The following is a 54709-nucleotide window of genomic DNA, read 5'->3' as shown; positions in this document are numbered from 1 at the left end:
GGCCTTGTCCTCGGCTTCCGCCCAGCCTTCGCGGCGGCCGAGGCCGATGGTGCCGACGGCGCCGCGGACGGCGTCCTCGTCGAGGAGGTCGAGGAGGACGCGGGCCAGGTCGAGGGTGTATTCGCGGCGGGCGGGGTCGGTCCAGTCCGGATCTTTGTCCGAGGCGGCCTTGTTGTCGGCTTTGTTCTCGGCTTTGTTTTCGGCTTTGTTGTCGGCTTTGTTTTCGGCGGCCTCCGCCGCGTCGCTGTTGGGGGGAGCGACGCCGGCGGAGGCGCCCGCGGGGGAGGCACCCGCGATGGAATCAGGCTTGGGTTTGCCGCCGCTCGTGTCGGCGGGCTTGCAGGCGGGCTTGCCGGCGGAGCTCTCGCCGGGTTTCTCGCCGCCGCCCTCGGCGAAGGGCGCGCCGCTCAACGTGACGACTTCGAGCCGGCGGGCGTCGAGTTCGGCACGAAGCCGGGTGCGGGCGCGGCTCTCGGCGGCGAGGGCGGCGGCGAGTGCGGGAGGAAGCCAGAGGTTCACGCCGAGGGCGTCGGCGCCGAGCCGGGCACGAACCGCGCCGTAGGTGTCGAGCTGTCGCACGAGGGCGGGTAGATTGCTCGCCGATCTGCCTACCGGGTTGGCCGGGCGGCCGGCGTCGCTCGCCGGCGCTGCGTGGCCTGCCTGCGGGGCGATCTCACAACTGAGGTGCACGATCCGGCCGGAGGGGTGTCTCAGCCGCATACGAGTCCTCCCCGGACCAGAGCCCCGGCGCATCTGCACGTGCATCCGCACGTGCTCACCGGTCCAGTATGGACCATGCGGCCACCGGTGCTCGACGCGCGCGTGTCCGGCCGTCGCACTGCCATGACGCCTCCATCCGTGGAAACTCCTGCCCTCGAATACGAGAGTCATGCGTCCCCAGGATCAGCGCCGTACCCGCCGTGCGACGCCATGACCGGCCCAAACATGATCGCTTCCCGGAAGATCCATCGGCAACCACCAATCCGTTGCCCCATGGTGACCTGCCGGTAGGCCCAGCGAAACACCCTTTGACAGCGTTGCAATCGATCCCGCCGATGTGCACCATGTGCGACTTCGGGCATGCACGAAACGATCACTCGTGCGAAGGCACGGCAGGCTGCACCAGCCATTCGGCGCCGCGACGATCTCCGACGGTGCGCTGCGGTGGCGGCTACTCCGGTCGGGTGACCCTCTTGCTCCGTGACGCTCGACCTGCGGGGCTGTAAGCCCTCGATTCCGCTACGGCCCTGGGGCTATCAGGATGGGCGGATGCCGCTCTTCGAGATGACTGCCGATCAGCTGATCGAGGTCCCCCTGGAGCTACAGGCGTTGCGGTACGCCGCTGGCGAAGGTGGAACCCGACGCGGTCGAGGAGGCCCTCACCAGACTCGCGGAGTTTCTCGAGGATGCCGGCGGCGAGGAGGCCGTCCTCAGCCGAGAGGTGCGGGTCGTTCTGGTGGCCGCGGGATTCGACCGGGAGAATCACGACGACGGTGTTGTGGCTCAACGACGTCTACGGGCTCGACATACGGTGCGTGCGGCTCACGCCGTACAAGGTCGACAGTCGCCTGTTGCTCGACGTTCAGCAGGTCATTCCGCTGCCGGAGGCGAGCGGGCTCACCGTTCAGCTGCGGCGCCGGCAGAGTCAGGCGCGTGCGGCGAGCGCCGACACGCGAGATTGGACGCCGTACGAGATCATCACGCCGGCGGGTCGTACCGAGCCGTTGCGGCTATCCGGGGTGTAGGTCCGCAGCGCCGTGGCTGTCCGGTCAGGGCTGCCGCCACGCCTGCAGGACCCGGTCGATGTCGGGGCGGATGCGCTCGCGGGCCTCGTCGCGGGGCACCCCGGACATCAGCATCTCGTCGTATGAAGTGTTCTCGTGCCGGACCGAGGCGACCACCGCTCGGGTCACCGCGTCCGGGTCCAGGGCGCGGCCGGCGGCACTGCGGCCCACGCGGCCGCTGCCCCGGGCGCCGGTGTGCAGGCTGATCTCCGCCGCGCGGGTGGGCGGGCAGCCGGGGAAGAGCCGGACGATCTCCTCGGCCAGTTTCTGCTGGAAGGACTCGTCGGCGACTTCGCGGCGCTGCCTGTCCCGCTCGCGGCGGCGGGCCCGGGCCTCCTCGTCGGAGAGGCATTGCTCCTCGGCCTGTTCGACGGCCGCCCGCTCGACCAGCAGGCCCTGGCGCTCGTGGCGTTTGCGGGACTTGTTGAACCGGACCACCACCGCCGACAGCCGGCTGGCCTGCTTGGCGCGCCGGGTCAGCGCCGCGTCGCCGGCGGGCAGGAAGACCAGGTGGTCGAGGTCCGCGCAGGTGAGGCAGATCGGTGCGCCGTCCTCCATCATCAGCAGCTCGGCGCCGGTCTGGCCGCAACCACCGCAGGTGTACGGGCGGAGCGCCTGCATCACGACCAGGTCGGGCGCCTTGCTCTGCCGCGCCGTGATCCGTTCGCGCTGCTTGTCCGGCAGGTCGGCCGGCATCCAGTGGGTGCGGTACGCCGACTCCAGCGCGGGTTCCCCGCCGGCCGTGAAACGCAGCGCCCGCCGGTCCCGCGTCGCCGCCACGTACTCCACCTCGCTCGGCCGCAGCCCACGGCTCGCCACCCAGCGATGGAACACTTCGAGCGCGTCGGCCAGCCGGTCCGCCGACACCGCCGCGACCGCCTCCAGGTGCGCCGCCCGGCCCTGCCGCCAGTCGGTCACCAGCCCCGGCGGCAGCCAGCCCATCCCGGTCAGCACGTCGAGCGGGCTCACATAGCGCTGCCGTTCCAGCGCCTGCTCGGCGGCCTTCACCACCCGGCGCTCCAGCTTCGTGGCGGGCTGCATGCAGGGCAGGCTACCCGCCACGCCGTTCGGCGTCGGCACGCGCGTCCGCGGCGGCCCGCAGCCGGTCGAGGCGGCGCAGGCGGTCGCTCAGACCGGCGGTGAGGTCGGCGGGGGTTGCGCCGCCGGCGAGTGCGGCGGTGGCGGCCTTGCGGAGTTCGGCGAGCAGCAGGTCTCGTACGGGGTCGGCCATGGTCTGCTCCCGTCAGCGGCCGTGATAGGCCAGCGCGGCCCACAGGGACGGCTGGGTCAGGTCGGTGGTCCGGACGGTGTGCAGGTGGGCGCCGGTCAGCAGCGGTGACAGGGTGCGGTCCGGGTCGAGCATCCAGCGGTGCACGGCGTTGACGGCCGCTGCGGGGGTCAGGCGCTCGTCGACCAGGTGCTGGTGGAGCAGGAAGAGCGCGAGGGCCGCGTACGGCGACGGGACCGGCCACTGCCAGCCGACCACGCCGCGGAAGCCGGCGTCGAGCAGGGCGGGCGCGGTGCCCTCGGCGAGGATCACCAGGCCGCCGCTCGCCTGGAGGGACGCGAGGTCCAGGGTCTCGCCGTCGGCCAGCTCCAGCTCGGTGCCGTGCAGACCGCAGGCCAGGTGCACGAGGGAAGCGCCGGGCAGGTGCACGCGCAGGTCGCCGGCCGTGCCGGGGGTGTCGACGGGCTCGAGGGCGCGGCCGGCGCAGAGCGACTGCGGGTAGAACAACCGGCGTACCGCCAGGACCTCGGCCATCGCCGCGTCGCGGTCGCCTCGCGGGTTGACCACGAACAGGGGCCTGCCGGTGGGGGTGGCGAGCGGCCGCAGCAGGTGGGCCGCGGACGGCACGAGCGAGACGACGGTGGCGGCGGCCGGCGTCAGATGGTCCACGCCGTCGGTCAGGGACGCGAAGACGGTTTCGCCGGGCACCGACGGGAGCAGCGCGAGCTCTTCGGTGGCCGCGTCGAGGCGCAGGGCGCCGGCCGGGTGCACGTGGACGAAGGCCGCGGCGCCGAGCCGGCGGACCGCGGCGGCGACGTCGGCGATCGAGGGCGCGTCGAGCGGCGGCGACGGGGGCGGCTCGACGCCCGTGAGGACCGCGACGATGTCGTGCGGCAGCGAGGCGGCGACCGGCGAGGTGGCGGCGGCCTCGAACGCGGTGAAGGCCTCGGCCGCGCGCCCGCCGGCGATCATCCAGTGTGCGAAGCGGGTCGCGAAGGCACGGTCCCGCAGGGCCTTCAGCCCCGCGTTGCGGCACAGCTCGGCGTCTCCGGTCGCGCCTCTGCGGTGGTACGCCTCGGCGAGGCGCTGCCAGGTGCGGGTGCGCAGGCCGTCGTCGTCGAGGGCGCGGACGGCGCTCTCCAGCAGCGAGATCGCGGTGTCCGGGTCGGGGTGGGCGGCGCCGAGCACGGCGGCCTCACGGGGTGAGGGCCGTTTCGGGGCGGCGTCGAGGGCGGCCGGCACGTCGTGGAGCAGCATGGCGAGGAAGCCGAGCTCGGGACGCGGTGGCACGGGCGCGCCGGCGCGCACGGCCGCCAGGAGCTCGGCGTGGGCGGCGGCCGTGGTCAGGACTTGGTGCCAGGGATGGCCGGCCGGCACGCCGGCGGCGGTGCAGGGGACGATCTCGGCGGCGGCCACCGCGCGGCACAGGGCGGCGACGGCGGCCGCGGCGGGTGGCAGGGACGGGACCCTTTCCCCGTACGAGGAGATGTCCTGAGCGATGTCGGTGACCGGGCCCGCGAGCGGGCGACGATCGTCGAGCACGGACCCGGTGGCCTCGATGATGACGACGGCGGCAGGGTGGTCCGGTGGCACGTGCCGGGTGGCCGCCGCGAGTTGGTGGGCGGCGGCGACGTACGCGGCGGGAACGTCCTCCTCGTCCGCCCAGCCACTGCCGTCGCGGCGGCCGCGCAGGCTCATGCCGATCGCGGCCAGGAGCCGGTCGAGACCGCGCTCCACGGCGGTGCCCTCGTCCTCGTCGGCCGCGTTCGCGGCGGCACCGGCGAACGCGTCGAGATCGGCGGGCGGCACGGCCGAGGGACCGGCCAGCAGGAGCGCGCGGGCCTGCTCCCACACCGGCTGATCGGGGCAGGCGACCAGCGAGGAGAGCCGATCGCGGGCGGCCCGCCGCGCCGAGGAGGACGGTGCGGCGAAGGCCGTGGGCGCCGGCCGGCGGGGCGGGACCGTCGGCGGCTGATGGACCTCGGGGTCCATGACGGTGACCGGATAGTTGAGCGAGTCGCCCGTCACCCACGTGGTGGACGGCATGCCGTCGCGCTGCAACCGCTGGAGCACCGACATCATCTCCATCATCTTGCCGAGGTCCAAGCGCGACAGGTCGCCGCTGAGCAGCGGCTGGATCGACTCGGCCAGGGTGAGCAGCGTCCGGGCCATCGCGGTGACGTCCGCGCTCAGCGGCGGCCCGTCGAGGACCTCGCGGAAGAGCCGGACGGCCTCGTCGGCGTCCCCGTCCACGCCCTGCGGCAGCCCGTGCAGGAATCCGCCCCGCGCGCCGGCCGGGCTCATCGCCTCGGTCGCGCGCGACAGGTGCAGCTGGCCGAGCGACAACCGCGCGATGGTGACCTGCGGCGCGGGCACGCTGGTGAAGGTCAGCGCCTCGCGGAGCACGAAGATGGCGGTGTCGCGGTCCTTCGGGCCGCTGCCGTGCGCGCCGTACCGCATCGAGAGGTACCAGCCGAGCTGGGCGGCGACCTGCCCGCGCGCGGGATCGCCGGGGTCGAGCAGGCCGTACGCCTCGTCCCACGCCTCGATCGCGGCCGACAGCTCGCCGAGCGCCGCCGGCTGACCCGGCCCGGCCCGCCAGTAGCGCTGGTTGAGCGCCTGGCCGAGCTCGACCAGCTTGGGCACCCGAGCCGGCCCGTCCAGCCGGGACAGCTCGTCCCGCAGTCGCGCGATGTTCCCGTCCACGGCACCTACCACCTTTCGGTCACTGGCCCCAGTGGACGAAGCCGGCCCACGCCACCACGCGCGCGGGATCGGTCTCCTGGAGCATGCGGCGCAGCGGGGAGGGCATGCCCCGGGGCGGCCGCCGGTCGTCGTCGAGCATCCACAGCTGCGCGCGGCGCAGCGCGTCCCACGGAGCGCGGCGCTCGGTGGTCAGGAAGTGGTGGACCATGTACATGAGCAGGGACGTGTCCTGGTCGGGGACGCTCCACTGCGCCGACAGCACCGACCGCGCTCCCCCGGCCAGGAACATCGTGCCCAGGCTGTACGCCTCGTCGTAGCCGTGGATGGAGCGGCCGGTGTGGCAGGCCGCGAGCACCACGAGGCCGACCGGGTGCCGCCGCGCCTGCGTCATCACGCCGACCAGCTCGTCGGCGGTGAGGTCCTCGCCGTGCAGCAGCAGCCGCGACGCGGCGGACCGGCCGGTCTCGATGACGCCGTGCGAGGCGAGGTGCAGCATCGTGCCGGCCACGGCGCCGTCCGCGCGCAGCCAGGCGCGGACGTCCTCGGCCGTGCCCGCCCCCGAGACGCTGACGCTGCCGTCGGGTCGGCGGCCGACGTAGGTCGCGGCGGGATAAAAGGACTGGTGGATCGCGTACGCCTCCAGGCGCGCCGACCGCAGCTCGGGCGCTCGGCCGCCGGTGTCCGGGTCGGCGAGCACCAGGCCCGCCGAGGTCAGCCGCACCGGGTCGGCCGCCGCGCTGTCGCACAGCAGGCGCGCCGAGACCGCCTGGGAGAGCGAGACCCGTTCGACCGCGTACGTCCCGCCGGGGTCCCGCGCCGCCTGCCACGGCACCCGGGCGAGGTCGCCCATCGGGATCAGCACCAGGCGCGGCACCCGGCCGTCCCCGGCGAGCGGGCCGGTCAGCGGGCCCATGGCGGCCTTCCACGCCCAGGCGCAGAGCCCGTCGAGGCTGCCGGTGAGATCCTCCGGCTCGACCGCCCCGGCGTCCCGGCTCGCCATCGCGGCCAGGTAGCGCTCGATGTCCGTGCCGGCCTCGATCGTGAGGTGCGGCAGCGCCAGGTAGCGTGCCGGTCCCTCGGCGGGGGCGATCACGGCCCAGCCCGGGGCCGGCGCGTCCGCGGGCACCAGATAGACCAGCGCGTCCACGCCGAGCGGCCGGAGCGCGCCCTGGATCTCGCCGAGGTCGGGCGGGTCGAGCAGGCCGGTGTCGCGGGCCAGCACCTCGAGGACCCGCTCGCGCAGCGACGAGGGCGGCCGGTCGGTGGCGCGCCACCGCTCGGCCAGGTCGCGGTGCCCGGCGTCGATCAGCCGGGTGTACGGGTCGCGCAGCTCCGTGGCGGCGAACAGCATCAGCCCGCGCCCGGCGTCGAGGGCGCGCAGCGCGTCCGCGGGCTGGTGGTCGACCAGGCACCGGGAGGCCGCCGCCACGGCCTCCCGGGCGGCTTCGGCCGCGACGGCGCGCGCCGAGGCGGGGTTCGGCTGGAGCAGCACCCGCCACGCGTAGCCGCGCAGGCCCTCCAGCGCCGCCAGCCGCGACGGCGCGGAGTCGCCGCGCCGCAGGTGCAGGCCGGCGAGCAGCTCGTTGACGAACGACCAGTGCGGGTGCTCCGGGCCGCCGGCCAGCTCGCGGGCGGTGGTCAGCACGGCGATCGCCTCGTCCACGTCGGCGAGCGTGCCGCGCACCTCCGCGCGCTGCCGCAGGCCCAGCGCCAGCGAGGCGAGGTGGAAGACCCGCTCGGGATGCCCGCCGGGGGTCAGCTCCACGGCCGCGCGCAGGTCGGCGACCGCGGCGTCGATCGTGGCCGGGTCCGTCTCGGCGCCCTGGCGCATCGCGAGGCCGCCGCGGGCCATGAGGTGGAACGCGAGCTCGTCCTCGCTCGCGCCGGGCCGCGACTCCGGCATCTCGGCGGGCCGCCCCTCGGCGACCGCCCGCATCGCCTCCAGCATCGGCGCGACGCGGTCCATCGCCTCGCGCACCGGATGACCCGGCGGAAGCTCGCCGGACCGGGCCATCACCGCCGAGAACCTCGCGAGGGCCGCCGTGGTGTCGCCGTCCTGGTGCTCCCGCATCGCCTCGAGGTAGTCCGGCATCAGCCCCAGCATCGCCGCGAGCGCGGGATCGTCGGGTCGCGTCATCGGTCTCCACCCCTCTTCGGTGCCGCCTCCTGGTTCTGACGGACGACGGGCGGAGCGGTCAGTCCTCGCCGCGCAGGATGTCGAGCACGGTGGCGACGATCCGGTCGATCCCGGCGCCGTCGCGGAGCACCCGTTCGAGCCGGTCGTCGTACGCCCGGCCGGACGCGCCGTCGCCGGAGTCGGCGCCGAACACGGTGTTGATCACCTCGACCACCACGGCGCGGGCCGGCTCGCCGCGGGACAGGCGCGCCCGGATGAGCTGGACGGCGCCGTGCGCCAGCGCGGTGAGCAGGCGCTCGTGCTCGGCGGCGGGGTCGGTGGCGGGCTCGGCGGGGCCGTCGAGGTGGGCCGCGGAGGCGACCGGGGGCTGCTTGTGGCCGAGCGGCGCCTCGACGTACTGCTCGTACCACTGCGGACGGCGCCGCATCGCGGCCAGCACGGTGTGGATGTCCTCGCGCACGTCGGCCTCGCCGTAGACGGACCAGCCGCCGTGGCGCTCGCACCGGCGCACCACCCAGCTCTCCACCGGCCACAGGTCGTAGCCCGCCGTCGACGGGGTGCCCACCCAGGTCAGGATCTGGGTGGCGAGGTCGAGCAGCCAGGTGTCGCCGCCCAGCTCGCCGGCGAGCCAGGCCGGGACGCGGGGACGCTGGAGCGCGCCGTTCGCGCCGCGCCGCCGCCGGTGCCCGTCCACGGTGGCCGGCACCAGGCGGCTGGCGATCCAGCCCTCCAGATTGTCTATCCGGGTGCTCGCCTTGCGGGCGACGTCGTCCACCACGGCCTCGACGTCGTTCTCGAAGCGGTCCAGGCACTCGTCGGCGAGCCGGCTCACCGACGTCGCGCAGGCGACGTGCCCCCGCCGGAGCTCGAACTTCTGCGTGAGCCGCTGATAGCCGACCGGCCACACGATGGAGTACGTCGCGCCGGTCAGCCGCAGCCGGTCCGGCCCCGAGGTGCCGGCGATCGTGGCGGCCAGCAGACCCCGGCGCGCCAGGTCACGGACCTCGTCGACGCCGTCCGTTTGGGTCGTTCCGAGCACCGCGCCCTCCTAGGAGTTCTCCGAGGTGACTCACCTTGACGCACGGAAACCCGGAGCGTGAACGGCGGGACGATCCGTCTTGGTCACCGGTCAGCCGAGGGCCCACCCAGCTCAGGGGACGAAGGTCGGCGACATGGTCCACAAGAGAGGTTCGTTAGGACGATGCACTCCGGGTATGAACGGCGTAGCCCGCGAGGGTGACCGGTCTTGATCACACAGGGCTGCGGATCGGCCGGGGCCGGGGCATCCTGGCGGAGTGAGCAATAACGAGCCGGCCGCCGATGAGTTACGCGATTATCTCGCCGAGGAGCTGCGCGAGCGGGTGCGCGCCGGCGCCGACGTGCGGGAGCTGGAGGAACGGCTGCGCCGGGTGAACGAGATGCTCGCCGAGCTCGACGAGCCTAGCGAGAGCTGAACGACTCGCGGATCGCCGCGTCCACGGGCCGGCCGGTCACCGGCTCGACGAAGAGCTCGGCGAGCAGCAGGCCGGCGAGATGCGACGGGTCGACGCCCGACTCCTTGCGGCTCGCCCTCTGCACCGCTCCCCCGCCACGCAGGGCGGCCCGCACCACGGCGGCCGGCAACCGGCGCACCGCCCGGGGGCGCCCGGCGGCGGCCGCGATCCGCCCGATCATCTCGGCCCAGGTGAGGTTCTCGTCCGCGACCGGGATGTCGGCGTCGCTGCGGCTCTCGAGCGCGTCGACGGCGGCCTCGGCGACGTGGCGGGCGGTCGTCACCGCCGTACCGCCGGGTGGGGCCGTCAACGGGAATCGGGAGCGGGCCCAGCGGTCGAGCGGTCCCGCCCAGTTCGGCAGCCGATCACCGGCCCGGCCGAAGACGAAGGGCAGCTCCAGCACCGCGACGGGCACGCCGGCGGCCCGGCCCTCGCGCGCCTGCTCCAGCCGGCAACGCACGTACGGGTGACGCTCGGCGAGCCGCCACTCGGGGTGCAGCCGGTCGAAATAGGTGTAGTACGAGCCCATCAGCACGCCGCTGGAGACTCCCTCGGCACGGGCGGCGGCGAACAGGCGTACCACCGGCTCGACCATGTCCCGCCGCAGGGCGGGATAGACCGGCTTGGGCAGCGGCCGCTGCTCGTCGGTGCGCGTGGCCATCACGACCCCGTCGCAGCCGGCCAGGACCGCCCGCAGCTGCTCGGCTGTCGCCGACCGCACGTCGAGCCGGTGATCGCCGGCGCTCCGGCCGGCCGTGACCGCCGCATGACCCCGCTCGCGCAGCACGTCCACGACGTGCGCGCCGATGAGCCCGCTCCCGCCCAGCACCAGAGTCCGCACGCCTGACATCGTCCCTGCTGCGGGCGCGCCGGTCTACTTCGGAGGCTGGTGGTACAGGCAGCCGGCGCTCCTGCCGACCAGGCGCAGGCCGGTCAGGTCGCCGGCTCCCCACGTCGCCTTCTTGGTGGTCAGGACGGGGTACATGATCTCGTACTTGTCGGCGATCGTGGGGTGGTCGAGCCCGACCGCGTGGCCGATTTCGTGCATCAGCAGCTGGCCGGTGGTGCCGCCCCGGCCGGCGCCGAAGCCGCGGGCCATCCTGGCGGCGATGGCCGCGTTGAGGACGACGCGGCCCTGCGACATGCTCCACGCCGGCGCGCCGCTCGCCGTGTACGCGCTGCGGGCCAGGTAGCCGCCCATGCCGGCGGTCGTCGTCGTCCGCGGGAGCATGCTGCTCTGCACGCCCGGCGCCGCCCAGGCGATGACGATCTCGGTGCCCGCGGGATACGTACCGCTGAAGCCCTTGTTGGCGGCCGGCACGGCCGAGGTGGTCCCGGCGTAGCGGAAGGTCAGGCCGGTCGCCTTCGCCACGTTCGCGACGGCCTGCTTGACCTCGGGCAGCGAGCTCTTGGGGGAGCGCGCCAGGTTGACGCGGTAGTCGATCGGGCCCGCGCACGGGTTCCACCGGGCGACGGCGCCCCTGCCGCCGGTCTGGCTCATCAGCTTGTACGCCTTCGCGTTGCCGGCCGCCTGCGCGACGCCGGGCTGGAGCACCACCAGGGGCAGGGCTGCCGCGATCGCGAAGGCGGCACGGGACCAGCGAGGCATGGGAACTCCGGGGGGCTCGGTGCACGGGGGAACCCCCAGAATCCGCAGCTCAGGTTGCAGTTCCGGGTGCCGCTCGGTAGTTATCCACAGGCCCGGAACGATCTCCGGCCGCCTTGGGTACTGTCGGGCGATCGAACGGAGGCCACATGCGTACAAACAGCGACGAACCGCGCCCGCAAGTGGCCGACGAGACCGTCCAGCGGGCCGTCTGGTCGGTGCGCGCCGGCCGGACGTACGACCTGGAGGACTGCCTGACGCTGCTCACCGGCCCGCTCGGCGAGCAACCGGTCAACCGCGCCCTGCTCACCGCCCTGCTCCGCGACGTCCGGCGCCTGTGGCACGACGGCTGGCAACCGGCCGAGCTGGCCCGCGCCGCCCGGCGCGACCACTCCGCGCGCCACGGCAGGCTGGTCGCCGACGCGATCGCCGCCCAGATGCGCAGCCACGCGTCCGCCACCGTCGACCACCGCTGGCGGGCCCAGCTGGCCGAGCTCGGCGCCACCGTCTGGTGGGCGCACGACGACCTCTACCTGACCGCGTGGGCGGCGCGCGAGGGCGTCAGCCGCACGGTCGCGATCGTCACCGCCGTCGAGGTGCTCTGCCTGCTCAACGCCCTGCCGCCGATCGAGCTGATCGTCCCGCCGCCGGGCACCGCGGGCCCCGCCGTCCCGGCCGCCGACCTCGACGAGCGCACCCTGAGCCGGGTGCGCGCCCTGCTGGCCAAGGCCGAGTCCACCGACTACCCCGAGGAGGCCGAGGCCTGCACGGCAAAGGCCCAGGAGCTCATGGCCCGCCACCGCATCGACCACGCCCTGCTCACCGCCGAGACCGGCCGCCGCGACGCTCCGGCGAGCCGCCGGGTGCCCGTCGACAACCCCTACGAGGCCCCCAAGACCCTGCTGCTCCAGGTCGTCGCCGACGCCAACGGCTGCCGTGCCGTGTGGACGAAGAGGTTCGGCTTCTCCACCCTGATCGGCTTCCCCACCGACCTCGACGCCACCGAGATCCTGTTCACCTCGCTGCTGATCCAGGCCACCCGCGCCATGACCCACGAGAGATCGAGCACCCGCGCGTTCCGCCACGCCTTCCTGACCGCCTACGCGTCCCGCATCGGCGAACGCCTCGACGCCACCGTCGAGGAGGTCACCACCACGACGCCGCAGTCCACCGCCCTGCTCCCCGTCCTGACCGCCCGCGCCGACGAGGTCCGCTCGGCCGTCGAGCGCCAGTTCCCCCGCCTCGTCCACCGCACCACCACGGCCGGCAACCGGGCCGGCTGGCTCTCCGGCCGCGCCGCCGCCGACCGAGCCTCCCTGACCGGCCGCCACGAGGTGTCCCGCGACTAGGCCATCGATGGACGTGCATTGTTAACGTCCCCGGTGTGACCGGCAAGCCCAAGCCGTCCGGCAGCGGCGGCGACCCGCCGCCCCCGCCGAGGGGCCCACGCTCCCCCGGCCCGGGCGACATGGACGGCGCCCACGACGCCGTGGCCGCGGTCGCCCAGGCGGGCAGGCCGGGGTCGGGGAGCTCCACCACGACCACCCGAGCTCAGGGCGATCGGACTCCGGACGACCCCGAGCTGGCCGAGATCATGCGGCGCTACGAACAGCTCGGCGACGAGCCGCCCAGGTTCGACATCGCCGCGAACGACCTGGCACACCAGCGGGCCCACACGCTGGACCATCACGGGCCCAGCATTCCCCTGCGCAGAGGAGACGGACCGAGGACGATCGAAGGCCGCATCTACGGCGACGGCGAATGGAACGAAGCCGTGAACGCCTCCCTCAGGTGGACGGATCCCTCGACCATGCACCGCGAGATCAACGGATACATCCGCGAGAACTGGTCTCGCATCCGCGACGACCTGGCGATGGACCGATCCCATGACGGCTTGTTCGATGCGGGTCATCGTGTCGGCGAGGGCTACTACAACAAGGGCATGTATGGCGTCGGCCCACGCGAGGCCACATATGTGACAACCAGCCTCGTCCGGATCCGCATCAAACTGGTGCAGGGGTCGGATCCGGCGCAGCCCTTCATCCTCACGGCGTTCCCCGCGGCGTTAGGGTCATAGGCCATGGACACGTCCGGCCTGCCCGAGTCGCTTCGCGCGCGCATCGCGGAGCGGTCGGCCCTGCCGCCCATCGAAAAGGTGCGCGCGCTGCTGCACGGCTATGTCCACGACTCGGACGGCTTCGACGAGGTTCGCGAAGAGCTCCGCGACACGGCTCAGACAAGCACGTTCTATCTCGAGCAATATCTGACCGCGCTGGAGACGATCCTGGCGGAGCCCCAGCCCGAGGGCACCTACCTCCGACTCGTCGCGGGGGACGGCAACCGCGGCCTCGACGACCCTTCCGACGCCGAGGCGATCGGATATCTCCGCAGGCTCCTCGAAACCCTGCGCACCGTGATCGCCGAAGCGCACGGGTAGCGCACCCCTCCTAACATCCATGGAGATGAGTGGAGGACCCCATGGCTGACGGCTTCTCGGCCGACGCCGAGCAGATCAGGGCGCACGCCGCCCGCGTCGAGGGCGTTCAGCAGCGTTTCGGCGCGGTCAGGGCGGCCTCCTCGGCGATCGGCCGGGACGACGCCGCGTACGGCCTGCTCTGCGGCTGGATCGCCGGCATCCTCGAAGCGCGGCACGTGCGCCAGGACCAGCTCATCGCCTATGTCGAGGAGAACCTGCGGCTCGCCGGCGAGGCCCTGCGCCAGACCGGCGCCGGCTACGACCAGGCCGACGACGCCGCCGCGCAGCGCCTGCGAAAGGCGGGTGTGCTGTGAGCACCTCACTGGTCGCCAACGTCGTCAACCCGGGCGGCAGCGTCACCGGCGCCTCGCTCGTCGACAGCTTCCGGGGCCTGCACCAGTCCGTCAGCGGCGGCAGCTGGGTCGACGGCGCCCTGGCCGGCGGCGCGTTCGCGCTGGAAGCCACTGCCACCGTGCTCGACCCGTTCAGCTCACTGCTCGCCAACGGCCTCGGCTGGGCCATGGAATACTTCGAGCCGCTGCGCGCCGTCCTCGACAAGCTGGCCGGCATCCCCGACCGGGTGGCCTCCCACGCCGCCACCTGGCAGAACATGTCCGCCGAGCTCCAGGCCATGTCCGAGGACCTGCACGCCCACCTGGCCGCCGACCTCCCCGACTGGCAGGGCGCCGCCGCCACCACGTACCAGTCCCTCATGGCCAACAACGTCGACGCCCTCGGCGGCCTCGGCGCACTGGCCGCCACCATGTCCTCCGCCACCCAGGCCGCCGGCAACCTGGTCACCTTCACCCGCGACATCGTCCGCGACCTCATAGCCGACCTGGTGGCCCGCGTCATCGTCTGGGCCGCCGAAGCCCTCCTGGTCATCACCATCCCCATCGTCGCCGCCCAGATCGCCTCCGCCGTCGTCAAATGGGCCGGCCGCATCCTGGGCTACACCACCGCCCTGATCACCAGCCTCACCAACCTGACCCGCCTGATGCAGGGCTGACATCAATTCCGGAGGTACGGCTCCGGCCCGCCCCCAAACGCACGACGACCGCTCCCGCCGCACTCCGCGACCGCCTGCCACTCCGGGCCGTCCGGCGCCTTTCGCGCAATTGCATGGCTGGGCACCACCCCTCGATGCGAAGCACACGCGATCCTGAACGGACGACACACCGGCAACCGGCGCTCGACCGGCCCGGCGCACCAGCCCACATGACCCGGCCAGGCCCGGGGCGACGACGGTGACCCCAGCAACGTGGCCGACGCCCGGTTTCGGCGTCCCTCATCTCGGCGGGGTCGGGCACGATCTTTAGGGTCGTCGCCGGGGATGGGGCGGAAGGTGCGGTGCAACCGAGCGCGTGGATCGTGTCGCCGTGCTCGTCCCGTGTTCGGGTGGAGCGGCGAACTCATCGATCCAGCAGATCGATCTCCATGTAGCCGATCGCATGTCATCATCGAGCCGCCGGATCCCAGGTGGACGCTGCGAGTTAGCCGGTCGTTGTCCAGCCACCGCGCGGCCATGGACCCCTCGCCACCGGTCTTCGCGATGGGCCGCAGCCGCGCGACCGGTCTCCGCGAAAAGCCGCAGCCGCGCCACCAGGTCTCCGCGAAGGGCCACACCCGCGCCACCGGGTCTCCGCGAAAAGCCGCAGCCGCGCCACCGGGTCTCCGCGAAAACCGCAGCCGCGCCACCGGGTCTCCGCGAAGGGCCACACCCGCGCCACCGGGTCTCCGCGAAGGGCCACAGCCGCGCGGCCGGCTGCAACGCGGGTCGATGTCGCGTCCACGAACTCGCCCACACGGTCGGCCGCGGCCCGGTCCGGCAGCCGCGCCTGCCCGTCAGGGAAAGCCGTCGCGGCCACCCCGATCGCCGGGGTCAAGCCTCGGATCGGGCGCCCAGCAGAGCGCTCAACCCTCCCGCCCGTTGGAGCTTCTGCCAGCCCAGGCGGATGCCGCCCAGCGCCGCGAGCGTGGACTGGATCAGGACCAGGTACATCAGCTGGCGGTAGACGAACTGTTGCAGGGGCACCGCCCAGACGGGTTTCAGGGACTCCTTGTCCAGGCGGAAGGCGTAGATCGTGCTGGCCAGCTGGATGGTGAGCATGGCGAACCAGGCGATCAGGGTCTCGAGCGGGTCCAGAAAGATCAGGCCGTAAACGAGAAAGACGTCGATCAGTGGGGAGAGCAGGGGCATCAGGGTCTGGAACAGGGCCAGGTTGATGAGGCCGCGCCGGCCGAACTTGCCGCCGGGGCCTCGTTCGATCAAGGCTCGGCGGTGTTTCCACATGGCCTGCATGGTGCCGTAGCTCCAGCGGTAGCGCTGGCGCCACAGCTGCTTGATCGTGGTCGGCGCCTCGGTCCAGGCTCGGGCCCGCTCCTCGTAGACGACGCGCCAGCCCGACCGGATGACGGCGATCGTCAGGTCGGTGTCCTCGGCCAGCGTGTCGTCGCTGAGGCCGTCGACCTGGGCGAGGGCCGTGCGGCGGAAGGCGCCGATCGCGCCGGGGACGGTGGCCATGCAGCGCATCTCGTCGTAGGCGCGGCGGTCGATGCTGAAGCCGACCACGTACTCGATGTGCTGCCAGAGGGCGATCATGCCCGTGCGGTTGGCGACCTTGGCGTTGCCGGCGACCGCGCCGACCGTGTCGTCGGCGAAGGGCTGCACCAGGTGGCGCACCGTGTCGGGCTCGAAGACCGTGTCGCCGTCCATCATGACGACGATCTCGGTGTCGGCGGCGGCGATGCCGGTGTTGAGGGCGGCCGGCTTGCCCGCGTTCGGCTGCCAGATCACGGTCACGTTGCGGTAGCCCAGCGACTCGGCGATCTCGGCCGTGCCGTCGGTGGAGCCGTCGTCCACCACGATGATCCGGATCGGGTGGGTGCTCGCGGCGAGCGATCTGACGGTGTCGGCTATGCATTCCTTCTCGTTGTACGCCGGCACGACCACCGTCACGGGTTTCTCGTACGGCGGGCCCCACGTGCGCCGGAACTTGCCGCGCTTGTTCCGGCCCGCGTGCCGGCGGCCCAGCACGAGCATCAGCGCCAGCCGCGCGATCGTGAGGACGCCGAACGCGAGCAGCAGCCAGGTGAACCAGTGCGTCACGTGCTGGGCGATCTGCACCGCGCCGACGATGCTCACGCCGAGGACACGGGAGTTCACCGACGCAGGCGGGTTCACGGTGTTCATGCCGGTCACGTCCGCGATCGTGGTGAACGTGTACCCCATCTTCAGCAGTTCCGGGATCACCGAGGCGAGGGCGGACGCCGTACGGGATCGATCGCCGCCGCCGTCGTGGAAGAGCAGGATCGCCCCGTCGTCGCCGTCCGGCGTGACCGCCTCGATGATGTCGTCGCTGCTGACCGACGGTTCCCAGTCACGGCTGTCCAGGTCGTTCACGACGGTGAGGTAGCCGCGTTCCCCCATGTCGCGGATCACCGTCCAGTTGGTGTTGTCGAGCGCGTCGACCGTCGACGAGTACGGCGGCCGGAAGATCACGCTGGCGACGCCGGCCGCGCCGGCCAGGGCGAGCTGGGTCTCCTGCATCTCGACGTCGCGGCGCCACTCGTTCTTGGTGGACATCTCGGGGTGCGTGAACGTGTGGATGCCGATCTCGTGGCCCTCGTCCTTCACCTGGCGGACCAGGCCGGGGTACTTGGCGATCTCCGAGCCGATCATGAAGAACGTGCCGGGGACGTGGTACTCGGCGAGGACCTTGAGGATCTCCGGCGTGTATTCGGGGTCGGGGCCGTCGTCGAAGGTGAGCACGATCTGCTTGTTCGGCACGCGCACCGTCTCGGTGGTGCTGCCGTCGGTCTGGATGATCGGGCCGCCGTTGAGCGCCGCGGCGGGCACCCGATCGGTGTCGGCGGTGGACTCGAGCGCGCCGTCCTGCGTGAACTCGCCCGTGACCAGGCCGTTCACCAAGAGCATGCTGGCGAACAGGCTCAGCACCACGGCGAAGACGATCCAGCGCGGTTCCGGCGCGCGGAGGCGGCGCCTGGCGGGCGCGGGCGGTGGTTTCTCCTCGGGCGGAGGCGGCTTCCTCGAGGTGTAGACGGTCACGACCATCCCTTCGATTTGTGACTTAAAACCCAAAAAGGCCATTGATTCGTACGGACTACGTCCGTTTCGCGGCGAATACCGGCGGCCACGAGAGCGCCCGAATTAACCGGCTTAATGCGGATAGTTAGGCATCGATCACAGGGATAAATGCCAAGATCTCGGGCATGAACCCGATACGCCGCTCGCTGGTCTGCCTCACGGCGGCCGCGCTGATGCTCGCCGCCGGCTGCAAGGCGAGCGAGGCGGCCGACGCGAGCCCCGCCACCAGCGCAGTCGTCACCACGCCATCCGCCTCGACCGATGCACCCGGCGCGGCCGGCGGGAGCACGTCCGCCGGGAGCGCATCCGCGGTCAAGACCAGCACTCCCCCCGTCGCCCCGTACCTCGATGTCACCAGCACCAGCACGAACATCAGCGCCATCCACGCCAAGACCGGAATGACGGACTTCGCGCTCGCTTTCGTGCTGGCGAAGAGCGCGAGCTCCTGCACACCGGCGTGGGGCGGCACCAAGGCGCTCACCGACAGCACCGTCCAGTCGCAGATCAAGAAGATCGCCGCCCTGGGCGGGCGGGTCGTCGTGTCGAGCGGCGGCGCGACCGGCGCGTACCTCGAGAGCTCCTGCACGGCCGCGCAGCTCACGAAGGCGTACACCCAGGTCCTGAACGCCGCCGGCAGCAACGCGCTGGACGTCGACATCGAGAAGACGGTGTCGCCCACGACCGTCGCGGCGGCGCTGAAGAGCCTCCAGGCCGCGCGCGGGACCGCGATCAGCCTGACCGTGCCGGTGGCGGGCATGACGCTCGGGCTGACCGACGCGAGCATCGCCCTGCTGCGCGCGGTGAAGAACGCCGGCGTCGAGGTCACGGTCAACCCGATGATCATGAACTTCGCCGCGAGCGGCGGCTGGGGCGCGGCGATGATCGCGGCGACCGAGGCCGTGCACGCCGACCTCGCGACGATCTGGACCGGACGCGGCAGCGCCCGGCTCTACGCGATGCTGGGTATCACCCCGATGATCGGCGTGAACGACACGGGACCGGTCACCACCGTGGCCGATGCCAAGACCCTGCTGGCGTACGCCGAGCAGAAGAACCTGGCGTTCATCCGCTTCTGGTCGGTGAACCGTGACAACGGCGACTGCACCGCCGGCAGCCTCAGCGGAACGTGCTCCGGAATCACGCAGAGCGACTACGCGTTCACGTCTCTCTTCTCCGGCTACGGCAAGTAACAGACGGCATCCGCCGCCGGCCCGCGAGCCGGCGGCGGATCGGTTGCGCACCACCCGGTCAGCGTTCGGAGGCCGCCGTGGCCGCTTTCGTGGGCGTCGAGATCGTGCCCTTGGTGGGCAGGTCGGCCTTGGGCGCCTGGGCGAAGCTCATGGCGACCACGCCGATGTAGACCGCCGCCGCCAGCGCCGCGAAGACCCCGGACATCACGAGCAGCCTCTTGCGCCGCCCCGTGGTGTCGACGAAGACCTTGGCGCCGGCGGTCTCGTGCAGCCGTGTGGAGGCGTAGATCATGATGCTGGTTCCCCTCGGAGCGCGGGCGAGTCCCAGGTCAGCGGACCCGCCATCGCCGAGCAAGTTAGGAGCCGTTTCTGGGCGGAGCCTATGCCTGATCCTCGAACCCTCTGTGTTTCCGGCCGCGAGCTGTAAAACGGAAATTTCGCTGAAGTCCGGAATGGAACGCAGAGGGGTGGCAGGGGCCGCGGACCGTCGGGGGCGCAGTGGGGGCTGACACGGCGCTGAACCTTGCTGGGTGGGAGCCGTCCTAAGGCGATGTCGGCGTTGCATCGGATTTAGGAGGAGCCGCATGGACAAGACCCTCGATCAGGATCGGGTGATGGCGTTCCTGGGACGCGTCGTCACCGACAACGCGGCCGCCTTCGCCGGGCTGTCCACGTCGCTCGGGGCGCGGCTCGGGCTCTACGCGGCGATGGCCGGGGCCGGGCCGCTCACCGCCGCGGAGCTCGCGCGGCGTACCGGGCTGATCGAGCGGTATGTCGCGGAATGGCTCGCCGCTCAGGTCGCCGGCGAGTATGTGGAGTACGACGCCGCGACCGGCACCTACCTGCTGCCCGACGAGCACGCCGCGGTGCTGGCCGACCCCGCGTCGCCGGCCAACGTGACCGGTGGCTTTCTGATGTTGCAGGCGCTGTACCGCACCGAGGACGCGCTGGCCGAGGCCTTCCGCACCGGTGACGGTCTCGGCTGGGAGGAGCACGCCCCGGACCTGTTCGCCGGGGTGGCGGCGTTCTTCCGGCCGGGCTACGAGGCGTACCTGGTCTCGGAGTGGCTGCCGGCGCTGGACGGTGTCGTGCCGAAGCTGGCCGCCGGCGCGTCGGTGGCCGACGTGGGCTGCGGGCACGGCTGGTCGACGCTGCTCATGGCCGAGGCGTTCCCGCAGTCGCGGTTCCGGGGCTTCGACTTCCACGAGCCGTCGATCGAGGCCGCCCGGCGCAACGCCGCCGAGCGAGGGCTGGCCGGCCGGGTCAGCTTCGAGGTGGCCTCCGCGAGCGACTTCCCGGGCGACGGCTACGACCTGGTGACCTTCTTCGACTGCCTGCACGACCTGGGTGACCCGGGGGCCGCGCTGCGCCGGGTGGAGGCGGCGCTCGCCGCCGACGGCACGGCGATGATCGTCGAGCCGAACACGTCGGCGAACGTGCTGGACAGCGTCAACCCGATCGGGCGCTCGTTCGCGTCGACCTCGGTCGCGCTCTGCCTGCCCGCCGCGCTCGCGCAGAAGGGCCCGTACGCGCTGGGCAACCACGCCGGCGAGCAGGCGATGCGGGACATCGCCGCGGGCGCGGGCCTGCGCTCGTGGCGGGTGGCCGTCGAGACGGTGACGAACCGCGTCTACGACGTCAAGCGCTGACACGGCCGCCGCGGATCGGTCGGCGCGGGGCGCAACCGCGCCGTCCCTCACCGATCCGCGGCGGACGACTGAGAGCAGCCGGCCCAGGGCCGGCCACATCATGGCCGTCCGGGCCGGCGCCGGTCAGACCGGCTCGAGGACCGGCTCCACCCGGCACCACTGGGCGGACTCGGCCGACTTCGCGACCGCGTCGAGGACCAGCTGCACCTGGAGGGCGTCGGCGAACGACGGGGTGGGCTGGTCGCCCGCGGCGATGGCCGCGATGAGGTCGCGTACCTCGTGGGTGAAGGTGTGCTCGTAGCCGATGCCGTGACCGGCCGGCCACCACGCCGCCATGTACGGGTGGTCCGGCTCGGTCACCTGGATGGTGCTGAAGCCCTGCTCCGCCGTCGGCAGCGCGCCGTCGTAGAAGGAGAGCTCGTTCATCCGCTCGAAGTCGAACGCGAGCGAGCCGAGCGAGCCGTTCAGCTCGACGCGCAGCGCGTTCTTGCGGCCCGTGGCGAAGCGGGTCGCCTCGTACGTGGCCACCGCTCCCCCGTCGAGCCGCGCCAGGAACAGCGCCGCGTCGTCGACCGTGACGTCGCCGTACGACGAGGATCCCGACGCGGACAGGCCGGCCGACGCCGACGGCAGCGGCCGCGACTTGACGAAGGTCTCGGTCAGCGCGCTGACCTCGGTGATCGACTGGCCGGTGACGAACTGGGTGAGGTCGACGATGTGCGCGCCGATGTCGCCCAGCGCCCCCGATCCGGCCACCTCCTTGCGGAGCCGCCACACCAGCGGGAACTGCGGGTCGACGATCCAGTCCTGGAGGTAGACGGCACGCACGTGGTGCAGCTTGCCGATGCGGCCCGAGGCGACCAGGTCGCGCATGAGCGCGACCGCCGGCACCCGCCGGTAGTTGAAGCCGCACATGGCGAAGACGCCCCGCGCCCGCGCGGCGGCCGCGGCCATCTCGCGGGCCTCGGCCACCGAGTTGGCCAGCGGCTTCTCGCAGAGGACGTGCTTGCCGGCGGCGAGCGCCGCCAGCGCGATCTCGCGGTGGGTGTCACCGGGCGTACAGATGTCGATGAGATCGATGTCGTCCCGGTCGATCAACGATCGCCAGTCCGTCGTGTGTTCCGCCCAGCCGAGCTTGGCCGCGGCGGCCGCCACCGCGTCAGCGGAGCGGCCGGCCACCGCGGTCATCCGTGCCGACAGCGGCAGGTCGAACGCGTGGTTGACAGTGCGCCACGCCTGAGAGTGCGCAGCCCCCATGAACGCGTAGCCGACCATGCCGACCCGCAGCTGTTCCGACATCAAGAGCCCCTTAGAAACCGAGCTTCGCGTACTGCGAAGCGTTGTCCTTCGTGATCGTCTCGGAGGCGAGCGTGATCTCCTTGGGCACCTGGAGCTCGACCAGGTCGCTCATGCCCTTGTTCTGGCCGATGAGCCGGGCGAGCGAGATGGCCGAGGAGGCCATCGACGGGCTGTAGGTGACCGTCGCCTTGAGGACGCTGTTGTCCGCGGCGATCTGGTCGATGGCGGCCTTGGAACCGGCGCCGCCGACCATGAAGAACTCGCTGCGGTTGGCCTGCTTGATCGCGGCGAGCACGCCGATGCCCTGGTCGTCGTCGTGGTTCCACAGGGCGTCCATCTTGGGCAGCGCCTGGAGCAGCGCGGTGGCCGCCGCCTGGCCGCTGTCGGCGGTGAACTCGGCGGGCCGCCGGTTGGCGACCTTGAAGCCGTGCGCCTCGAGGGCCGTCTTGAAGCCCAGCGAGCGCTCCTGAGTCAGCTCGAGCGAGTCGATGCCGGGGATCTCCCCGATGATCGGGTTGCTGACGCCCTTGGCCTTGAGCTGCTCGCTGATGTAGTTGCCGGCGGCGAGGCCCATGCCGAAGTTGTCGCCCTTGATCTGCAGCCGGTAGGCGGCCATGGACGGGAACGCGCGGTCCAGGTTGACCACGGGGATGCCCGCGTTCATCGCCTCGAGGCCCGCCGCGTTCAGCTCCTTGCCGTCGTGCGGCAGCATCACGATGACGTTGGGCTTCTGCGAGATCAGCGTGGAGACGGCGGCCCGCTGGGCGGCGGCATCGGCCCCCGCCTCGACGGGACGGAACTCCACATCGGTGTACGCCTGCGCCTGCGCCTTGGCGTTGTTGGTGATCGCCGCGAGCCAGCCGTGGTCGGCGGCCGGCGCGGAAAACCCGATGATCACCTTGGAGCCGGGCGCGGCGTTCGGGTTGGCGCTCGCGTCGGTGTTGGTGTTCACCTGGGCGTTGTTCTCGGGGGTGTTGCTCGTGCACGCGGTGAGAAGCGCTCCAGCACCGACGGCCGCACCGCCGAACAGAACGCGCCTACGGGACAAAGCGGACATGAATCCTCCCAAGGGGGTACCCGGCCGAGCGGAACCGGGCGAGAGATCAGCGCTTGAGGAGTTGCGTGAGAGAGCGATAGCGGAATTGCTGGATCAGGACCGCGACCACGATGATCGCGCCCTTCACCATGTTCTGAACCTCGGTGGAGAGATTGTTGATCGCGAACAAGTTCGTGATCGTGGAGAACACCAGCACCCCGAAGAGGGCGCCGACGATGGTGCCGCGGCCGCCGCTGAGCAGCGTGCCGCCGATGATCGCCGCGGCGATCGCGTCGAGCTCGTAGAGATTCGCCATGGCGGCCTGAGCACTGGTCGCCTGGGACGTCAGCATGATCGCGGCGATGCCGCAGCACAGCCCCGACAGGGCGTACAGCAACAGGGTGTGCCTCTTGACGTTGATGCCGGCCAGCCGGGCCGCCTCCGGGTTGCCGCCGACCGCGACCGTGCGCCGGCCGAACGTCGTGCGGTTGAGCAGCACCCAGCCCGCGGCGACGACGAGGCCGAGGATCCACACCAGCAGCGGGATGCCGAGCAGCTTGGTGCTGGCGATGTCGTTGATCGTCATGTTCGTCGACACCTGGGTCTGCTTGCCGGAGATCTGCGCCGCGAGCCCCCGCGCCGCCACCAGCATCGCCAGGGTCGCGATGAAGGGCACCAATTTGCCGTACGAGATGAGCACTCCGTTGACGAGTCCCACGGCGAGGCCCACGACGAGCGCGGTGAAGATCATGCCGCCCGCGCCGTAGCTCTGGGTCGCCAGCGTGGTCGCCCACACCCCGGCGAGCGCGATGATCGCGCCGACCGAGAGGTCGATGCCGCCTCCGATGATCACGAAGGTCATGCCGACCGTGACCACGCCGATCGCCGACGCCTGCTGGAGGATCGTCAGGAAGTTGTTGCGCACCCAGGTCGGGTCGCTGTAGAGGTCGGGCTTGGTGATGATCCCGACGATGATCAGGAGAACCAGGACCCCGACCAGGCCCAGGTTGCGGATCGCGTTGTCGTCGAGCCGCAGCCGGCGCCGCGATTCCTTGCGCACCTCGGGAGGCGCAGTCTCGGTGATCATGCTGGCTCTCCCTCCATCAACGACCCCGACATCACGAGGTCGAGCACGGTGTCCTCGTCGATCTCCCCGGCCGGCGCCTCGTGGACGAGCCGGCCCTCGCGCATCACCAGCACCCGGTCGGCCAGGCCCAGCACCTCGGGCACCTCGCTCGACACGAGCAGCACCCCGACGCCGCTCTCGGCGAGACCGCGGATGACCTGGTAGAGCTCGGCCCGGGCGCCGACATCCACGCCGCGGGTCGGCTCGTCGAGCAGCAGCAGCCGGGTGTCGCCCAGCAGCCAGCGCCCGACCACGACCTTCTGCTGGTTGCCGCCGGAGAGCGTGCGCACCGGACGGGTCACGTCCCGCGGCCGCAGCTCCAGCTTGTCGGCCGTGCTCTCCGCCGCCTTGCGCTCGCCGCCCGCGTCGGTGAACCCGGCGCGCGCGAACCCGGAGAACGACGCGAGCGTCATGTTCTTGTAGACCGGCTCGTCGAGCAGCAGCGCCTGGCTCTTGCGCTCCTCGGGGGCCATTCCCATCCCCCGGCGTACGGCGGTGCCGAGCGACCGGACACGCTTGCCGTCGAGGGTGATCGTGCCACTGTCCGGGCGGCGGGCGCCGAAGATGGTCTCCAGCAGCTCGGAGCGGCCGGACCCGACCAGGCCCGCGATCCCGACGATCTCGCCGGGCGCCACGGTGAGGCTGGCGTCGGCGAACTCGCCCTCGCGGGTCAGGCCCTCGACGACGAGCAGCGGCGGCCTCTGTTCGCGCGGCGGGCGCGGCGGGAAGACGTACTCGATGGTCCGGCCCGTCATCTTGCTGACCAGGTCACGGGTCGGCGTGGTGCGAGCCGGGAGGTTGGCCGCGGTGGTGCGGCCGTCCTTGAGCACCGTCACCCGGTCGCCGATCTCGCGGATCTCCTCGAGCCGGTGCGAGATGTAGATGACCGCGATGCCGTGCGACGTGAGGTCGCGGATGATGCGGAACAGGTTCTCCACCTCGTCGTGGGCGAGCACGGCACTGGGCTCGTCCATGACGATCAGCCGGGCGTCGTGCGACAGCGCACGCGCCATGCTGACGATCTGCTTGCCGGCCGCCGGCAGGTTGCGCACGTACTGCCGGGGCGGGATGTGCTCGTGCCCGAGCCGCGCCAGGATCTCCTTCGTCCGGGACGCGATCGCGCGCCGGCGGGTGAAACCGAAGCGGCTCTCCTCGTGGCCGAGGAACGCGTTCTCGGCCACCGAGAGATCGTCGACGAGGTCGAGCTCCTGGTAGATGGTGGCGATGCCGGCGCGCATGGCGGCCTGCGGGGTGGCGGGGGCGAAAGGCTCGCCGAGCCAGGTGATCTCACCGCCGTCGGCGTGGTGCACGCCGGCCAGCGTCTTGATCAGAGTGGACTTGCCGGCGCCGTTCTGGCCGAGGAGGCAGTGCACCTCGCCGGCCCGCACTTCGAGCTGAACGCCGTCGAGGGCGCGCACGCCGGGGAAGGTTTTGACTACGTCGGTGAGTCGGAGGACGACCTCTTCGCTCATGATGCCTGCTCAAACGCTGTATCGCTGGCCAGCACGGCGGCGCCGGTGACGCCGGCCCGGCTGCCCAGCTCGCTGAGGACGACGGGTAGGTTGCCGGTGGCCAGGGGCAGCGACCGGCGGTAGACGACACTGCGGATCTCGGCGAGCAGCACGTGACCCAGCTGGGCCAGGCCCCCGCCGATGACAATCATCGAAGGGTTGCTGAAGGACACCAGGGTGGCGAGGACCCCGCCGACGCGGCGGCCGCCCTCTCGTATCAAGCGGATGCAGGTGACATCGCCCTCGGCGGCGCCGTCGGCGACGTCGCGGGCGGTGATCGTGACGCGCTCCTCGAGCGCCTCGTCGTCGGCGCTCAGGCCCTCGCTCTCGGCGGCGCGGCGGGCGGCGGCCTGGTAGCCGGCGAGGCGCTCGGCCAGCGCCGGCGACTCACCGGACCGGGCGACGGCGAGCGCGTCGCGGGCGAGGGCGGCGCCGCTGAACAGGGCCTCCAGGCAGCCGGTGTTGCCGCAGGAGCAGACCGGCCCGTTCGCGTCGACCTGAATGTGCCCGATGTCGCCGGCGCAGCCGTCGACCCCCCGATAGACGGTGCCGCTCAGGTGGATGCCGCAGCCGATGCCCGTGCCGATCTTGACGAAGAGGAAGTCGTCGACCGAGTGGGCGACCCCGCCGTGGCGCTCGCCGATGGCCATGATGTTCACGTCGTTGTCGACCACGGCCGGGCATCCGTGCTCGCGGGCGAGGAACTCACGCACCGGGTAGCGGTCCCAGCCCGGCATGATCGGCGGCGAGACCGGCACCCCGTCGCGGAAGCTGACCGGCCCCGGCACGCCGATGCCGACCGCGTCGAGCCGGTCGAAGGCACCGTCGGTGCGCGCCTTGGCGAGCAGGTCGTTGACCCGGTGGAGGATCACCCGCGGTCCCGAGCGGATGTCCGAGACCTCGCGATAGGTGGCGACCGGCTCGAGGCGGCCGTTGGTCACCTCGATGTCGATCGAGCTGGCGCCCAGGTCGATCGCCGCGAACCGCAGCCGGGGATGCAACTCGACCAGCGTGGACCGCCGCCCCCCGCGCGACGCGGCCATGCCGGCCTCGGCGATCAGGCCGGCCGCGACGAGCCGCTCGACCTCGGCCAGCAGGCGCGGCCGGGTGAGCTCCAGACGGTCCCCCAGCTCCGCGCGGGAGACCGGCCCCTCATCACGCAACAGGCGCAGAATGCGCAAGTGAGGGGGAGCATCGGCCACGTGCACGGAAACCTCCGGGGCGCTTCACACCGCCGTAATCATGCGGTGTTGTGCCCGTCACAGTAGGCCCGTTCCGCCTCAGGAGTCCATACCTTCTCGAAGATCATTCCTAACTTTTGTCTCCTGGAGCAAAAGTGCCCCTCTTGCGGATGCCCTTCGATACGTCCCGCAGCCCCCGGCGGCGGCATCCGTAGGCACTCATGAGGCGGCGGCGCGACGCCCCACCCGCCCTTCGGGCCTGCCTTGGCGCGCGCCCTTCACCACCGTCCGGCCGGCCCTGGCGCGCCCCCGACCACCATCCGGCCGGCTCTCGCACGCGCCCCCGACCACCATCCGGCCAGTCCTGCACGCCCCCGACCACCATCCGGCCAGTCCTGCACGCCCCCGACCACCATCGGACAGCCCTTAGCGGCTGTCTCTCAACCTGTTTTCCCAGGTAATGCCACTTTCGGGATCCTCGTAAGGATCTGCGACGTTCGGGTTGCCGTCACCGTGACGGGTAAGCGAACGCTCTCAGTACGTGACGGAGGTGGAGGTGCATCCCTGGGCGTTGCGCGCCGGTTGGGCCATGGAGCCAAGATGTGGGCATGTCGGTAAAGATCCGTAGGGCCAACCAAGGCGACATCGAAGCGATCATTTCTGTGGGCCGGCAGACGTGGCCCCGAACGTATGAGTTCGCCGGCGCGGAATACGTCTCCAAGGGCTTGGCCACCTGGTGGTCGGCCGAGGCGATCCAACGCACTTTGGAGACCACCACAGTGCTGGTGGCTGACGGCGAGAAGGCGATCGTCGGTACGGGGAACATCGACTTACGCCCAGAAGTACCGGTTATTTGGAAGCTGTACGTGGTGCCCGAGATGCAGGGCGCGGGGATCGGTTCAGCGCTGATCGACGAGCTGGTAGACGTCGCCGCTGGTCGTCCGGTGCGGCTCGAATACACCGACGGCAACGCTCACGCAGCTGGTTTCTACGCTGCCCATGGATTCGTCGAGGTTCGCCGCGAGGCGAACGATCAGCCAGGCTGGCCGGACGCTGTGTGGCTTGAGCGGGCACCGCTCAAGCGTTGAGGGGGCGCTCGCCACCTGAACACTGCGAACCTAACGATTTGTCGCACCTGTTGACCGCGCTCACCGCGACGGTGCCGAGCAGATCCCTACGACTCACCAGACCTTGTCCGCGCTGACCTGGCACAGCGCAGTTCAGCTACTCGCTCCGGCGCCATCTCGCTCTGGACGGGAGATGAGCTTTAGGCTGCGATCGACGACGGCTCGGCGGCTTGACGTTGCTCTTGGGCTCGAGCGAGACGGCGGGTCATCAGGGTGATGTTGGCCCAGGTGATGTGGGCTTCGGAGTGCTCGGGGAGCCGTTCGTAGTCGCGGGCGTTGCGGCGGGCGCGCATCAGCCATCGAGGGCCGAGCCGCCGCCGGCAACCGCTCACCACAGACCGGCACCGCCGCGGCGACGGCCTCTCGGCCGTGCTGGTCGGCTGCGGAACCAGCGACAACCAGCCCCGGGCAGCGCGCTTCACACCGCTCATTACGCGAGCGTAGAACCGGCCTTAATCCGATCTTGAAGTAGAGAGACAGGCACTTTAGACGCGCCCCCGACCACCATCCGGACAGCCCTCGCGCCCTCTCACCGCGTCGGGCCGGCCTCGCGGCGGGCGCGACCACACCGCCTGGCAAACCGTTCGGCTGGTTCACGCCGCCTCTCACCGCTGACGGGCCGGCCTCGCGCCTGACCACCGCATCACCGCGAGGCGCGGGGCAAAGGTGACCGAGCAGACCCTCAACCGCCGCTCGGATCCTTCATCCCCCAGGGTCTGCCGCCTGGGCTGCCGAGCGACTTGGGCGATGCGGCATGAGCACGACCGCGGACCGCACGCTGCGACCCGTTCTCGTCGGCGTATGCGCCCGGCGCGGCGCGGGCCGCGAGCACCGCTTCGCCGAACGGACCCGAACCCCGACAAGTGAACCCTTGCCGGCGAGACGTGTCCGGCGGGCGGGAGCGTGCATATGACACCGGACCATGCTGAGGGCGACGGCCGCTCGGGCAAGCAGGCAAGGGAGGTGGGCTCGCACTTCAGCGGTCCGTCTGCGGGGCGCACGCTGCCCGGCGTGCCCACAGGCCGCCGTCTGCCCGGCCGGGTTCCGGGCAGCGAAAAGCGCCGGTTCCTCGGTGAGGTCCCGGCGCTCTCGGTGCGGCTTCTCCTCAGCTGGTGCTGAGGCCCTGTTCGCTGCCCTTCTTGAGCTTGCGGTCGTCGCGCAGCTCGAGGAACGGCTCGTCGGACGGGTCGTGGCCGGCGGCGATGGCTCGGCCCCGTTCCAGTTCGGCGTCGAGCTCGGCGCCGAGCAGGATGGCGATGTTCGAGATCCAGAGCCAGACCAGGAAGGCGATGACGCCGCCCAGCGCCCCGTACGTCTTGCTGTAGTTGGCGAAGTTGGCCAGGTAGATCGCGAACGCGCCGGAGGCGGCCAGCCACAGCACCACGGCGAAGATGCCGCCCGGGCTGACCCAGCGGAAACCGCCGGTCTTGGCGTTGGGCGAGGCCCAGTAGAGGATCGCGAACATCAAGCTGACCAGGATGACCAGCACCGGCCACTTGGCGATGTTCCAGGTCATCACGGCCGCGTCGCCGAGGCCGATCTTTTCGCCGACGACCCGCGACAGGTCGCCGGTGAAGACCACGATGAACGCCGAGACGATCAGCATGAGGCCGATCACCGCGGTCACGCCGACGCGGATCGGCAGCGTCTTCCAGATCGGCCGGCCCTCGGGCACGTCGTAGACGGCGTTCGACGCCCGCATGAAGGCGGCGATGTATCCGGACGCCGACCAGAAGGCCAGCACCAGACCGATGATCGCCGCGAAGCTCGCCGTGCCCTGGTCGCTGACCTGGTTGAGCACCGTGTTGACGAGGTCACGGATCTGCGCGTTGCCGCCGGAGATGTCGTCGATCGTCTGCTGCACGGTGGAGCGCCCGTCGCTGCTCAGCATGCCGAGGATCGACACGAGCACCACGGCACCCGGGAAGATCGACAGCACGCCGTAGTAGGTGAGCGCGGCCGCCCAGTCGGAGATGTTGTCCTCGGAGAACTGCTTGAACGTCCGCTTGATCGCCGCGAAGAGCCCCTTGCCCTTGAGCTCGGTGGGGCTGTCCGGCCCGGCGTCCGGCGGCGGGGCGCTCAGATCGTTGTCACGGTCCTCGCCGGTCTTCGTGGTCGCGACGTCGTAGTCGCGAGCGCCCTTCTTGCGCGCCGCCGCGGAGTCGGGGTCGTCGCGGCCGCTGCGCGCGTTGGCAGCTTCGGCGTGCCCGTGCTTTCCCGCCACGGCGGCGGTCGCCGTCTCGTCTTCGTGCTTGTGGAAAAGCTTCATCGCCGTCCCTCCAGGCGCAGGCGTTGCTGTAACGCACGGCCGCCTCCCCGATCTCCGTACGACCGAGGGCTTCGACGACCCGCAACAGTGATGCCCGCCACCAGGCCGGACTAACCACCTTCTCCCGGGAGGAACTTGCCGCACAGCAAAGGAAGCCACCCGGACGGCGTGGATTGCCGCCGGGGCGTCACTTGCACAACAGGCGTGTCATGCGCCGGCCGGCGACGGCCAGGCCGGCGGCCAGCAGGATCAGCAGGTAGGCGACGTCGATCAGCTGGGCCCAGCCGGTCGTGCCGGTGCTCAGGCCGCGGATCAGGTGGACCGAGCGGTAGAGCGGGGTGATCTCGACCAGCCACCGCAGCGCCTCGGGGTAGGCGGTGAGCGGGACGAAGGTGCCGGAGAACAGGAACAGGGCGAACTGGCCGGCCGCGATCAGGTCGAAGTCCTGCCAGCTGCGGATCAGCGTCGAGACGGCCATGCCGAGGCCACCGAAGGCGAAGCCGACCAGGATGGTGGCGGGGAACATCGCGAGGGCGCGCGGCCAGGTGGTGAGGTCGAGCAAAACCATGATCACCAGGAAGGCGGCGGAGTAGAGGACGCCGCGGACCATGGCCCAGGCCAGCTCGCCGAGCGCGATCTCGATGGGGCGTACGGGCGTGGCGAGGATCCCCTCGTACAGCCGCATGAACTTCATCTTGCCGAAGAAGTTGAACGTGGTCTCGGACAGCGCGCCGGTCATCGCCGAGGCGGCCAGCATCGCCGGCGCCACGAACTCGGCATAGCCGACGACCTCGCCGCCGGGCAGCGCGATGTCGCCGACGAGGCCGCCCACCCCGATGCCGATCGAGAAGAGGTAGAGCACCGGCTCGAGGAACCCCGACACCATGACGATCCAGTACGCCGACCGCAGCGTCGCGAGGTTGCGCTCGGTCACCGACGCCGACCGCCGCCCCATCCCCTCGAACGACACCAGCCGGGGAAGCACGAACGTCACCACGTCAGATCACCAGCCTTCGGCGGTAGCGGATATGGGCCAGCAGGCAACCGGCGGCGCACCAGGCGATCAGGTAGAGGGCATGGACGAGGCCGAGCCCACCGGGGTCGAGGCCGAGCATGGCGGCGCGGCTGAGGTCGACGCCGTGCCACAGGGGCAGGGCGTAGGCGATCCAGCGGAGCACCACCGGCAGGGACTCGACCGGGAAGAAGACGCCGGAGAACAGCGACATGGGCAGGATCGCGAAGCGCAGCAGGATGACCAGGTAGCTGTCGCTGGTGATGGTCGCCGCGTAGGCGGCCGTGGGGCCGGCCACCGCGAGGCCGACCAGCATGGCCACCGGCAGGGCCAGCGGCGACCACCACGAGTGCAGCGTGCCGAACGCCGCGGCGATGGCCAGGAAGGCGGCGGCGCTGATCAGGACGCGGAACACCATGTAGGCCAGGTGGCCGCCGAGGATGTCGCGGACCCGAAGCGGCGCGGCGGCCTGGGCGAAGTAGACCTTGAGCCACTCGAAGGAGCTCAGCACCGGCCACGTCGCCTCGCCGATGGCGGTCTGCACGGCGGTGGAGGCGATCAGGCCGGGCACGATCCAGTCGAGGTAGGGCACGCCGTCGACGCCACCGGGCACGTAGGCGCCGACACCGATGCCGAAGCCGAGCATCGTGAGCAGCGGCAGCACCAGCGAGGACAGCGCGCTCCCCCGCCACGTGCGGCGGTAGTTGACCAGGTGATATTCGAGGACGGCGAGCATCAGTCGACCAGCGTCCGGCCGGTGAGGTGCAGGAAGACGTCCTCGAGGCTGCTGCGGCGCACCAGCACGCTCGCCGGGCTCAGCGAGCGCCGGTGCACCTCGGCGGTCGCCTCGTCGCCGTCGTGCACGTAGAGCAGGACCCGGTCGGGCAGCACCTCGACGCGCTCGCCGACGCCGTCGAGCTTGTCGGCGTAGGGCTGCTGGGACTCGGCGTTGAAGCGCAGCTCGACCACCTCGCGCGTCGAGTAGCGGGTGATCAGCTCGCGCGGCGAGCCGGTGGCCACGATGCGGCCGCCGTCCATCACCACGAGCCGGTCGCAGAGCTGCTCGGCCTCGTCCATGTAGTGGGTGGTCAGCACCAGGGTGACGCCCTGCTGCTTGAGCCGGAACAGCCGCTCCCACACCAGGTGGCGGGCCTGCGGGTCGAGGCCGGTGGTCGGCTCGTCGAGCAGGACGATCTCGGGCTCGTTGACCAGCGCGCGGGCGATCGTCAGCCGGCGTTTCATGCCGCCGGACAGCGGCTCGACCTTGCTGCCGGCCCGCTCGGCGAGCTGGACGAAGTCGAGGAGCTCGTCGGCGCGGCGGCGGGCCACCTTGCGCGGGATGCCGAAGAAGCGGGCGTAGGTGGTGAGATTCTCGCGAACGGTCAGCTCGATGTCGAGGTTGTCGAGCTGGGGGCAGACGCCGAGCTTGGCCCTGATGCGCGGGCCGTCGCGCACCGGGTCGAGCCCGAGGATCTCGAGCACCCCGCCGGTCGGCGGCGACACGCACCCGATCATGCGCATGGTGGAGCTCTTGCCCGCGCCGTTGGGCCCGAGGAAGCCGAACGCCTCGCCGCGCCGCACGTCGACGTCGATGCCGTCGACGGCGGTGAAGTCGCCGAACCGCTTGATCAAGCCACGCGCGTGAATGAGGGAGGGCATACCCCGGACTTTAGGGCGGGGGTATGACAAGAACTCAGTCCGGCGCGGTCATCGACTCCCGGGCGGCGGAGACGAGCGTCTCCGTCACCTCGACCACGGTGGTGTGCGAGACCGGCGTCCCCGAGTCGTACCGCACCGCCCAGGACAGTCCGTCGCGCCCGGTCACCCGGCGCCCGACGACGCGCACCCCGCCGACCAGGAACGGCTTGTCGGGCCGGTTCGTCGACACCTGCACGGGGTGGTGATGGGTGTACGCGACCGACTTCGACACGCGCATGCGCACCTGATCGGGGACCTCACCCGGGTCGAGGAGCAGGAACGCCCGCACGGGACCGTCGACCATGACCGTGTAGCCGTCGCGCTCCTCGGCCACCTCGGCCGGCGTGATCCGCAGCTCGCGCCCGGACCAGGCGGCCTTGTGGATCTCGTGCCAGCCGAGCCGCTCCTCGGCACCGGGCAGGAACAGGCCGTGGTTGGTGACCACCACCGCCTGGTCCTCGTCGACCGCGGCCCAGGCCACGACCCGCTCGTCCGGCGCCAGCGCCGGCTTGAGGGCGGCGGGCAGCGACGGCCGCCGGCGAAGGAAGCTCACAATCCACCTGCCGCCTGGTCACGCAGGGCACGCGCCTGCTGTTCGAGCGAGAAGAGCTCGCCCGCGAGGGCCAGATACTCGTCCTTGTGCGCGACCGGGTTGAGCCGCTGCACCTTGGACTTGAGGTCCCGGATCCGGGTGGTCACGTAGCCGACCTGGAGCCGGGCGAGGGTGATCTGCACGTACCGCGGGTCGACCACCCCGTCGACGTAGAGCGGCTCGACGGCGAGCTCGGAGATCACGCCCTGGCCGGCCAGGTCGTCGCAGCTGTCCCGGACCTTCTCGATCCAGACCACGCCGCCGGACGAGACCGACGAGGCGCCGCCGGCCGCCGCGATCGCCGAGCGGATCGCGGCGTAGACCGGGTCGGCGTAGTTCTCGGCGCCGAGCGAGTCGAACATCGGGCCTGCCATCACCGGCTCCTGGAGGGCCAGCTTGAGCGATTCGCGCTCGACGAGCCGCTGGGGAGAGTCCGGCGCCGCCGCGGTCTTGACGGGGGGCAGATCGGGCGACACCCCGCGAAGAGCCGCGTTCACCGCGCGCTGCACCGGCTCCAGGTCCATGCCGAGATCGGCCGCGAGCTTGCGGGTGTATTCCGGGCGCTTCTCGCGGTCCTTGAGCTTGGCGACCAGCGGCGCCGCGCGGCGCATCGCCTCGACCCGGCCCTCGACGGTGTCCAGGTCGAAGCGGGAGATCGTGTGCCGCAGCGCGAAGTCGACCAGCGGCTCCCGCCCGGCGATCATGTCGCGGACCGCCAGGTCGCCCTTGGCGAGGCGCAGCTCGCACGGGTCCATGTTGTCGGGGCTGACCGCGATGAACGTGCGCCCGACGAACCGCTGATCCTCCTCGAACGCCCGCAGCGCCGCCTTCTGACCGGCGGCGTCGCCGTCGAACGTGTAGATGATCTCGCCGGTGACGCTGTCGCTGTCGAGCAGCAGCCGGCGCAGCACCCCGATGTGGTCGACGCCGAACGACGTGCCGCAGGTGGCCACGGCCGTCGGCTCGCCCGCCTCGTGGCACGCCATCACGTCGGTGTAGCCCTCGACGATCACCGCCCGGCCGCGCTTGGCCATCTCGCGCTTGGCGTGGTCGATGCCGTACAGCACGTGGGACTTCTTGTAGAGCGGCGTCTCGGGGGTGTTGAGGTACTTGGGCCCGTCGTCTTCGTCGAAGAGCTTGCGCGCGCCGAAGCCGATCACGTCGCCGGCGAGGTCCTTGATCGGCCAGAGCAGCCGCGCCCGGAACCGGTCGATGAGCGAGCCGGAGCGGGCCGGCTTGGTGAGCCCGGCGGTGTTGAGCTCCTCGGCGGTGAAGCCCTTCTGGCGCAGATGCTTGGCCAGCGCGTCCCACGAGTCGGGGGCGAAGCCGCAGCCGTACTTCTCGGCGGCGTCGCGCCCGAAGCCGCGCTGGGCGAGGAACTCGCGGGCCTTGCGCGCGCCCGGCGTGGAGAGCTGGCTCTGGTAGAACTCGGCGGCGGCGACGTGGGCCGCGAGCAGCCGCTGCTTCTGCCCGCTCGGCGGGCGCGGGGCGGACGGCCGCGAGCTGTCCGTCTCGTACCGCAGCTGGATGCCGGCCCGCCCGGCCAGCCGCTCGATCGACTCGATGAACGACAGATGCTCGGCATCCATCAGGAACTTGATGGCGTCGCCACCCTGGCCGCAACCGTGGCAATAATAGACATTTCGGGCGGGTGCCACGGTGAACGACGGGGTCTTCTCGTCGTGGAAAGGGCACAGGCCCTTGAGGTTGCCGCCGCCCGCCGGCCGCAACGTGACCGACTCGCTGATGATGTCCTCGATCGAGGTCCGGTCGCGGACCAGCGCGATGTCCTCGTCCTTGACCCTGCCCGCCACGGCATACATCCTGCCTCGCGTCAGGCTCGGGCCGCCACCAGGGTCCGGTGCCACGCCACCGCGGCGTGGTCGGTGAGCGACGCGACCTGGTCGATCACTACGCGCAGTGCCGCGGCGTCACTCTCCGCTGCCTCATAAAGGGGCAAAAACACAGGGTCCAAGGCCTCCGGCGTACGGGTGAGAGCGCCCACAAGCTCGATCAGGATCGTCCTCTGCTGGTCGTACCAGGACTCCTGCGCTCGGGTGCGCATCACGTACCGCAACGCCATGCCCTTGAGCAGGGCGCACTGGTTACGCACAGTGCGCGGCACGACGAGGTCGGCGTCGTAGCGGCGGACCCGGCCCGTGCCGTACCGGCTCTGGGTGGCGCCGACCGCGGACGCGACGAACCGGCCGGTCAGGACGCTGGTCATCCGTTTGAGGGCGACCTGGGCCCGATAGGTGCCGTCGTATCCGGCGACCTCGGTCACCACCGGGTCGGCGAGCAACTCGTCGAGCGCCGCGGACAGCTCGTCGGCCCCCTCGTCGGAATAGGTGGCCGCGACGTCGGCGCAGAGCGCGGCCCGTTCCGCCGGATCGGCCAGCAGCGGGCCGAGCGCCAGGTAGCCGCCGTGCACGCCGTCCTCCACGTCGTGCACCGAGTAGGCCACGTCGTCGGCCCAGTCCATCACCTGCGCCTCGAGGCAGCGGCGCTCGCCCAGCTCGGCGGGGCGCACCCAGTCGAAGACGGCGCGGTCGTCCTCGTACACCCCGAACTTGCGCCGTCCGGGCACACGCGACCAGGGATATTTGCAGCTCGCGTCGAGCGACGCCCGGGTGAGGTTGAGGCCGGCGCCGGGGACCTTGGCCTCGAGCCGGGTGAGCACCCGCAGGGTCTGCGCGTTGCCCTCGAAGCCGCCGCACGGCTCGGCGACGGTGTGCAGCGCGTGCTCGCCGTTGTGGCCGAACGGCGGGTGGCCGAGGTCGTGCGCGAGGCCAGCGACGTCCACCACGTCCGGGTCGCAGCCCAGCCGCTCGCCCATCTCGCGCGAGATCTGGGCGACCTCCAGCGAGTGCGTCAGCCTCGTGCGCAGGAAGTCGTCGGACCCGGCCGTGTGCACCTGGGTCTTGGCCGCGAGCCGCCGGAAGCCCGCGGAGTGCAGCACCCGCGCCCGGTCCCGCTGGAAGGGGGTGCGCCCGTAGCCGCTGTCCTTCGCCGGCTCGGCGATCCACCGCTGGGCGTCGAACGCGGTCATGTGATCAAGACTAGGCGTCCTTCTTCGACGAGAGGACGCAGAACTCGTTGCCCTCCGGGTCGGCGAGCACGACCCAGCCGACGTCGCTCTGGCCGATGTCGGCGTGCCGGGCGCCCATGTCGATGAGCCGCTCGACCTCGGCCTCCTGGTCGTCCGGGCGCAGGTCGATGTGCAGGCGGTTCTTGACCGTCTTGGGCTCGGCGGCCGGGGTGAACAGCAGCCCGGGCAGCTCGCCGGGGCTCTTGCGGATCTCCACCTCGCCGGGCTCGTCGGTCACGATGACCCAGCCGCCGAGGGCCTCCGCCCACCATCGCGCCAGGCGCCCGGCGTCCTGGGCGTCCACCACGATCTGCTCCCACCGCACCGCCATAGGGCGCCTCCTCATCGAAAAGTGGCGATCATGTTACGCGCTCCTTGCCAGTGTCTCTCACCTGAGACAACACACCGGTGGCCCTCGATGGCCCGGCCCGGCGACATCGGAGAAACATGACGCACAGCGGGTGCGACTGCCCGCCGCACGGTCGCCGGAGGATGGCCCACGGTGACGGCGCGGAGCGTTGCCTTCACCGATCCGTCAGGCTCGCCGGTGACCGCGGCAACGAGGCACGGCACGGGGGCGGCAGCACAGCGCTGAGGAGAGATGTGCCCGGCGTCGATCACTGTCTACAGGAGGCCATGGCGATCCCTGGCGCTGTGGGCGCCAGCATCGTCGACTACACCACCGGGTTCCCGGTCGCCACGACGGGAGCCGCACCGAACAACGACCACGAGGCCGCGGCGGCCGGCACGGCGGACGTCGTGCAGGCCGCGACGAGCAGATCGCTGTACGTCTCGGCCGTGCCGCACGATCTGCTCGAAGACCTGATCATCACGACCGCCGGCGGATACCACCTGCTCCGGCCGGTACAGACCGACTTCGACAGCCGGCTGGTCCTCTACGTCTGGCTGGACCGGGCGCAGGGCAACCTCGCCGTGGCCCGGCTGCGCATGCAGAAGCTGGCCGACGAGCTCATAGCGACTTGACGGGATGAGGAGCACAGGTGACGACCTCGAGGACCGCCGCGCCGGCGAGCCTGCTCGCGCGGGTGGCCGACGAGCGGCAGACCGGCGCGCTGGTGGTCGGTGGCCACCCGGGCGGCGCGGTCTACGTCCTCGAGGGCCGGGTCATCTACGCCGAGTCGCCGGCGGCGCCGGGCGTCGGGGAGCTGCTCACCGCGTCCGGCCGGCTGGCGGGCCGCACCTGGCAGAACGCGCTCGACCTGGGCACCTCCACCGCCCGGGTGGGGCGGCTGCTGGTCGACCAGGGCCATCTCACCCAGGGCGAGCTGGAGCTGTGCGTGCTGGGTGCGACCTACGACGCGGCCTACTTCGCCCTCTCGGCCCCGGAGGCGCCGACCGACTTCCTCCCGGGCGCCACGCACTGGCTGGGCCCGGTCGCCCACATCGATCCGGGGGCGATCACCCGGGAGGTACGCCGGCGCGTGCGCCTGCTCGACGAGATCTTCCCGGACGCGCGGGTCGACACGGCAGCGGTCACCCCGGCACCCCGGGCGCCCCGCGAGCGGGTCACGATCACCGCCCTGCAGTGGGAGCTGCTGGTCCACGCGGACGGGCAGCGCACCCCGGCCGACCTGGCGCTGCTGCTCGGCAAGGCCGGCTACGCGACCATCCAGGAGCTGCGCCGGATGGCGGCGCTCGGCCTACTGGAGCTGCCGGAGGCACGGCCGGCGGAGGCGCCGGAGCTGGTGCGCCTGCCGCGCATGCGGGGCACGGCCGTCGACGTCCAGCGCCCGGTGGTCGGCTCCGGCAAGGAGCCGGCCGCGCCGATGGTCCGGTCGGGCAACGAGCCGGCCGCGCCGATGGTCCGGTCGGGCAACGAGCCGACCGTGCCGGTGGTGAGCGGCGCCGCGCCCGTACGGCCGGGGCCCGCGCCTCCACCCCCGCCGCCCTCGTCCGCGCCGGCGGCCGAGCCGCCACGCAACGCCCCCGCCCCGCCCAGGCTCGCCCGGCGGAAACCCGGGGCCAAGCTGCCCAAGGAAGTCGCCGGTGAAACGCCGCCGGTGCATCCCGGCACCGATGAAGTCCTGCTCAAGCGCATCCGCACGGCATTGCGGGCCTTGCGGTGACACGCGCACCCCCGCACGCAGAAAGAGAGGCCGAGGATGACGGTGGATCCGGCGGTGCTCGAGGAGCTCGACCGCCTGAGAGGCCGGGTGCCGGAGCTCTCCGGCAGCGTGCTGGCCTCCACCGACGGGCTGGTGATCGCGCACGACGCCCACGGCATAGAGCCGGACAGCATCGCCGCGCTCGCCGCCGCGCATCTGGCGCTGGCCCGCCGTTTCGCGCACGCGGTCAACCACGGGGACCTGCGCGAGTCGGTGGTCGAGTGCGATCGCGGCTACATCACCTCGTACACCGCGGGGCCGACCGCCCTGCTCACCGTGGTCACCTCGGGTGACGCCAACCTGGCCATGGTGCACCTCGAGGCGCGGCGTTGCGTACGCCGGCTCGTGAGGATCTTGAAGTTGGAGACGAAGCCGCAGGCGAGGCCGGAGATCCCGCAACAGGCGGGACCGGCGCCGCTGACCCGGCGGACCCCCCTGCCCACCACCCTCACCAACGCTCGCCGTCGGCAGGCGACGGGTTGAGACACGCGGCCCCAGGGCCGCGACCGAACGGTCCCGCCGGGCGATCCGGCGGACCGCCATCCCACCGCACAACGGAGGACAATCCATGGCCGACATGGACACCGCACTCAAGGAAATCATGGAGATCGACGGCGCCTTCGGCGTCGCGCTGGTCGACCACACGAGCGGCATGGCCCTCGGCACGGTCGGCGGCGGCAAGGAGCTCGACCTCACGGTCGCCGCGGCGGGCAACACCGATGTGGTGCGCGCCAAGCTCAGGGCGATGGAGATGCTCAACATCACCGAGAAGATCGAGGACATCCTGATCACCCTCGATACCCAGTACCACCTGATCCGCCCTCTGACGAGCCGGGCGGGGAAGGGGTTGTTCCTGTACGTCGCGCTACGCCGCGACCGCTCGAACCTGGCGATGGCGCGGCACCAGCTCAAGCGCATCGAGAGCGACCTCGACGTCTAGGGGTTCTCGCAGCTCCACGGGTGGGGAGGGCCGATCACGGCCCTCCCCACCGGCGTCGGTACCGTCGTCGTTGTGTCGGTGGAGGACGTCGTCCGTGAGGTGGTCAGCGGGGCGATCGGGTACGAGGCGGGGCTCGACGCGCTGACCGTGGCGCCCGCGGGTGAGGTGGACGCCGCCCTGGCCGCGGTGCTGCGCGACGCGTTCGACCGGCTCTTCCGGGGCGGATGGCAGCCCGCGGAGCTGCACCGGGTGGTGGCCCGGCTGGGCGACCCGGTGAAGGCGGCGCTCGTCGCCGAGGCCGCGTCCGCCTATGCGGGCCGGTTCAGCCAGGTCGACCCGCGCTGGGCCGCGCAGGTGTCGTCGCTGCCGGTGGCGGGGCGGCGGCCCGACCGGATCACGCTGCTCGACTCGTCGCTGGGGCTGCTGCGGGAGCTGCGGCAGCTGCCGCCGATCGAGGTGCTGATCCCGCCGCCCGGGACGACGGCGACCCTGCCCGGCAAGTCGGACAACCGGATCCTCGACCGGGTCCGGGCGCTGCTGGCCAAGGCGGAGGCGACGGACTTCCCCGCCGAGGCGGAGGCGTATTCGGCCAAGGCGCAGGAGCTGATCGCGCGGCACAGCATCGAGGAGGCGCTGACCACGGCCGGGCGTGCCGAGGTGGTGCCGCACGCGAGGCGGATCGGCGTCGACCACCCGTACGAGAGTGAGAAGGCCTCTCTGCTGGACGCCGTCGCGCGGGCCAACCACTGCCACACGGTCTGGTCCCCCGAGCTGGGCTTCTCCACGATCTTCGGCTTCGACGCGGACATCGACGGGGTCGAGCTGCTCTACACGTCGCTGCTGGTGCAGGCGAACCGGGCGATGGCCCGCGACGAGCCGGCCAAGGGCAAGGCGCGGATCAAGGCGTTCCGGCGCAGCTTCCTGGTGGCGTACGCGGTGCGCATCGGCGAGCGGCTCGCCGACACCACCCGGCACGAGATCGAGCAGCACAGCGACCTGCTGCCGGTCCTGCGCAACCGCGAGATCCAGGTGCGCGAGGTCATGCAGAAGGCCTTTCCCCGTACGGTACGAGCGCGCGGCAGCCGCATCGACAGCCTCGAGGGGTGGGAGTCGGGCCGCGCGGCCGCCGACGAGGCCGAATTGCGTTGACGGGTGGGGCAGACTGGGACCATGCATCCGGCTTGACGCTGAAACCTCTACGTTGTGCGGGCCCTCTCCGAGGGCGTCCCGCTCTACCCGGTGTACGCGCTGCTGTTCGCGGACGCCGGCCTCACCACGGCCCAGGTGTCGTCGCTGTTCGTCATCTGGTCGGTGGTCGCCTTCGCCGCCGAGGTCCCGTCCGGCGCGCTCGCCGACGTCTGGTCGCGCAAGCGCTCGTATGCGGCGGGCGAGCTCCTGACGGCGGCCGGCTACGCGCTGTGGCTGCTGTGGCCGTCGTACCCCGGCTTCGCCCTGGGCTTCGTGCTGTGGGGCCTGGGCGGCTCGCTCGGCTCAGGCGCGCTGGAGGCCCTGGTCTACGACGCGCTGAGCGACGAGCGCGCCTACACCCGCCTCATCGGCCGCGCCGAGACCGTGTCGATCCTGGCCATGCTCGCCGCCACCCTGCTGGCCACCCCGGCCCTCCACGCGGGCGGCTACCTGCTGGTCGGCGCCCTGAGCATCGCCGTCAAGCTCATCGGCGCCCTGCTGGCCCTCCACCTGCCCGAGACCCGCTCCGCTCCTGCTCCCCCGCACACTCCCGCCCCACCACCGACCGCACCGCAGCCCCCTCCACCAGCCGGCCCCACCCCCGACCGCCACCCGGCGCTTCTCCCCCTCCATCCTCATCACGAGCCGGACATTTCCGAGATCTCGTATTGGCACACCCTGCGAGACGGCGTGCGGGAGGCGGTCGGGACGCGGGTTGTCGCGCGGGCTCTGCTCGTGGCGGCGCTGGTGCCCGGGTTCAGCGCGCTCGACGAATACCTGCCGCTGCTGACCCGGGACAAGGGCGCGCCGACCGACGTCGTACCCCTGTTGTTCGCGGTGACCGCCCTGGCGATGGCCGCCGGAAGCGCGCTCGCCGAAAGAGGTCGCGGCCTCGGCTGGGCGCTCTGCGCAGCGGCGACCCTGCTGGCCGCCGGGGCGCTCGCACCTCACCTGGCCGGGATGGTCGCGGTGTCGGCGGCGTTCGGCCTGCTGCAATACGCGATGATCCGTGCCGAGGCGCGGCTCCAGGCCACGATCACCGGCCGGGCGCGCACCACCGTCCTGTCCGTCGCCGGTTTCGCGAGCGAGGTCTTCGCCGTGCTGCTCTATCTGGGCTTCGCCGTGGACCTGCCGCTGGCCGTGCTCTTCGCCCTGGCCGGCGTGCCCCTGGTGCTCACGGCGCTGCTAGCCGCCTGAGTTCTCCATCTCGGCGCCCTCGGGCACGCTGTCGTCGTCGCGGCTGTCGAGCCATCCGTACGGCAGGGAGACCTTGCCCGGCGCGTTGACACGCCCCCGCGGCTGGCCGAGCGCCTCCTCGGGGAACGGCACCGACGGGTCGAGCTTGGCGAGCAGGTCGTCGAGCTCGGCCAGCGACGACACCATGGCCAGCGCGCGGCGCAGCTCCCCGCCGATCGGGAAGCCCTTCAGGTACCACGCCACGTGCTTGCGGAAGTCGGCGCAGCCGTGCTTCTCGTCCTCGAGCGCGTCGACCAGCAGCTCCGCGTGCCGCGACATGATCTTTGCGACCTCGCCGAGCGCCGGCAGCACCGGCTGGTAGCCGGCGCCCTGGGTGAACGCCGCCTCGAGGTCGGCGAAGAGCCACGGCCGGCCGAGGCAGCCGCGCCCGACCACGACCCCGTCCACGCCGGTCTGCTCGACCATGCGCAGCGCGTCCGACCCCTCCCAGATGTCGCCGTTGCCCAGCACCGGCACGTCGAGCGCCTGCTTGAGCGTCGCGATCGCGTCCCAGTCGGCCTTGCCCGAGTAGCGCTGCTCCGCGGTCCGCGCGTGCAGGGCGACCGCCGCGACCCCGGCCTCCTGCGCGATCAGGCCCGCTTCGACGTACGTCAGGTGGTCGTCGTCGATGCCCTTGCGCATCTTGATCGTGACCGGGATCCCGTACGGCCTCGCCGCCTCGACCGCCTGCCGCACGATCCGCCCGAACAGCTTGCGCCGCCACGGCAGCGCCGACCCACCGCCCCGGCGGGTCACCTTGGGCACCGGGCACCCGAAGTTGAGGTCGATGTGATCGGCGAGCCCGTCCTCACCCACCATGCGCACGGCCCGCGCCGTCACGTCGGGGTCGACCCCGTAGAGCTGAAGGCTCCGGAAGTCCTCGTCCTCCGCGAACGCCACCATCTTGAGCGTCTTGGGAATCCGCTCCACCAGCGCCCGCGTCGTGATCATCTCGCAGACGTAGACCCCGCCCCCCTGCTCCCGGCAAAGCCGCCGAAACGCCACATTCGTGATGCCGGCCATGGGAGCCAGCACAACGGGCGGCCGAACAGCGTGCTTGCCGAGCATGAGAGGCGCGATGGTCACGCCTCCGAGCATGCCATGCCCGCCCGACTCGCCCGAAATCCAGGCGGGCTCAGCCAGTCGCACGCCGAGACTCACCTCCCGGGCAATCTCGCGTCGATCACGCCGGAACGCAGCGATCCGGCCGGCGGCGATCATCTGGCAGAGTCGTGGCGTGAGTGACGAGGAGAAGGCGGCGCTGAGTCCGCGGCGGCTGGTTGTGGTCTTTCACTCCGCCGTCGGTGAGGCTCTGCTGCGGCTCGCCGTCGAGGTGGGCTTTCAGACTGTTCTGGTGGAGCCGGACGCGACGCGGCTTCAGGGGCTGCCCCGGGCGCACGGCGACTCGTTCGTGCACGATCTCGGGGCGGCGCGGCTCGACGAGCACACCGATGTGGTGCTGAGCGACCATCACCGGGCCGAGATCGGTGCGGTGCTGGAGGAGGCGCTCGGGGCGCCGACCCGGTGGATCGGGATCGTCGGCAATCCCCGGGTGGAGGGTCCGCACGTCGCCGCCCTGCGGGAGCGTGGGGTGAGCGAGGACCTGATCGGGCGGGTGCACCGCCCGATCGGCCTCAACATCGGGTCGCGGACGCCGGCCGAGATCGCCGTGGCGACCCTGGCCGGGTTGATCGCGGACCGGAACGGACGTCCCGGCGGATTCGATTTCTAGGCGCCGGGGAGGCGCTTGAGCAGGTAGTCCTCGATCTGGGAGAGGGCGACCCGCTCCTGCTTCATGGTGTCGCGATCGCGGACCGTGACGGCGTCGTCCTGCAGGGTGTCGAAGTCGACGGTGACGCAGAACGGGGTGCCGATCTCGTCCTGACGTCGATAGCGGCGGCCGATGGCCTGCGAGTCGTCGAACTCGACGATCCAGCGCTTGCGCAGGTCCGCCGCCAGGCCACGGGCCTTCGGGGAGAGCTCGGGGTTGCGCGAGAGCGGGAGCACCGCCACCTTGATCGGGGCCAGGCGCGGGTCGAAGCGCATGACCGTGCGCTTGTCGACGCCGCCCTTGGTGTTGGGGGCCTCGTCCTCGTCGTACGCCTCGAGCAGGAACGCCAGCACCGCGCGGGTGAGGCCGGCGGCCGGCTCGATCACGTACGGCACCCAGCGCTCCTGCTTCTCCTGGTCGAAGTAGGAGAGGTCGACGCCGGAGTGCTTCGAGTGGGTGGTCAGGTCGAAGTCGGTGCGGTTGGCGATGCCCTCGAGCTCGGCGAACTCCGTACCGCCGAACTGGAACCGGTATTCGATGTCGACGGTCCGCTTGGAATAGTGCGACAGCTTTTCGCGCGGGTGCTCGTAGAAGCGCAGGTTGCTCTCGGACAGACCCAGGTCGCGGTACCAGTTCCAGCGCTCCTGGAGCCAGTACTCGTGCCACTGCTCGTCCTTGCCGGGCTCGACGAAGAACTCCATCTCCATCTGCTCGAACTCACGCGTACGGAAGATGAAGTTGCCCGGGGTGATCTCGTTGCGGAAGCTCTTGCCGATCTGGGCGATGCCGAACGGGGGCTTCTTGCGGGCCGCCTGCGCCACGTTGTTGTAGTTGACGAAGATGCCCTGCGCGGTCTCGGGCCGCAGGTAGTGCAGGCCCTCGGCGCTCTCGGTCGGGCCGAGGTAGGTCTTCATCAGGCCGTTGAACATCTTCGGCTCGGTGAACGTGCCCTTGTTGCCGCAGTTGGGGCAGTTGAGCTCCTGCAGCGAGGAGGGCAGCGAGCCGTGCTTCGCCTCGTACGCCTCCTCGAGGTGGTCGGCGCGGAACCGCTTGTGGCACGACTGGCACTCGGTCAGCGGGTCGACGAAGGCGTCGAGGTGGCCGGAGGCCGCCCAGACGTCGCGCGCGAGGATGACGGCGGAGTCGAGGCCGACGATGTCGTCGCGCTGCTGGACCATCGTGCGCCACCACTGGCGGCGGACGTTCTCCTTCAGCTCCACGCCCAGCGGACCGTAGTCCCAGGCCGAGCGGGTCCCTCCGTAGATCTCACTGGAGGGGAAGACGAAGCCTCGGCGCTTGGCCAGGCTGACGACGGCGTCGATACGGTCGGCGGGCATGTTCCTCCTACGCCGGCTGGGTGTCGGCGGGGACAGCGTTATGGGATCGGGACGAACAGAATTTACTCCGCGAGCTCGCACACCTCGAACTGGCCCGTTGTCGTGTCCTGGTCGAGCAGCGCGGTCAGCTCCTCGACGTCGCCGCCCGCGAAGGTGGCACGGACCGGCACGGAGATCTGGTAGGTCAGCTCGAGGTCGCCGAGGGTCCACTGCACGATGGGCTCCTCGGCGGAGATCCGGGTGCGGAACTCCGCCTGGGTCTCGTCGCGCTTCGCACGATCACAGAGGCTGTCGTACGCGTCCGCGTAGTTGCCCGCCTTGAGCGCGCTCAGGTAGTCGCCGACCGCCGCCTGCGCCTGCTCTTGCAGCGCGCCGGAGGCCGACGAGAGCAGGCCCACGAGCGCCGCGGCCCCGCCGCCGCAGACGAGCACCAGCACGCCGGCGCCGATGCCGAGGCCCATGCCGATGCGGCGGCCCTTGCCCTCGACCGGCGGCGCCGGGAACGGAGGCTGGACACCGGGCCCCTGAGGAGGCGGCGGAACGAAGGTGGGCGCCGTCATGACGGCAACACTAGTCGGCGGCGCGGTCGCTGGGGGTCTCGACCACCTTGCCGCCGGGCTCGGCCGACGCGAGCGTCTCGAACGCGGACGGCTCGTCGATCGACTGCGACAGCAAAGGCGTGGCGTGCACCTTGACATCGAAGGCGCCGAGCGCGCGGCGGTAGGCTCCGACCGACTCCCATTCGGTGACGAGGGTCCATGTGGAGGTGTCCTCGAGGGCACGGGTGAGCCGGCCGGAGAGATATCCGGGCCGTTCGGCGAGGGCGCCGAGCGCGGCGTGCGCCCGGGCGACGAAGTCGTCCCGCGTGTCGGGCTGTACGGCGAAGCGGTTGAGCACCAGCATGCGACAAGGGTATGAGAGGGAGTGACGCGTGACACCGTCGGACAATCTGTTGCGCCGGCTGGCCCGGGTGAGCCCGACCACGGCGTTCGTGCTGGCGCTGGCCGTGCTGCTGGCCGGGCTCTTCCTGCCGGGCATCGTCGGCGCGGCGCTGCTGGTGGTGCTGGGGCTGGGCCTGGCCACGCTGACCTTCACGACCTGGCCGGTGCAGTCGCCCTCGACCCGGGTCATCCGGGTGGTCCTGCTCGTTCTTCTCCTGTCCGCCGCGGTGGCCAAAGCTCTGTGACGCGACCCATGCGCTTTTGACAATCATTATCATTGTCGGCGACAGTAGAGGCATGCGCCGACTCCTCGCCGTCCTGCTCCCGCTGGCACTGCTCGCCGGGTGCGGTGCGGGCTCCGGCAGCACGGACGGCAAGCTCGCCGTGGTCACCGCGTTCTACCCGCTGGAGTTCCTGAGCCGGCGCATCGGCGGCGACCAGGTCGACGTCTCCAACCTCACCAAGCCGGGCGCCGAGCCGCACGACATCGAGCTCACCCCGCGCCAGGTCGGCGACGTGGCCGGGGCCGGCCTGGTCGTCTATCTCAAGGGCTTCCAGCCGGCGGTCGACGAGGCCGTCGCCCAGGAGGCCAAGGACAAGGCCTTCGACGCCGCGTCGGTGGTCACCCTGCTGGCCGCCACCGAGGACGACCACGCGGGCGAGGAGCACGAGCACGAGACGGCCGAGGGCGGCATGGACCCGCACGTCTGGCTCGACCCGGTCCGCTTCGCCACCATCGCCGACAAGCTGGGCGAGCGCCTCGGCCAGGCCGACCCGGCGCACGCCGCCGACTACACCGCGCGCGCCACGGCCCTGCACAGCGAGCTCGACAAGCTCAACACCGAGTACGCGACGGCGCTCAAGACCTGCGCGCGGCGCGAGATCGTGACCAGCCACGAGGCGTTCCACTACCTCGCCGACCGCTACGACCTCACCGAGATCGGCATCACCGGCATCTCGCCGGAGGCCGAGCCCTCCCCGCAGCGCCTCGCCGAGGTCGCCGCACAGGCCAAGGAGACCGGCGCCACGACGATCTTCTTCGAGACGCTGGTGAGCCCGGCCGTCGCGGAGACCATCGCCCGCGAGGTCGGCGCCAAGACCGCCGTCCTCGACCCCCTGGAGGGCCTCACCGACAGCGGGGCCGACTACTTCTCCGTGATGCGCGCCAACCTGAGCGCGCTCACCACCGCACTGGGGTGCACAGCATGAGCATCGTCGACGTACGCCATCTGGCCGTCGGATATGAGGGCCGCGAGATCCTGCACGACGTCTCGCTGAGCGTCGACCGCAAGGAGGTCGTCGCGATCCTGGGGGCGAACGGCTCCGGGAAGTCCACTCTGATCCGTACCGTCCTGGGTCTCGTGCCGATCGCCCGCGGCGAGATCGACCTGTTCGAGACGCCGCAGCGCCGCTTCAGGCAGTGGGCCCGGGTGGGCTACGTGCCGCAGCGCCTCGGCGCCGGCAGCGGGGTGCCGGCCACGGTCGGCGAGGTGGTCGCCTCGGGCCGGCTGGCGCGCCGCGGGATCTTCCGGCTGCCCGGCGCCGCCGACCGCGACGCCGTGCGCGACGCGCTGGCCGACGTGGGCCTGCTCGACCGCGCCGACGACCCCGTCGCCACGCTCTCCGGCGGCCAGCAGCAGCGCACGCTGATCGCCCGCGCGCTGGCCGGCAAGCCCGACCTGCTGGTGCTGGACGAGCCCACCGCGGGTGTGGACGCGGCCAGCCAGGAGGCGTTCGCCGCGTCGCTGCGCCGCTTCGGCGACAACGGCGGCACGATCCTGCTGGTGGCGCACGAGCTCGGCCCGCTGCGACCGCTGATCGACCGCGCCGTGGTGGTGCACGAGGGCCGCATCGCCTACGAGGGCGCGCCCCCGGAGCCGGCCGGGCACCACGCCGAGCCGGACCACGACCACGTGCACCCGCACGCCGTCCAGCCCGCCGCCGGCATCTGCGAGTGGGCCCCCACGGACCGGATGGCAGCGAACTAAGAATGGATCTCTTCCAGTACGACTTCATGATCCGGGCGATGATCGGCGCGCTGATCATCGGCCTGGCCGCGCCGTCGCTCGGCATCTACCTGGTGCAGCGCCGGCTGTCGCTGATCGGCGACGGCATCGGTCACGTCGCGCTCACCGGCGTCGGCGTGGGCCTGCTGCTCAACCAGTCCCCTGTGCTGGCCGCGGTGATCGTCTCGGCGATCGGCGCGATCGGCGTGGAGCTGATCCGCGAGCGCGGCCGCACCTCCGGCGACCTGGCGCTGGCCCTGCTCTTCTACGGCGGCATCGCCGGCGGCGTGGTGCTGGTGTCCCTCTCCGACGACGCGAGCAGCAACAGCCTCATCCAGTACCTGTTCGGCTCGCTGATCACGACGTCGCCCACGGACATCGTGCTGATCGGCGTCCTCGGCGCGCTGGTGCTGATCGCGATGCTGGGCTTGCGGCCGGCGCTGTTCGCGGTCTGCAACGACGAGGAGTACGCGAGGGTGAGCGGCCTTCCCGTGCGTACCCTCAATCTGCTGATGGCCGTGACCACCGCGGTGACCGTGACCATCGCGATGCGCACGGTCGGGCTGCTGCTCGTCTCGGCCCTGATGGTCATCCCGGTCGCCGCGGCGCAGCAGGTCACGCGCGGCTTCCGCGGCACGATGGCGGCGGCCATGGCGATCGGGGTCGGCGCGGCCGGCGCCGGGGTGATCTTCTCGGCCGAGGTGGACACCCCGCCCGGCGCGACCACGGTGATCCTGGCCCTGGCGCTCTTCGTCGCGATCGCCGTCGGCAGCGCCGCCTGGCGGATGATGCGCCGCCGCAGTCAGCCGCCGCGCGAGGTGGAGCCCCCGGACGTCGTCCTCCAGAAGGCGTGAGAATGTCGGGATATGAGGCGTACGAGTCGGCCGGAGAGCTGCTGCGGGCACTCTCCGCGCCGATCCGCGTCGCGATCGTCGCGGAGCTGGGCGCCGGCGAGCGCTGCGTGCACGAGCTGGTGGAGAAGCTCGGTGCGCCGCAGCCGTTGGTGTCCCAGCATCTGCGCGTGCTGCGCGGAGCAGGCGTCGTGCGAGGTGCACGACGCGGCAGGGAGATCGCATACTCCCTGGTGGATGAGCACGTCGCGCACATCGTGGCCGACGCCGTGAGCCATGCGAGGGAGGTTCGATCGTGAGCGCCGAGAGTCAGCAGCGCAACACCAAGCAGCGCAGCGCGGTCAGCGCGGTGCTGGCCGAGACCGAGGGCTTCAACAGCGCCCAGGAACTGCACGCCATCCTGCGGGAGCGCGGCGAGCGGGTGGGCCTGACGACCGTCTACCGCACGTTGCAGGGCCTGGCCGACGCCGGCGAGATCGACGTGATGCGCCCGCCCGGCGGCGAGCACCTCTACCGGCGGTGCAGCCAGGGCCACCATCACCACCTGGTGTGCCGCTCGTGCGGCCGCGCGGTCGAGGTCGAGGGCCCGGCGGTCGAGTCGTGGGCCGAGAAGGTGGCCGGCAAGCACGGCTTCGTCGACGTCTCGCACACGATGGAGATCTTCGGAACGTGCCCGGACTGCGCCGGGAGCGCCGGCTGAGCGGACACATGGGACGCTGACCGCGTGAAGCTCTACGCCGACAGGGTTCCCACCGCCGTCCGCCAGCTGATCACCGACGTCGTCGTGGTGATCTGGGTCTACCTCTGGGTCCGCGCCGGCCTGTGGGTGCACGACATGGTCGAGAAGCTGGGCGTGCCCGGCGCGAAGCTGGAGAGCGCCGGCGGCGGCATAGCCGACAACCTCTCCGACGCCGGCGGCAAGGTCGGCCAGGTGCCGCTCGTCGGCGACCAGCTGGTCAAGCCGTTCGCCGGGGCCGCCGACGCGGCCCGCAACCTGGCCGAGGCCGGCCGCCAGCAGCAGGAGGTCGTCGGCCGGATGGCGGTCATCGTGGCGCTGGCCGCGGTCGCCGTGCCCCTGGCGCTGGTGCTGTTCGTGTGGCTGCCGCTGCGCGTGCGCTGGATCCGCCGGGCCGGGGTCGCCACCGCCGTGCGCGACGAGCCCGCCGGCCGTGACCTGCTGGCGCTGCGGGCCCTGGCGAGCCAGCCACTCAACCGGCTCGCCAGGCTCGGCCCCGACATCGCCCAGAGCTGGCGCAACGGTGACGCCGAGGCGGTCGACGCGCTGGCCGAGCTCGAGCTCAGGCGTCTCGGTCTGCGGGGCTCTCGCCGCTAGCCTGTGCGTAGTCCGCGTCCTCGCTGTCGTCCTCGATCCAGTTGCGGCGCAGCCACGGGATGCCGGCCCAGAAGGTCACGAAGAAGATCGCGGTGAGCGCGCTGAAGATGAAGGCGATCGGCCGGGCCAGGATGAAGTCGGTGATCAGCAGGACGCTGGCGACCATCGAGACGAGCAGGAAGGCGAGGCCGCCGCTCGCCATGCGGTGGGCGTAGCGGACGAGCTCGGGCTTGCGGCCCTGGCGGAACAGCGCGCGGTGGAAGGCGACCGGCGCGATGATCATCGCGGTGGCGCCGGCCGCGGCGAGCAGCGCGACGACGTACGTGTCCTTCTGGAATTGGGTGACCTTGGGGAAGCCGCTGCTGAACGGCAGGGTCAGCAGGAAGGCGAAGAGGATCTGGATGCCGGTCTGCGCGACGCGGAGCTCCTGGAGGAGGTCGGCGAAGTTGCGGTCCCAGCGCTGCTTCTCGGTCTCGTCTTTCATCCGCGGCTTCTCGGGTGCCATGCCGCGTCGGATACCCCAAGGTGAACGCGAATCAAACTCCCTGGATACGGGAGAGGGCTGCGCCGGCGAGCGCGGAGGCGGCCTGTTCCGGGATCCAGTGGCTGATACCGCGCATAGCGACCATCTGGTAATCGGCGTCGACCCAATCGCGGGTGCGCAGGGCCGCGGTCAGCGAGACCACGCCGTCTTTGTCACTCCAGACGTACGTGGTGGGCACGCTGATCAGCCGTACGTCGGCCATCTGGTCGGCGGTGAACGCCCGGTACCAGTTGAGGCCGCCGGTCAGGCGCGCCGGCTCGCGGTTCGCGTCGACGTAGAGCTGGGCCCGCTCCCCGATCGGCCGCAGCATCAACCGCAGCATCGCCGCGTCCCGGGCGAGCAGCATCCGCTCGGCGACCCGCGACTGGAAGACCTTGAAGTACGCCAGCCGCGCTCGCTGGGCGGGCCGGACCCGCAGCGCGAGCCGCAGCGCCTTGGGGTGCGGCACGGAGACGGCGGTGAGCGTGCGCACCCGCTCGGGATGCCAGGCGGCGAGCAGCCAGCCGACGTTCGCGCCCCAGTCGTGGCCGATGACGTGCGCGGATTCCAGGCCGAGCGCGTCGAGCACGCCGATCGCGTCGGCGACGGCCTCGGTGATCCGGTACGCGCCGACGTCCGCCGGCCGCGCGCCGGGCGAGGTGCCGCGCTGGTCCATCGCGTACGTCCGCAGACCGGCCTCGTGCAGCCGCGGCGCGAGGAGGTCGAACTCGCGGTGGTCCTGCGGGAAGCCGTGCAGCAGCAGGACCGGCTCACCGTCGTCCGGGCCGCCCTCGTACACGTCGAACGTCAGTCCCCGGGCCTTGACCTCCATATGTGATCACTCCCTCGATGTGCGAAAAGCGAATCCGGTGTTAGCGTCATCGAAACTAGTGCAATCGGACAGGGGAGCGCACAGCGCTGAGAGTGCGGGCGACCGCAGACCCTCGTACCTGATCTGGGTAATGCCAGCGCAGGAAGTTCGGTCGATCCTCCAGCCGCGCCGTGACCACGGCGTGCGTCTCCTCCCGGTACAAATCGGGAGGTTCACCATGAAAACCACCAATCGGTGGCGCACGATCGACATCGTGATCGCCTCGATCATCGCCGTCGCGTTCGGCGTGATCTTCTGGGCGTGGGGCCTGCTCTGGAACGGCCCCGCCGACGCCATCCCGCTGCCCGGCCGGGCCGTCATCTACGGCGTGTGGCTCGTGCCGGCCGTGCTCGGCGCGCTGATCGTGCGCAAGCCGGGCGCCGCCTTCTACACCCTCTCGCTCGCCTCGCTGGTCTCCGCCGCGATCGGCACGAGCTGGGGCTGGACGCTGATCATCCAGGGCCCGCTGGAGGCGCTCGGCGCGGAGGCCGTCTTCGCCGCCTTCGCCTACAAGGTCTACCGCCTGCCGGTGGCGCTGCTCGCGGCCACGGCGGCGGGCGTGGTGGCGTCCGTCTACGACGCCTTCGTCTGGTACGGCGGCACGTCGTGGGCCACCATGCGCATCTGGTACATCCTGATCACCGCGGCGTCGTCGCTGGTCATCGCCGGCTTCGGCAGCGTGGCGCTGACCCGCGCGCTGGCGCAGACCGGCGTGCTCGACCGGTTCGCGGCGGGGCGTTCGCGCGCGCTCGTCTGATCTGGTCTCATTCCAGACATGAGTGAGGTCGTCCTCCGCGGTTTCGGCTGGCGGCACGCGGGCCGCCGCGCCTGGGCCGTCCGCGACGTCGACCTGCGGATCGCGCACGGTGAGCGGGTGCTCCTGCTCGGCCCCTCGGGCGCCGGCAAGAGCACCCTGCTCGCCGCGCTCGCCGGCCTGCTCCCCGAGGACTCCGGCGAGTCCGAGGGCACCATCGAGATCGACGGGCTCGACCCGCGCAAGGCCCGCGACCGGGTCGGCATCCTCTTCCAGGACCCGCAGACCCAGCTGGTGATGGCCCGCAGCGGCGACGACGTGGCGTTCGGCCTGGAAAATCGCGGCGTGCCGGCGGCCGACATCTGGCCGCGGGTCAGCGACGCGCTCGACCGCGTCGGCTTCCCCTACCCGATCATCCGCTCGACCGCGGCGCTCTCCGGCGGCGAGGCGCAGCGGCTCGCCCTGGCCGGGGTGCTCGCCCTGCACCCCCGGCTGCTGCTGCTCGACGAGCCGACCGCCAACCTCGACCCGGACGGCGCCACGCTGGTCCGGGAGGCCATCGAGCGCTCCCACGACCAGGACTCCTCGATGATCATCGTGGAGCACCGGGTGGCCGAGGCCCTGCCCCTGGTCGACCGCGTGGTGGTGCTGGAGCCGGGCGGCGGCATCCGGGCCGACGGCGCGCCCGAGCTGGTGTTCGCCGCCTACGGCGATCGCCTCGCCGACGAGGGCGTCTGGGTGCCCGGCTTCACGATTCCCCCGCTCAAATCACGATCAACGGCCAACCCCTCGCTGGTACGAGCTGAGGACGCGGCCGTGGCGGGCCGGCTCTCCCCGGTGTCGTTGGGCGTGGGCGAGGGCGAGGTCCTCGCCGTGACCGGCCCGAACGGCGCGGGCAAGTCGACGCTGGCCCTGCTGCTCGGCGGCCTGCTCGCGCCCACCGGCGGCCGGATCCAGGGCTTCGGCGACCCGAAACCGCCGCACCGCTGGCGGGCCGCCACGCTGACCGGGCGCATCGGCTCGGTCTTCCAGAACCCGGAACACCAGTTCGTCACGTCGCGCGTCGCCGACGAGCTGGCGGTCGGCCCGCGCCGGCTCGGCCGCTTCGACCAGACGGTGATCGACGACCTGCTCGACCGGCTGTGCCTGACAAAGCTGGCGGCCGCCAACCCGTACACCCTCTCCGGCGGCGAGGCGCGCCGGCTGAGCGTGGCGACGGCGCTGGCCACGGCGCCGCGGCTGCTGGTGCTGGACGAGCCGACGTTCGGCCAGGACCGGCGCACGTGGATCGAACTGGTCACGCTCCTGGCGACCCTGCGCGACGACGGCCACGCGGTCGTGGCCGTCACCCACGACGACGACTTCGTGCAGACGCTCGCCGACCGCACGTTCCCGCTGGGCACGCCCCGCTTGCCCGACCCGCTCCCCCGCCGGCGGCGCATATGACCCCGCTCCCCTCGCCGACGGCGCCCACGACCCTGCGCCCCTCGCGGATGGCGCACACGACCCCGCTCCCCTCACCGACGGCGCACACGACCCCGCTCCCCTCACCGACGGCGCACACGACCCCGCTCCCCTCGCCGACGGCGCCCATGACCCCGCTCCCTCGCCGGTGGCGCGCATGACCCTCGTCCTGGAGCCGATCGCCGACCCGGCGGCGCCCCTGGCCCGGCGCAACCCCGTGGCCAAGCTGGGCGCGGCGCTGCTCTTCACGCTGCCGCTGATCTCGACGCTGGACCCGCTCACCCCCGCCATCGCGCTCGCCATCGAGCTGGCCGTCCTGCCCCTGTTCGGCGTGCGCTTCGGCGTCCTGGCCCGGCGGGCGTGGCCGCTGCTGGTCGCGTCGCTGGGCCTGCTGGTCACGATGGTCCTCTTCGCCGCCGACCGGGGCGGCACGCTACTGCTCGACCTGGGCCCGTTCGACGTGACGACCGGCGTGCTGGTGTCGGCGCTCGGCCTGATCCTGCGCCTCTTCGCGATCGCGGTCCCCGGCGTCATCGTCTTCGCCACCACCGACCCGACCGACCTGGCCGACTCCCTGGTGCAGAACGCGAAGGCCCCCGCCCGCTTCGCGATCGGCGCCCTGGCCGCGTTCCGCCTCCTGCCCCTCCTCAACCACGAGTGGCAAATGATCACCTTGGCCCGCCGAGCCCGCGGCGTCGACGCCGGCCGCAACCCCTTCGCGGCCCTGCGCCTGTTCACCTCGACGGCCTTCGCCCTGCTGGTCGGCGCCCTCCGCCGAGGCGGCCGGCTGGCCACAGCCATGGACGCCCGCGGCTTCGACTCGGGCATCCCCCGCACCCACGCCCGCCGCCAGATCTTCACCACCGCCGACACCTGGCTGCTGATCGGCGCCGTGGCCCTGGCGGCGGTCGCCCTGGGCACGAGCATCGCGCTGGGCCTGTTCCGCCCCATCATCGGCTGACCGCCACCGCTTATCGGCCGACCACTGCCGTCATCAGCCGACCGAGGCCGTTATCGGCCGACCGCACCGTTAGCGGCCGACCGCAGCCGCT

General features: G+C 71.7%; 57 protein-coding genes and 1 riboswitch (1 of these 58 cut by a window edge). Of the genes, 27 read left to right on the top strand and 30 right to left on the bottom strand.

What is annotated here, in order from left to right; all coding sequences use genetic code 11:
* On the bottom strand, positions 1 to 579 hold the 5' portion of the coding sequence (locus Ade02nite_RS21255; protein ID WP_203766247.1) for a sugar phosphate isomerase/epimerase family protein. It extends 468 nt beyond the left edge of the window; only the first 579 of its 1047 coding nucleotides appear in the window; the start codon lies at positions 577 to 579; its stop codon lies beyond the left edge, outside the window.
* A 917-nt stretch (positions 580 to 1496) separates the two neighbouring features.
* On the opposite strand from Ade02nite_RS21255, the gene Ade02nite_RS21250 reads away from it, so the two are divergent.
* Positions 1497 to 1745, top strand: coding sequence for a hypothetical protein (locus tag Ade02nite_RS21250; RefSeq protein ID WP_203766245.1), 249 nt, complete (start codon positions 1497 to 1499; stop codon positions 1743 to 1745).
* Between the two features lie 24 nt (positions 1746 to 1769).
* Here Ade02nite_RS21250 and Ade02nite_RS50320 read toward each other — a convergent pair whose 3' ends face one another.
* From Ade02nite_RS50320 to Ade02nite_RS21225, 5 genes are read right to left on the bottom strand one after another with little or no spacing between them, the layout of a single operon-like run.
* Entirely contained in the window at positions 1770 to 2825 is a 1056-nt protein-coding gene (locus Ade02nite_RS50320) for a DUF2293 domain-containing protein (RefSeq protein WP_203766243.1), read from the bottom strand.
* Positions 2826 to 2835: 10 nt separating this feature from the next.
* Positions 2836 to 3015 (bottom strand): hypothetical protein, encoded by a 180-nt coding sequence (locus tag Ade02nite_RS21240; protein ID WP_203766241.1) that lies wholly within the window; start codon positions 3013 to 3015, stop codon positions 2836 to 2838.
* A gap of 12 nt (positions 3016 to 3027) precedes the next feature.
* Positions 3028 to 5718, bottom strand: a complete 2691-nt coding sequence (locus Ade02nite_RS21235; RefSeq protein ID WP_203766233.1) for a CHAT domain-containing protein — start codon at positions 5716 to 5718, stop codon at positions 3028 to 3030.
* Between the two features lie 19 nt (positions 5719 to 5737).
* A complete protein-coding gene (locus Ade02nite_RS21230; RefSeq protein ID WP_203766218.1) occupies positions 5738 to 7855 on the bottom strand; it encodes a CHAT domain-containing protein in 2118 nt (705 codons plus the stop codon).
* Between the two features lie 58 nt (positions 7856 to 7913).
* Complete coding sequence (locus tag Ade02nite_RS21225; protein WP_203766217.1) at positions 7914 to 8894, bottom strand: hypothetical protein; 981 nt, start codon at positions 8892 to 8894, stop codon at positions 7914 to 7916.
* 256 nt (positions 8895 to 9150) lie between these two features.
* On the opposite strand from Ade02nite_RS21225, the gene Ade02nite_RS21220 reads away from it, so the two are divergent.
* Complete coding sequence (locus Ade02nite_RS21220) at positions 9151 to 9309, top strand: hypothetical protein (protein WP_203766215.1); 159 nt, start codon at positions 9151 to 9153, stop codon at positions 9307 to 9309.
* Here Ade02nite_RS21220 and Ade02nite_RS21215 read toward each other — a convergent pair.
* Together Ade02nite_RS21215 and Ade02nite_RS21210 are read right to left on the bottom strand one after the other, a co-directional pair.
* The gene (locus tag Ade02nite_RS21215; RefSeq protein ID WP_379037116.1) at positions 9296 to 10198 is read right to left on the bottom strand and encodes an NAD-dependent epimerase/dehydratase family protein; all 903 of its coding nucleotides are present in this window, start codon (positions 10196 to 10198) and stop codon (positions 9296 to 9298) included. The two genes, Ade02nite_RS21220 and Ade02nite_RS21215, sit on opposite strands and share 14 nt — an antisense overlap.
* Positions 10199 to 10222: 24 nt before the next feature.
* The gene (locus Ade02nite_RS21210; protein WP_203766211.1) at positions 10223 to 10957 is read right to left on the bottom strand and encodes a zinc metalloprotease; all 735 of its coding nucleotides are present in this window, start codon (positions 10955 to 10957) and stop codon (positions 10223 to 10225) included.
* A 146-nt stretch (positions 10958 to 11103) separates the two neighbouring features.
* On the opposite strand from Ade02nite_RS21210, the gene Ade02nite_RS21205 reads away from it, so the two are divergent.
* Genes Ade02nite_RS21205 through Ade02nite_RS21185 form a run of 5 tightly spaced genes read left to right on the top strand, consistent with a single transcriptional unit; the run spans position 11104 to position 14439 of the window.
* Positions 11104 to 12303: a DUF2786 domain-containing protein gene (locus Ade02nite_RS21205; RefSeq protein WP_203766209.1), complete on the top strand. Its 1200-nt coding sequence runs from the start codon at positions 11104 to 11106 to the stop codon at positions 12301 to 12303.
* 35 nt (positions 12304 to 12338) lie between these two features.
* On the top strand, positions 12339 to 13031 hold the full coding sequence (locus Ade02nite_RS21200; protein ID WP_203766208.1) for a hypothetical protein: 693 nt from the start codon (positions 12339 to 12341) through the stop codon (positions 13029 to 13031).
* 3 nt (positions 13032 to 13034) lie between these two features.
* Positions 13035 to 13391 (top strand): hypothetical protein, encoded by a 357-nt coding sequence (locus Ade02nite_RS21195; protein ID WP_239168934.1) that lies wholly within the window; start codon positions 13035 to 13037, stop codon positions 13389 to 13391.
* A 41-nt stretch (positions 13392 to 13432) separates the two neighbouring features.
* On the top strand, positions 13433 to 13744 hold the full coding sequence (locus tag Ade02nite_RS21190; RefSeq protein WP_203766206.1) for a type VII secretion target: 312 nt from the start codon (positions 13433 to 13435) through the stop codon (positions 13742 to 13744).
* The gene (locus Ade02nite_RS21185) at positions 13741 to 14439 is read left to right on the top strand and encodes a WXG100 family type VII secretion target (protein ID WP_203766203.1); all 699 of its coding nucleotides are present in this window, start codon (positions 13741 to 13743) and stop codon (positions 14437 to 14439) included. The genes Ade02nite_RS21190 and Ade02nite_RS21185 overlap by 4 nt, the downstream gene beginning before the upstream one ends.
* Positions 14440 to 15312: 873 nt before the next feature.
* Here Ade02nite_RS21185 and Ade02nite_RS21180 read toward each other — a convergent pair.
* Positions 15313 to 17505 (bottom strand): bifunctional polysaccharide deacetylase/glycosyltransferase family 2 protein, encoded by a 2193-nt coding sequence (locus Ade02nite_RS21180; RefSeq protein WP_239168933.1) that lies wholly within the window; start codon positions 17503 to 17505, stop codon positions 15313 to 15315.
* Between the two features lie 158 nt (positions 17506 to 17663).
* On the opposite strand from Ade02nite_RS21180, the gene Ade02nite_RS21175 reads away from it, so the two are divergent.
* Positions 17664 to 18728, top strand: a complete 1065-nt coding sequence (locus tag Ade02nite_RS21175) for a glycoside hydrolase family 18 protein (protein ID WP_239168932.1) — start codon at positions 17664 to 17666, stop codon at positions 18726 to 18728.
* 58 nt (positions 18729 to 18786) lie between these two features.
* Here Ade02nite_RS21175 and Ade02nite_RS21170 read toward each other — a convergent pair whose 3' ends face one another.
* Positions 18787 to 19020 carry a hypothetical protein gene (locus Ade02nite_RS21170; RefSeq protein WP_203766202.1) on the bottom strand — a complete coding sequence of 78 codons (234 nt, stop codon included), beginning with the start codon at positions 19018 to 19020 and terminating at the stop codon, positions 18787 to 18789.
* Between the two features lie 292 nt (positions 19021 to 19312).
* Here Ade02nite_RS21170 and Ade02nite_RS21165 point away from each other — a divergent pair, with 292 nt between their 5' ends.
* A complete protein-coding gene (locus Ade02nite_RS21165; protein ID WP_203766201.1) occupies positions 19313 to 20377 on the top strand; it encodes a class I SAM-dependent methyltransferase in 1065 nt (354 codons plus the stop codon).
* Between the two features lie 123 nt (positions 20378 to 20500).
* Here the strand turns inward: Ade02nite_RS21165 and Ade02nite_RS21160 are convergent, their stop codons facing one another.
* From Ade02nite_RS21160 to Ade02nite_RS21140, 5 genes are read right to left on the bottom strand one after another with little or no spacing between them, the layout of a single operon-like run.
* Positions 20501 to 21676 carry a Gfo/Idh/MocA family protein gene (locus tag Ade02nite_RS21160; RefSeq protein WP_203766200.1) on the bottom strand — a complete coding sequence of 392 codons (1176 nt, stop codon included), beginning with the start codon at positions 21674 to 21676 and terminating at the stop codon, positions 20501 to 20503.
* Between the two features lie 10 nt (positions 21677 to 21686).
* On the bottom strand, positions 21687 to 22733 hold the full coding sequence (locus Ade02nite_RS21155; protein WP_203766199.1) for a substrate-binding domain-containing protein: 1047 nt from the start codon (positions 22731 to 22733) through the stop codon (positions 21687 to 21689).
* Positions 22734 to 22779: 46 nt separating this feature from the next.
* A complete protein-coding gene (locus Ade02nite_RS21150; RefSeq protein WP_203766198.1) occupies positions 22780 to 23799 on the bottom strand; it encodes an ABC transporter permease in 1020 nt (339 codons plus the stop codon).
* The gene (locus Ade02nite_RS21145) at positions 23796 to 25310 is read right to left on the bottom strand and encodes a sugar ABC transporter ATP-binding protein (protein ID WP_203766196.1); all 1515 of its coding nucleotides are present in this window, start codon (positions 25308 to 25310) and stop codon (positions 23796 to 23798) included. Before Ade02nite_RS21145 ends, Ade02nite_RS21150 begins: the two co-directional genes overlap by 4 nt.
* A complete protein-coding gene (locus Ade02nite_RS21140) occupies positions 25307 to 26557 on the bottom strand; it encodes an ROK family transcriptional regulator (RefSeq protein ID WP_203766194.1) in 1251 nt (416 codons plus the stop codon). The genes Ade02nite_RS21145 and Ade02nite_RS21140 overlap by 4 nt, the downstream gene beginning before the upstream one ends.
* Before the next feature lie 581 nt (positions 26558 to 27138).
* Between Ade02nite_RS21140 and Ade02nite_RS21135 the strand changes: the two genes are divergently transcribed.
* A complete protein-coding gene (locus Ade02nite_RS21135) occupies positions 27139 to 27618 on the top strand; it encodes a GNAT family N-acetyltransferase (RefSeq protein ID WP_203766192.1) in 480 nt (159 codons plus the stop codon).
* 179 nt (positions 27619 to 27797) lie between these two features.
* Here the strand turns inward: Ade02nite_RS21135 and Ade02nite_RS50945 are convergent, their stop codons facing one another.
* From Ade02nite_RS50945 to Ade02nite_RS21090, 9 genes are all read right to left on the bottom strand, one after another.
* Positions 27798 to 28088 carry a hypothetical protein gene (locus tag Ade02nite_RS50945; RefSeq protein ID WP_379037110.1) on the bottom strand — a complete coding sequence of 97 codons (291 nt, stop codon included), beginning with the start codon at positions 28086 to 28088 and terminating at the stop codon, positions 27798 to 27800.
* 674 nt (positions 28089 to 28762) lie between these two features.
* Entirely contained in the window at positions 28763 to 29926 is a 1164-nt protein-coding gene (locus Ade02nite_RS21125) for a YihY/virulence factor BrkB family protein (RefSeq protein WP_203766190.1), read from the bottom strand.
* A gap of 187 nt (positions 29927 to 30113) precedes the next feature.
* Positions 30114 to 30923: an ABC transporter permease gene (locus Ade02nite_RS21120; RefSeq protein ID WP_239168931.1), complete on the bottom strand. Its 810-nt coding sequence runs from the start codon at positions 30921 to 30923 to the stop codon at positions 30114 to 30116.
* A 1-nt stretch (position 30924) separates the two neighbouring features.
* Complete coding sequence (locus Ade02nite_RS21115; RefSeq protein ID WP_203766188.1) at positions 30925 to 31674, bottom strand: ABC transporter permease; 750 nt, start codon at positions 31672 to 31674, stop codon at positions 30925 to 30927.
* A complete protein-coding gene (locus Ade02nite_RS21110; RefSeq protein ID WP_203766186.1) occupies positions 31674 to 32597 on the bottom strand; it encodes an ABC transporter ATP-binding protein in 924 nt (307 codons plus the stop codon). Before Ade02nite_RS21110 ends, Ade02nite_RS21115 begins: the two co-directional genes overlap by 1 nt.
* A gap of 34 nt (positions 32598 to 32631) precedes the next feature.
* Positions 32632 to 33189, bottom strand: coding sequence for a hypothetical protein (locus tag Ade02nite_RS21105; RefSeq protein WP_203766184.1), 558 nt, complete (start codon positions 33187 to 33189; stop codon positions 32632 to 32634).
* Complete coding sequence (gene dnaG, locus Ade02nite_RS21100) at positions 33186 to 35051, bottom strand: DNA primase (RefSeq protein ID WP_203766182.1); 1866 nt, start codon at positions 35049 to 35051, stop codon at positions 33186 to 33188. The genes Ade02nite_RS21105 and dnaG overlap by 4 nt, the downstream gene beginning before the upstream one ends.
* A gap of 11 nt (positions 35052 to 35062) precedes the next feature.
* Positions 35063 to 36277, bottom strand: a complete 1215-nt coding sequence (locus Ade02nite_RS21095) for a deoxyguanosinetriphosphate triphosphohydrolase (protein ID WP_203766180.1) — start codon at positions 36275 to 36277, stop codon at positions 35063 to 35065.
* A gap of 10 nt (positions 36278 to 36287) precedes the next feature.
* Positions 36288 to 36647 (bottom strand): VOC family protein, encoded by a 360-nt coding sequence (locus tag Ade02nite_RS21090; RefSeq protein WP_203766178.1) that lies wholly within the window; start codon positions 36645 to 36647, stop codon positions 36288 to 36290.
* 305 nt (positions 36648 to 36952) lie between these two features.
* Between Ade02nite_RS21090 and Ade02nite_RS21085 the strand changes: the two genes are divergently transcribed.
* The 6 genes from Ade02nite_RS21085 (at position 36953) to Ade02nite_RS21060 (ending at position 41767) form a co-directional block, all read left to right on the top strand.
* Positions 36953 to 37300, top strand: a complete 348-nt coding sequence (locus tag Ade02nite_RS21085; protein WP_239168930.1) for a roadblock/LC7 domain-containing protein — start codon at positions 36953 to 36955, stop codon at positions 37298 to 37300.
* Positions 37301 to 37317: 17 nt separating this feature from the next.
* Positions 37318 to 38403 carry a DUF4388 domain-containing protein gene (locus Ade02nite_RS21080; protein WP_203766175.1) on the top strand — a complete coding sequence of 362 codons (1086 nt, stop codon included), beginning with the start codon at positions 37318 to 37320 and terminating at the stop codon, positions 38401 to 38403.
* 36 nt (positions 38404 to 38439) lie between these two features.
* Entirely contained in the window at positions 38440 to 38925 is a 486-nt protein-coding gene (locus Ade02nite_RS21075) for a roadblock/LC7 domain-containing protein (protein ID WP_203766173.1), read from the top strand.
* An 85-nt stretch (positions 38926 to 39010) separates the two neighbouring features.
* On the top strand, positions 39011 to 39382 hold the full coding sequence (locus Ade02nite_RS21070; RefSeq protein ID WP_203766165.1) for a hypothetical protein: 372 nt from the start codon (positions 39011 to 39013) through the stop codon (positions 39380 to 39382).
* Positions 39383 to 39454: 72 nt separating this feature from the next.
* On the top strand, positions 39455 to 40531 hold the full coding sequence (locus tag Ade02nite_RS50315; RefSeq protein ID WP_203766163.1) for a DUF2786 domain-containing protein: 1077 nt from the start codon (positions 39455 to 39457) through the stop codon (positions 40529 to 40531).
* 54 nt (positions 40532 to 40585) lie between these two features.
* Complete coding sequence (locus Ade02nite_RS21060) at positions 40586 to 41767, top strand: MFS transporter (RefSeq protein WP_203766161.1); 1182 nt, start codon at positions 40586 to 40588, stop codon at positions 41765 to 41767.
* Here the strand turns inward: Ade02nite_RS21060 and dusB are convergent.
* Positions 41756 to 42904 carry a tRNA dihydrouridine synthase DusB gene (dusB, locus tag Ade02nite_RS21055; protein WP_203766154.1) on the bottom strand — a complete coding sequence of 383 codons (1149 nt, stop codon included), beginning with the start codon at positions 42902 to 42904 and terminating at the stop codon, positions 41756 to 41758. The two genes, Ade02nite_RS21060 and dusB, sit on opposite strands and share 12 nt — an antisense overlap.
* Before the next feature lie 139 nt (positions 42905 to 43043).
* On the opposite strand from dusB, the gene Ade02nite_RS21050 reads away from it, so the two are divergent.
* Positions 43044 to 43538, top strand: a complete 495-nt coding sequence (locus Ade02nite_RS21050) for an XdhC family protein (RefSeq protein WP_239168929.1) — start codon at positions 43044 to 43046, stop codon at positions 43536 to 43538.
* Here Ade02nite_RS21050 and Ade02nite_RS21045 read toward each other — a convergent pair.
* From Ade02nite_RS21045 to Ade02nite_RS21035, 3 genes are all read right to left on the bottom strand, one after another.
* Positions 43535 to 44914: a glycine--tRNA ligase gene (locus tag Ade02nite_RS21045; protein WP_203766152.1), complete on the bottom strand. Its 1380-nt coding sequence runs from the start codon at positions 44912 to 44914 to the stop codon at positions 43535 to 43537. The two genes, Ade02nite_RS21050 and Ade02nite_RS21045, sit on opposite strands and share 4 nt — an antisense overlap.
* A gap of 62 nt (positions 44915 to 44976) precedes the next feature.
* Entirely contained in the window at positions 44977 to 45474 is a 498-nt protein-coding gene (locus Ade02nite_RS21040; RefSeq protein ID WP_203766150.1) for an Rv0361 family membrane protein, read from the bottom strand.
* A gap of 10 nt (positions 45475 to 45484) precedes the next feature.
* Positions 45485 to 45817, bottom strand: coding sequence for an antibiotic biosynthesis monooxygenase family protein (locus tag Ade02nite_RS21035; protein WP_203766148.1), 333 nt, complete (start codon positions 45815 to 45817; stop codon positions 45485 to 45487).
* Between the two features lie 28 nt (positions 45818 to 45845).
* On the opposite strand from Ade02nite_RS21035, the gene Ade02nite_RS21030 reads away from it, so the two are divergent.
* From Ade02nite_RS21030 to Ade02nite_RS21000, 7 genes are read left to right on the top strand one after another with little or no spacing between them, the layout of a single operon-like run.
* Positions 45846 to 46100, top strand: a complete 255-nt coding sequence (locus Ade02nite_RS21030; protein WP_203766146.1) for a DUF6703 family protein — start codon at positions 45846 to 45848, stop codon at positions 46098 to 46100.
* 52 nt (positions 46101 to 46152) lie between these two features.
* Positions 46153 to 47064, top strand: coding sequence for a metal ABC transporter substrate-binding protein (locus Ade02nite_RS21025; RefSeq protein WP_203766144.1), 912 nt, complete (start codon positions 46153 to 46155; stop codon positions 47062 to 47064).
* On the top strand, positions 47061 to 47843 hold the full coding sequence (locus Ade02nite_RS21020) for a metal ABC transporter ATP-binding protein (protein WP_203766142.1): 783 nt from the start codon (positions 47061 to 47063) through the stop codon (positions 47841 to 47843). Before Ade02nite_RS21025 ends, Ade02nite_RS21020 begins: the two co-directional genes overlap by 4 nt.
* A gap of 2 nt (positions 47844 to 47845) precedes the next feature.
* A complete protein-coding gene (locus Ade02nite_RS21015; protein ID WP_203766140.1) occupies positions 47846 to 48715 on the top strand; it encodes a metal ABC transporter permease in 870 nt (289 codons plus the stop codon).
* A 2-nt stretch (positions 48716 to 48717) separates the two neighbouring features.
* Complete coding sequence (locus Ade02nite_RS21010; protein ID WP_203766138.1) at positions 48718 to 49011, top strand: ArsR/SmtB family transcription factor; 294 nt, start codon at positions 48718 to 48720, stop codon at positions 49009 to 49011.
* Entirely contained in the window at positions 49005 to 49412 is a 408-nt protein-coding gene (locus Ade02nite_RS21005; RefSeq protein WP_379037121.1) for a Fur family transcriptional regulator, read from the top strand. Before Ade02nite_RS21010 ends, Ade02nite_RS21005 begins: the two co-directional genes overlap by 7 nt.
* A 24-nt stretch (positions 49413 to 49436) precedes the next feature.
* Positions 49437 to 50045 carry a hypothetical protein gene (locus Ade02nite_RS21000; protein WP_203766134.1) on the top strand — a complete coding sequence of 203 codons (609 nt, stop codon included), beginning with the start codon at positions 49437 to 49439 and terminating at the stop codon, positions 50043 to 50045.
* On the opposite strand, the gene Ade02nite_RS20995 is transcribed toward Ade02nite_RS21000, so the two are convergent.
* A complete protein-coding gene (locus Ade02nite_RS20995) occupies positions 50011 to 50529 on the bottom strand; it encodes a DUF6328 family protein (protein ID WP_203766132.1) in 519 nt (172 codons plus the stop codon). The genes Ade02nite_RS21000 and Ade02nite_RS20995 overlap by 35 nt on opposite strands.
* A 52-nt stretch (positions 50530 to 50581) precedes the next feature.
* Complete coding sequence (locus Ade02nite_RS20990) at positions 50582 to 51400, bottom strand: alpha/beta fold hydrolase (protein WP_203766130.1); 819 nt, start codon at positions 51398 to 51400, stop codon at positions 50582 to 50584.
* A 60-nt stretch (positions 51401 to 51460) separates the two neighbouring features.
* Positions 51461 to 51562, top strand: a riboswitch (TPP riboswitch).
* Between the two features lie 55 nt (positions 51563 to 51617).
* Here Ade02nite_RS20990 and Ade02nite_RS20985 point away from each other — a divergent pair.
* From Ade02nite_RS20985 to Ade02nite_RS20975, 3 genes are all read left to right on the top strand, one after another.
* Complete coding sequence (locus Ade02nite_RS20985; protein WP_203766128.1) at positions 51618 to 52196, top strand: ECF transporter S component; 579 nt, start codon at positions 51618 to 51620, stop codon at positions 52194 to 52196.
* An 18-nt stretch (positions 52197 to 52214) separates the two neighbouring features.
* Positions 52215 to 53639 carry an ABC transporter ATP-binding protein gene (locus Ade02nite_RS20980; RefSeq protein WP_203766120.1) on the top strand — a complete coding sequence of 475 codons (1425 nt, stop codon included), beginning with the start codon at positions 52215 to 52217 and terminating at the stop codon, positions 53637 to 53639.
* A 175-nt stretch (positions 53640 to 53814) separates the two neighbouring features.
* The gene (locus tag Ade02nite_RS20975; protein ID WP_203766118.1) at positions 53815 to 54618 is read left to right on the top strand and encodes an energy-coupling factor transporter transmembrane component T family protein; all 804 of its coding nucleotides are present in this window, start codon (positions 53815 to 53817) and stop codon (positions 54616 to 54618) included.
* Positions 54619 to 54709 lie beyond the last annotated feature (91 nt).

It is taken from the genome of Paractinoplanes deccanensis (assembly GCF_016862115.1).
Taxonomy (GTDB): domain Bacteria; phylum Actinomycetota; class Actinomycetes; order Mycobacteriales; family Micromonosporaceae; genus Actinoplanes; species Actinoplanes deccanensis.
Note: the sequence above shows the minus strand (reverse complement) of the source record. Positions and strands in the feature narration are given on the sequence as shown.

What these genes read in the sequence shown, in the direction of transcription:
- Ade02nite_RS50320 (WP_203766243.1), bottom strand. Translation starts at nt 2,825, where the DNA reads ATGCAGCCCGCCACGAAGCTGGAGCGCCGGGTGGTGAAGGCCGCCGAG.
- Ade02nite_RS21240 (WP_203766241.1), bottom strand. Translation starts at nt 3,015, where the DNA reads ATGGCCGACCCCGTACGAGACCTGCTGCTCGCCGAACTCCGCAAGGCC.
- Ade02nite_RS21230 (WP_203766218.1), bottom strand. Translation starts at nt 7,855, where the DNA reads ATGACGCGACCCGACGATCCCGCGCTCGCGGCGATGCTGGGGCTGATG.
- Ade02nite_RS21215 (WP_379037116.1), bottom strand. Translation starts at nt 10,198, where the DNA reads ATGTCAGGCGTGCGGACTCTGGTGCTGGGCGGGAGCGGGCTCATCGGC.
- Ade02nite_RS21210 (WP_203766211.1), bottom strand. Translation starts at nt 10,957, where the DNA reads ATGCCTCGCTGGTCCCGTGCCGCCTTCGCGATCGCGGCAGCCCTGCCC.
- Ade02nite_RS21205 (WP_203766209.1), top strand. Translation starts at nt 11,104, where the DNA reads ATGCGTACAAACAGCGACGAACCGCGCCCGCAAGTGGCCGACGAGACC.
- Ade02nite_RS21195 (WP_239168934.1), top strand. Translation starts at nt 13,035, where the DNA reads ATGGACACGTCCGGCCTGCCCGAGTCGCTTCGCGCGCGCATCGCGGAG.
- Ade02nite_RS21190 (WP_203766206.1), top strand. Translation starts at nt 13,433, where the DNA reads ATGGCTGACGGCTTCTCGGCCGACGCCGAGCAGATCAGGGCGCACGCC.
- Ade02nite_RS21180 (WP_239168933.1), bottom strand. Translation starts at nt 17,505, where the DNA reads ATGGTCGTGACCGTCTACACCTCGAGGAAGCCGCCTCCGCCCGAGGAG.
- Ade02nite_RS21175 (WP_239168932.1), top strand. Translation starts at nt 17,664, where the DNA reads ATGAACCCGATACGCCGCTCGCTGGTCTGCCTCACGGCGGCCGCGCTG.
- Ade02nite_RS21170 (WP_203766202.1), bottom strand. Translation starts at nt 19,020, where the DNA reads ATGATCTACGCCTCCACACGGCTGCACGAGACCGCCGGCGCCAAGGTC.
- Ade02nite_RS21165 (WP_203766201.1), top strand. Translation starts at nt 19,313, where the DNA reads ATGGACAAGACCCTCGATCAGGATCGGGTGATGGCGTTCCTGGGACGC.
- Ade02nite_RS21160 (WP_203766200.1), bottom strand. Translation starts at nt 21,676, where the DNA reads ATGTCGGAACAGCTGCGGGTCGGCATGGTCGGCTACGCGTTCATGGGG.
- Ade02nite_RS21155 (WP_203766199.1), bottom strand. Translation starts at nt 22,733, where the DNA reads ATGTCCGCTTTGTCCCGTAGGCGCGTTCTGTTCGGCGGTGCGGCCGTC.
- Ade02nite_RS21150 (WP_203766198.1), bottom strand. Translation starts at nt 23,799, where the DNA reads ATGATCACCGAGACTGCGCCTCCCGAGGTGCGCAAGGAATCGCGGCGC.
- Ade02nite_RS21145 (WP_203766196.1), bottom strand. Translation starts at nt 25,310, where the DNA reads ATGAGCGAAGAGGTCGTCCTCCGACTCACCGACGTAGTCAAAACCTTC.
- Ade02nite_RS21135 (WP_203766192.1), top strand. Translation starts at nt 27,139, where the DNA reads ATGTCGGTAAAGATCCGTAGGGCCAACCAAGGCGACATCGAAGCGATC.
- Ade02nite_RS50945 (WP_379037110.1), bottom strand. Translation starts at nt 28,088, where the DNA reads ATGAGCGGTGTGAAGCGCGCTGCCCGGGGCTGGTTGTCGCTGGTTCCG.
- Ade02nite_RS21125 (WP_203766190.1), bottom strand. Translation starts at nt 29,926, where the DNA reads ATGAAGCTTTTCCACAAGCACGAAGACGAGACGGCGACCGCCGCCGTG.
- Ade02nite_RS21115 (WP_203766188.1), bottom strand. Translation starts at nt 31,674, where the DNA reads ATGCTCGCCGTCCTCGAATATCACCTGGTCAACTACCGCCGCACGTGG.
- Ade02nite_RS21110 (WP_203766186.1), bottom strand. Translation starts at nt 32,597, where the DNA reads ATGCCCTCCCTCATTCACGCGCGTGGCTTGATCAAGCGGTTCGGCGAC.
- dnaG (WP_203766182.1), bottom strand. Translation starts at nt 35,051, where the DNA reads ATGTATGCCGTGGCGGGCAGGGTCAAGGACGAGGACATCGCGCTGGTC.
- Ade02nite_RS21095 (WP_203766180.1), bottom strand. Translation starts at nt 36,277, where the DNA reads ATGACCGCGTTCGACGCCCAGCGGTGGATCGCCGAGCCGGCGAAGGAC.
- Ade02nite_RS21090 (WP_203766178.1), bottom strand. Translation starts at nt 36,647, where the DNA reads ATGGCGGTGCGGTGGGAGCAGATCGTGGTGGACGCCCAGGACGCCGGG.
- Ade02nite_RS21085 (WP_239168930.1), top strand. Translation starts at nt 36,953, where the DNA reads ATGGCGATCCCTGGCGCTGTGGGCGCCAGCATCGTCGACTACACCACC.
- Ade02nite_RS21075 (WP_203766173.1), top strand. Translation starts at nt 38,440, where the DNA reads ATGACGGTGGATCCGGCGGTGCTCGAGGAGCTCGACCGCCTGAGAGGC.
- Ade02nite_RS21070 (WP_203766165.1), top strand. Translation starts at nt 39,011, where the DNA reads ATGGCCGACATGGACACCGCACTCAAGGAAATCATGGAGATCGACGGC.
- dusB (WP_203766154.1), bottom strand. Translation starts at nt 42,904, where the DNA reads ATGCTCGGAGGCGTGACCATCGCGCCTCTCATGCTCGGCAAGCACGCT.
- Ade02nite_RS21045 (WP_203766152.1), bottom strand. Translation starts at nt 44,914, where the DNA reads ATGCCCGCCGACCGTATCGACGCCGTCGTCAGCCTGGCCAAGCGCCGA.
- Ade02nite_RS21040 (WP_203766150.1), bottom strand. Translation starts at nt 45,474, where the DNA reads ATGACGGCGCCCACCTTCGTTCCGCCGCCTCCTCAGGGGCCCGGTGTC.
- Ade02nite_RS21035 (WP_203766148.1), bottom strand. Translation starts at nt 45,817, where the DNA reads ATGCTGGTGCTCAACCGCTTCGCCGTACAGCCCGACACGCGGGACGAC.
- Ade02nite_RS21025 (WP_203766144.1), top strand. Translation starts at nt 46,153, where the DNA reads ATGCGCCGACTCCTCGCCGTCCTGCTCCCGCTGGCACTGCTCGCCGGG.
- Ade02nite_RS21020 (WP_203766142.1), top strand. Translation starts at nt 47,061, where the DNA reads ATGAGCATCGTCGACGTACGCCATCTGGCCGTCGGATATGAGGGCCGC.
- Ade02nite_RS21015 (WP_203766140.1), top strand. Translation starts at nt 47,846, where the DNA reads ATGGATCTCTTCCAGTACGACTTCATGATCCGGGCGATGATCGGCGCG.
- Ade02nite_RS21010 (WP_203766138.1), top strand. Translation starts at nt 48,718, where the DNA reads ATGTCGGGATATGAGGCGTACGAGTCGGCCGGAGAGCTGCTGCGGGCA.
- Ade02nite_RS20995 (WP_203766132.1), bottom strand. Translation starts at nt 50,529, where the DNA reads ATGAAAGACGAGACCGAGAAGCAGCGCTGGGACCGCAACTTCGCCGAC.
- Ade02nite_RS20990 (WP_203766130.1), bottom strand. Translation starts at nt 51,400, where the DNA reads ATGGAGGTCAAGGCCCGGGGACTGACGTTCGACGTGTACGAGGGCGGC.
- Ade02nite_RS20985 (WP_203766128.1), top strand. Translation starts at nt 51,618, where the DNA reads ATGAAAACCACCAATCGGTGGCGCACGATCGACATCGTGATCGCCTCG.
- Ade02nite_RS20980 (WP_203766120.1), top strand. Translation starts at nt 52,215, where the DNA reads ATGAGTGAGGTCGTCCTCCGCGGTTTCGGCTGGCGGCACGCGGGCCGC.
- Ade02nite_RS20975 (WP_203766118.1), top strand. Translation starts at nt 53,815, where the DNA reads ATGACCCTCGTCCTGGAGCCGATCGCCGACCCGGCGGCGCCCCTGGCC.